The sequence below is a fragment of the Candidatus Methylacidiphilales bacterium genome (assembly GCA_028713655.1).
In the GTDB taxonomy this organism is placed as follows: domain Bacteria; phylum Verrucomicrobiota; class Verrucomicrobiia; order Methylacidiphilales; family JAAUTS01; genus JAQTNW01.
In genome coordinates this window covers 1-44,887 of sequence record JAQTNW010000027.1, presented here as the reverse complement: position 1 = coordinate 44,887, position 44,887 = coordinate 1, and the positions used below count along the sequence as shown (strand labels likewise).

Below are 44,887 nucleotides of genomic sequence, written 5' to 3'. Positions count from 1 at the left end.
AACAGTCAGCCGACTTTTTTGCGCGCCAATTGAACCTTTTATTTATCGAAATCAGTCGAGCAACCTTCAGATGCATTCCATGTGCAACCTAACACCCCTTTTTCAACAGCCTCTTGAGAGTTGACCCCTAAACCCCCGGATAAAGCCAGTCCAGCCAGGATTGCAATAATGCCATGTTCGGCCCGCACTGATAAACCCCGGCCAGGATTTCCGCCTCGCTTTGAACGTATCGGGCGGGAACGAGTTCGGCGCGGTCGAAATCCGAGAATTCCGCCACGACATCGGGGGCAACTTCAATGTGGAACTGAAAGGCCAGCGCCTGTTTTTTCCATGTAAAAGCCTGGTTGCGGCAAGCGGGGCTTTCCGCCAATAAATGCGCGCCCGGAGGCAGATCGAAAGTGTCGCCATGCCAGTGCAGGACTCTGGATGACTCAGGCAGACCGGGAAGGATCTGGCGGGCGGAAGGCAGCCATTGGATGGGAAACCATCCGATTTCCTTTTCGGGGTTTTGATAAACCTTGCCGCCCAACGCGTCGGCGATCAACTGCGCCCCCAAACAGATACCTAACACTTTTTTTCCGGCATGGATGGCCGACTCCAGAAAGCGTTTTTCCCTTACCAGCCAGGGATGGTTCCGGTGTTCGTAAATGTTCATGAACCCGCCCATGACGACCAGCCAGTCGATTTCATCGAGGGCCGGTTCGGTTTCCCCGGCAAACCAGCGGGTTGTGTTGATTTCAAATCCCTTCCGGCGGGCCCAGGTGGCTATCTGGGAAGGGCCTTCGTGCTCGATGTGTTGGAAAACGTGAAGTTTCATGGGAATGCAGTGCTTGTCTAGGAGTAGCACGACTTGTGCCGGATTCCAGAGGTTCTGTCATTCCCCTGTTGCACCTCTGTTACAACCGGTTATTAATGGCCGATGCCAACCTACGTCATCGGCCATAAGAATCCGGACACGGATTCGATTTGCTCGGCCATTGGGTATGCGGATTTCTTGCGCCGCACCCAAATGCCACAGGCGGAAGCTGCGCGTTGCGGCGAGCCCAACGCACGCACCTTATATGCCTTGGAGCAAGCGGGACTGGATTCTCCCAAGCTGGTGATGGATGTGCGCCCGACCGCGGGCCAGATTTGCCACCGCGAGGTTGTGAGCGCAGGCGAGGAGGAGTCCTTGCTCCAGGCGTTTGACCGGATGCGCTTGCACGGCCTGCGGAGCATGCCTGTCATGCGCAACAGCGGTGAAGTCGTCGGTCTGCTTTCTTTTCAAATGACACTGAACCTTTTGTTGCCTGGAACACGCACGGGCAATGAAGCCCGCGCAATCACGACCACACTGGAACATATCTGCAACGCCTTTCATGGCAGGTTCCAGCATGTTGTGGATGAAAAGAAGAAGCAAACACTGTTGATGTCGGTTGGCGCGATGAGCGCGAAGTCCTTCGAAGAACGGCTTCGGGAACACCCGCCGGAACAAGTGCTGCTTGTGGTGGGCAACCGGCCGACGGTACAAAAGCCCGCGGTTGAATACGGAGTCCGCTGCCTGGTGGTGACCGGCGGCTTTGAACTCGATGCCGAACTTTTGGAATTGGCCAAAGCCAGGGGTGTGAGCGTGATACTTTCGCCACTGGACACCGCGAGTTCCACCCTGCTGATCAAATGCGCGCAGGGTGTCATGGACGCGGTGAGCGTTGAATACGCGCGATTTTCTGAGAACACCCTGGTCGCGGAAGTCAGGGAAAAGGTGCAGATGCTGCATCAAGACCTCTTTCCAGTCATGGATGACAAGGGACGCATGTCGGGTGTGTTTTCAAAATCCGATCTGGTCAATCCGCCCCGCACCCGGTTGATTCTGGTGGATCACAATGAATTTTCCCAGGCTGTGACCGGAGTGGAAGATGCGGAGATTCTGGAGGTCATCGACCATCACCGGCTGGGCGGCGACCTCGTGACCCGCGAGCCGATTCGTTACATCAACGACACCGTGGGTTCCACCTCAACGCTGGTGGCGCGATTGTTCCGGCAGAACGGACTCGCGCCTGAGTCGGCCATTGCGCTCGCGCTTTCGGCCGGAATCATTTCCGATACGCTCAATCTTACCTCTCCAACCACAACAAGTGTTGATAAAGACATGTTAGATTGGCTGGGCGGACTGGCGAAGACGGATCTTAAAAAATTCTCCGAAGGCTTTTTCACCGCGGGTTCGCCCCTGCAAATCCTCACCCCGCAGGAAGTGGCCAATGGAGACTGCAAGGAATATGCGGAAAACGGGTGGAGGATTGCGGTGTCGCAGGTGGAGGAATTGGGCCACCAGCGCTTCTGGCAGCGCAAGGACGAGTTGAAGTATGCGATGCGTCAAATGCTGCTGGACAAGCGTCTGGATCTGGCCTGCTTGTTGATCACGGACATCACGGTGCATGACAGCCTGCTGCTGGTTGTTGGAGACTCGCAACTGAAGAGCAGGATTGAATATCCGCAGTTGGATGCGGATTTGTTTGAATTGAAAGGCGTGGTCTCGCGCAAAAAGCAACTGCTGCCGGCCTTGATCCGTATCCTGTCGCACACGGCGAAAAAGGCGGAATAAAGAACGACTTGGCCGCGAAAAAGCGCAAAAGACGCAAAGGGGAACTTTTTAACCGCAGATAAACACAGATAAGAAAACGCATTCTGCATGGAGCTCTGTAGATAAATCTGTAGATGGAGGGACGAACATCATGTTGTCCCATTTATTGCGCTGTTGCGCTAACGATTCAACTTTCCTCCAGCGACTGGGTTTGATAACCACTTGAAATATTCCAACGTTTTGTCAGTATCCTTTGATGGATTTTGAGGTCATAGGCGAGATTGCCCGGATTGAGGCGATTGCGGTTGGGCATGGAATCCGTGAGTTGCAAAACCTCAAGAAACTATTTGGAGATGCTCAATGGAGAAAATTCAAGGGCGTCGCCAGGATCAAATTTCCAAGTGGCAATATTCGGTTGGTTGAGATACATTGGTATGAGGCTCACGGGGTTGGGCGTCGAAAATTAAAGATCAAACGATTCTTGAAATAGCCAATGAAACCGCATTTTTTACTGTGTATTGACGACGGCGGCTCTCCAGAGTCCCTCGAGAAACGTAAATTTTACGAGGTCTTGGAGGACGCGGAAGCTGCGTCCGAGGGGATGGTTCGGATTATGGACGAAAGCGGTGAAGATTATTTGTACCCGCGCCATTATTTTGCGGATGTTTCCCTGCCTCAGCAGATCGAGCGCGTTTTTCAAGCAGCTTAAAACCCGGTTGGCTTGGATCGACAATCATGAATCAAGCACAAGCCACGGTTGCGGGCGTAATTCGGGTTGGGGCGATTTTAATGATTGTGCTGATGTGGATTCTTTTGCCTTTTTACAATTCGCATTCCGCCAGCTCACAAGAGGCAACCAATCTTTTTGCGGGTGATGCAAATCAAAAACTTAAGGCCTTGGATTCCATTATAATCACTACTACTCACATTTGGACGGCTCCGCTTATCGCAACTATTGGTTGCATCATCGCGATTGTATTTGCCCCATTTATAGCAAGCCGCATAACAGCCAGATCCCATGAAGCCGGCAATCAGGCCCCCGTGAATTCGGATGCTCTGAGTGGAGGGCAGGGCGGGCATTGAAGATCGTGGACACTGGAAATAACCAACCTTGACCCTGTGTGGAATCAGGGTAATTTAAGGGTATGCAAGCCGTTGAGTTTTTAACCGAAGTTCATGGCGCTACGCTGACGATCCCCTGGCTGTCGCATCGCTTTTGCCTTCTTCGGCAAAAGCGCGCGTCATCCTGCTTTTGGACGAAGACCAGGAAGACAACTCCTGGCGTCTTGCATCCTATCAGCAATTTTTGAAGGACGACGCTCCCGAAGACGCTGTTTATGACGCCATCGGTTAGTTTTCCGGAGATTTATCTCTGTGATTTCCCCTTTACCTCAGGAACCGCATCCAAGAAACGCCCTGCGCTTATGCAGTATCTGAGGCATCCGGAATGGTTTGGTGTGTCAACGATTCTGTTGAATTTTGTGATTTGGCCTATCGCGGGCATTTTATGGGGTATCATGACCTGGAATCTAGTCGAACGCGGTTACCCGCTTACTTATGGAGCTACTCAAAGATCAAGCTGCCGCTGCGTGGTTTGCGGGCTGTGAGTTGCCGTTGCCCAGGAGGGTTTGCTGGAAGGCGGGCGAGGAGGTTCCGCCGGTCAGATAAAAGTTGGAAGACATCTTATGCGGCAACAGGATCATGGCCAAAGCGTCTTTCCAGTTTCCTTCCACCCAGAAGGGTTCGCCGAGAAACTGGCCGCTTTCGCTAAACTCGCAGAAGAGCCAGATGTAGTTTTGCGTGCCGTCCGCAAACCCGCCGTATTGCGCGACGACCAGGGAAAGTTTTTCACCCTCGACTTTTTCCACCTGGCAGACGAGCTCGCCTTCCTCCTGCAGCTCCCAGCGAAGGTCCCAATATTCCGTCCGATCCTGCTGCCAGGTTGAGCCATAGCGGCGTACGAGGTTGGCGAGGACGCGGGAAAATTCGTTCCATTCCTCCTGCGACCAAATCGGAGGCTGGATGATGGCCTGGATACGCTGGATGCGGATCCTCCATTCCGAAAACATGCGGCGCATTTCAACCAGAGTCATGACAGCGAAGTAATGAGAGGGCGATGAAATCAGCGATGGACGCGGTCCCGGAGCATGGCAATGACGGTGTCCTGGTCGCTCGTCTTTTTCTGATAGACGGAAAGCGAGCGTTCCAAGCTGCGGTTGCTGTTTTTGAGGTCGGCCATGGATTGCTGGCTTTCAGTCCGGTAACTTTCGAATTGGGCCGTCAAGGTCATCAGGCGCTGGTTGGTTTGCTCGAGGTTTTGGGAAAGCTCGGTTTGGCGCGAGGAGAGGTCCTTTTGAAGGTCGGCGATGCGGGCCTTGGTATTATCCTCCAGCAAAGCGATGCTGGCGCTTTGATTCTGGATCTGTTTCCACAACACATAGCCGCCTGTTCCCGCTAGGCCGGCAAGCAACACAACGCCGCAAACAAGGGCGATGGCAACGCCGTTAATGACATTGTTGACGGTTGTTTGTTCGTGGATCTGGCGCTCGATGCTACGGGCGCTCCGTACCGGTGAAGGTTCTGAGAATGACATGGTTTGTGCTCTCTTTGGGTTGGGGGTTGTGTTCACGGTTTCGAAAGGGGGGATGAGCGGTTCCGCGGGTTGCGCTGTGGGCGCGGGCTCAATTTCGGGCTCGCGGGAAATGGGAGGCGCCGATTTTTCGGCGGAATCGCGCGTGATTTCGATTTCCGGGGCGGGGGTGAATTCGGGTGTTGAGGCGGCGTGGGGTTGGCTCTTTTTGTGGGTGGATTGTCTGGGGGCGCCGGTCAGGAAATCGAACTCCAGGTTGGAGCGTTTTCTTTTGCGGCGTGGCGGCGGGGCATCTTGTTTAAATCCAAACATACGTGGCCTTTGACAAGTTTGGTTATATCTGATATATGGATTCCTTGTAAATCAGAAAATCATAAAATATGCAACATCAGGAGGTCTCCATCACCGAAGCGGCCCGGAATTTTTCCGATTTCGTCAACCGCGTGGCGTACCGCCGCGAAAGCTTCTTTCTGGTCCGGGGCAAAAAAACCGTTGCCGAGCTCCGGCCGGTACTTGCCGGAAGCAGGCTGGGCGAGTTGCCGGCGCTCCTGTCGGCCCTGCCGGGACTGAGCGATGAGGAATTTGAGGCGTTGCAGGGGGATCTCAACCGCATCCGCAGCCAGCGCGGACTCAGAACCTAGGTTCTGTTTCATACTGCAACCGGACAATTTTACATGGGCCTGCTGATTGATTCCTCCGCATTGGTCGATTTCGCCGCAAATCGCACCCGTCTTCCCGCGAACCTGCCGTCGGGAGAGGAATTTTATCTTTCCATCATCACGGCAGATGAACTGCTGCGTTCCGTGGCGTGGTCGGCCGGGAAGGACCGGAGCAGAAGGCTTGCCTTCGTGGAGGCAGTTCTGGACCGGTTTCCCATCCTTCCCATAGACCGCGCGACTATGCGGATGCACGCTGAAATTGTATCGGGCCTGGAGCGGAAAAAGCAGAAACTGGGCCTGCACCAATCCTGGATTGCCGCCACCTGCCTGGCGCATGGGTTGCAGCTTTTATCGACCAGTGTGGAGGATTTTGCGGGTATTCATGGCTTGCAGCTTTGGGAGCCGGAGAATCCAGAAGCTTAAAACTTCATGTTACAGGAAGGCCGCATAGGAAACGCAGAGGAAAAATTCCCTGTGAGATAAGCGGGTCAGCCCAAAATGCCACGCCTTCCGGCGATTGCGTCAGCCAGAGCCTGGCGGGCAGGCGGGATGATCTCAACCTCGTCCGGCAGCGTGTCGGCGGTGAAAAATTCCACTTTCTCACTTTCGGATGAAACCTTCAGTCTGCCCCCGATGATCCGGGCTTCGACAACCACATCGATCAAATGGCGGATATCGCCATTGTCGGGATAAACAAGCATGCGGCAATCGGGGCTGCTGTACACGCCTATCAAGCCGGTAATTTCCACATGAAACCCCGATTCCTCAAAAACTTCGCGCACAGCGGCTTGAGCGATGCTTTCGCCGGGATCGATTCCCCCGCCCAAAAGACCCCACATCCGGCAATCAGACCTTTTTTCGATCAAGAACCGTCCCGCGTCGTCACGAACCACCACCCCTACGCCGGTTTTGATTTGGGTCCCGGGCACGGCGGAGTGGTGCGCAAACATTTTGAGACCTTCCGGTGTCATGGACAAATTCATGACACAGCCTTGAAGGGAATGCGACTGATAAGTTCATCCGCAATGGCGAGTGAGGCGGTGGCTGCCGGGCTGGGTGCATTGAGCAGGTGAAGCGCGCTGTCGTCTTGCACAATTTCGAAATCCTGGAGCAAATCGCCCCGGATATTCATGGCTTGCGCGCGCACGCCGCAACCACCGGGGGAAAGGTCTTCTTCCCGGATGTCAGGCACCAATTCCTGCAAGGAGCGGCAGAACCGTTGCTTGTTGAAGGAGCGCAGAAGTTCCTCGACGCACATTCCCGCGTGGGTTGTTGCGAAACGCCAAAGTCCCGGCCATGTCAGGGAATCGATGCTGTCGCGGAGGGAAAAGGATGTACGGCTGTAGCCTTCCCGTTTGAGTGCGAGAACCGCATTGGGACCCGCTTCAATGCCGCCATGTATCAGCCGGGTGAAATGCACACCGAGAAAGGGGTACGTCGGATCGGGCACCGGATAAATCAAATGATTCACCAAATGCGCGCGTTCGGGGCGGATGACATAATATTCCCCGCGGAAGGGAATGATGCGGCTGCCTGGATTTCTGCCGGCCATCCGGCTGACCCTGTCGCAATGCAATCCCGCGCAGTTGATGATAAAGGGGGTCTCAACCGGTTCGGCTCCGGAAGACTCGAGACGCCAGGTGCCATTTTGGCGGGAGATGTATGTTATGGAATGATTGAGTTCAACCTTCCCTCCCATTTCCTTGATCAACCGGCTCAAGGTATGGCAGACGGCGGAATAATCCACGATTCCTTCTTCAGGCACCAATACGGCGCCCAGTCCGGCGGCATGGGGTTCGCGATCGTGGATTTGCGAAGGTGAAAGCCAGGCCAAGCCGCTGAGCCCGTTGGTCTGGCCGCGTTCCAGCAAGGTGCGCAGCCGGGGAAGCTGCTCTTCATTGACAGCCACGACAATTTTGCCGCAGATTTCATGGGCGATCCCGTGCTCCTGGCAAAAACGGGTCATCTGTTTGATGCCGGAGACCGCGAGGCGCGCCTTGGCGGAGCCGGGCTTGTAGTAAAGGCCCGCATGCAACACGCCGCTGTTGTGTGTGGACTGGTGACGGCCCACATCAGCTTCCTTTTCCAAAAGGGTCAACTGCAAGCCGGGCCGGGCCTGGAGAAGCTTATAGGCCACTGCCAGGCCGACAATGCCGCCGCCGATGATGACAATTTTCATAACCTAAGCCAACATCCAGGTTAAAGGTTTAGGCAACAAGCATAACATGTGCAACATGTGGATTATTGCTAATGCAGAGGGGGAAAGCAGTTGGCGCAATATCGCAGATACTCTCATTTGGAGGGCAGGTTGGCGAGCAATTCATCGCAAGCGTCGATCACATCTTTGGCATGAATTTCCTGCATGGAACGCCTTTTACACTGTTCGTAGCGGCGTTGAATATCGGGCAGCGGCTTGTATCCGTGGCTTGTCACGATCCGGCAGGGAACTTGCCAGGGGTACCAGAAGTCCTCAATTGTCGGGCCGAACAGGGAAACGCACGGGCAACCGCAAGCGGCCGCCAGGTGCATTGTCGCCGTGTTTAATCCGACATACAATCGCGCGCGGTAGAGCAGGTCCGCGACCTGAGGCCAAGACGCTTCGCCGCGTGTGCAGATGACGCGCGGGCCAAGCTCCTTCTGGATCGATTCGGCCAGTTCAGCTTCGTGTGCAACAGGTCCGCACGCGACGACGACATTCTCGTGGCGTTCCAATAATCCGCGGCAAACCTCGCGCCAGCCTTCCCGGCTCCAGCAATTATAGCCCTGCCGGGTGCCGACCTGCATCACAACAAAATCGAGCAGGGCCCGGCCTGGTTCCCAGACCTGGGTGAGCGCCCGGTCAAAGCGCAACGGCGGTATGGGTTGCGGGAGCGGGAGAAATTCAGACACTGAATAATAATCCTTTTCCACCCGATGGCATGTTTGCCAGTCATAGGTGGACGAGGCCGTAAATTGAAAGCGCTCCAGAGGCTTGAGGGGGCTTGTTGTCTTCACCGAATAAATCCGTTTGGCGCGACAGAGCATGGCAAACAACCGGCCCCGATGGCCGTCGCCCAATTCAAAGACGTAATCGAAAGGCGTCAACCACAAGCGGGTCGCCAGAAACAGATCGTGCCAAAAATCACATGTATTTCGCTCAGATTTATAGACAGGCGCAATGGTCAGGATGCGGTCGATTTCCGGGCAGCCCGCCAATATACCCTCGCATTTGCGGCGTACCAGCACCCAGATCTCCGCCTCCGGATGGGCCTTTTTCACGGCGACAATGGCCGGCGTCAAAATCAGGGAATCGCCAATATGCTTTGGTTTGATGAAAAGAATGCGCATATGAGAAAGGCCCGCGCGAGTGCGCGGTAATAATTTTCATAACTCCCTGCCGAGGCCCATATCAACCATATAAGAAGCGAGAGTGGATTGGTAGTGATACTGTCGGACAAACTCCGCCCCGGCCTGTGCAATGGTCCTCAGCCGGTCCTTGTCTGTAAGAGCCTCGCGGATCACCGTGAGCAGGTGTTCCCCCGCCACGTCATAATACAAAACGTGCTTTCGGTCTTCGAACGGCCGATAGCGCCAGTTGGGAGGATAATTGATGACAGGGACGCTGCCCATGAGAAGTGATTCGTAGTGGCGCGCATTGTCCCATTCACCACCTTCGGGTGACCAGATCAACCAGGCCTCGGAGGTTCTTTTGAGGTAGGTTTTGTGGTCAAGCTTTTCGGAGGGTAAATCGACGATGCAGCCTTCCCCGGCCAGTTGCTCGAGCATTTTTTTTCCATGAATGCGTATCCAGGAATAGTAAACTGCGCCTGCGAAGAAAATATCGGCCTTTTTTTCCGGGGAACGGCAGGAATCCAGATAGGCGGGAATTTCGAGGCCGAGGGAGACGGGCCTGATTTTTGCGCCGAGCTCCTTGTACTTGTTGTTCCGGGAGATATTGAAGACACAGTCGTTTCGCTTGTCTTGGAAAAGAAACGCCTTGAGCGGATTGACGGGGCACTGGGTTTTGAAATACCACGTGCAGGCTTCCAACAAGGGCCAGTTTTTGCGGGCCAGGATGGTGTTGTCCTCCCAATCCAGGACAATCAGGGGAACGCCGCTGCTGCGGATCTGCGGCAGAAGGAGCGGGATGCCGAGGCTTGGAAAATTCTTAAGGAACATTTTCAGCAGCAGCGAAATATTTTTGAGCGGGGACCGGTTCCAGCGCCAACAACTGTCGGACACCGCGGTGCAGATGACCAGGTCATACTTCCTTTTTGCAAGATTTTCCCGGATCCGCCCGAATTGGCTCCAGTTGAATATGTGGCCCTCCGGGAGGAAATTGACGTCCCGCCTTTTGGTCGGGCAAAAAACAGCGTCGGCATTTTTGGCCCAGGTGCGGATGATGCCTTCGAGATTGCAGGCATTGCGGTACAACAGCAGGACGCGCGGCGCGGTTGGAGTCGTGGGGGGTGTGGTCATGTCAGAGGGGTTCCAGAATTTGAGGATTTTCATCCACTCACGCCACAATATCAAAGATTATTTTTCGTGTATTGGACTTCGGAGCCATGTGTAAAGTGGCCGTCCCGGGTAAATCCGGTTCATGCATTCTGCAACTCATTGGAAGCCGCAGGAGTTGGGATGCCTTGAAACGGAGTTTGAGCGGGTGATTGGAGAAGCGGCGATCTGTGATTAATAAATGAATCATACTGGTTATGGGTTGCCATATTATTTTAGGGTGGCAAATTCAAAGTTTAAGTGTCAGTTCCTTTGAAGAGCGGCATGAATGTAATGAAAATAAGCATTGTCACACCGTGTTACCAGGCTTCGGCGTTTTTGGTTGAAACGATTGAAAGCGTACTGAGCCAGGATTACGGCGATTTTGAGTATTGGATCGTAGATGGGGGAAGCACGGACGGCACGCTGGATATCATCAACCGTTATCAAAAAGACCTCCGGGTTCATCTGATCAACGGTCCCGATGCGGGGCAAAGCAGCGCAATCAACAAGGGATTGCAGCGCTGCACGGGTGAAATATTCAACTGGGTCAATGCGGATGATTCCCTGCAGCCGGGGGCATTGAACCGTGTTGCCGAAGAATTCAGAAAGGGCGTCGCCGACATTGTGGCCGGCCGCATGATGGAATTTGTGGAGCCGGATCTGGAACATCCCGTATATTTGAAGCTGCCGGTGCGTACCTGTCCGGAACAGACCATCTGCCGTGGTGTTTTTTGTCAGCCCTCGACATTCTGGCGCATGACGGTTGTACGCGACTTGGGCGGGGTGGAGGAACAGTTGCAGTGCATGATGGACTGGCATCTTTGGGTCAAATATCTGGCCCTGTATGGACAGGACAAGGTATCGTTGATTCCGGAGGTGCTGGCCAGTTTTCGGAAGCATGGGGCGGCAAAATCCGCGATTTTGGGAGAGCGCTTCCACCAGGAGGGTTTGGCCATCTACCGCAAGCTGTTTGAAGACCTCGGGATCGCGGGCCGGATTCCGCTCATTGAGGAGGAATTGGGGGGGGTGGTGGCGCCGGTGCGCCTGGCCACGTTCAGGTTTTCCAGGGATTTTTCCAAGGATGCGTTTCTGGCATTTTACTGTGATCGCGTGACCGGACGGCTGTACAACAGGAGACAATTGGTCAAATCACTGCAATGGTGGTGGCGCGGGTTCCAGCTCAAGAGACTGACATCTTTTTGGCGCTTTAGAATGCTAATCAAGCTGGTTCTGGCCAAGATATTTGGATCTCCCTCCGTATAAACGACCGGCGCCCGTCAATTGCTTGATCAGGGTAATTTGCAGGCCCAGTATAATCCAAAGCAAAATGGAATAAGTGCCACGCCTGCCGCGCATCACCCAGGTTTCCAGATTCAACCACCAAAAGGCCCTGGGGTGGCGGCCTCTCCGGGCATTGAGCGTCTCCTTGCTTTCCAACCATTTTTTTTGCATGCGCCGTCCGGTCCGTGAGAGGGTCCTTTTTTTCGATCGCAAATATTGTTTTGCGGGGTGGCGAAGTTTTCCACGTACGGACAGCAGGCAAAGCGACTGCAGCCGGATCATATCGCTGAAATCAGGAGCATGGCGTGTGGCTGGATGGGCCACGAAGTGAGCCACAGGCTTCCTTGAATAAACCACGGCCGCGTCGGAGCAAACTTTGAAAGTCCACGCGGTATCACCGTAATTATGAAATGTGGTGGGGAAAGGGCGGGCGGCCAGAAAATCGCGCCGGTACAAGGCGGAGGCGGAAGATCCGATGATGCAGTCCGGAGCATGACGGTACACCCAACTGATCAACTTTGCGCTGGGAATGCGGCGGCCTTCGTATCTTTCGAAGATCCGGTGATGTTTAATAATGGGCCACAACTTGATGTGGCTGTAGTTATTGTTAGTTGTGATAGGGGGGCTGATGACAAGATCGGCGGCGCGTGACTCCGCAAGAGCGACCAGATGCTTCAACCCTTCCGGTGCAATCGTATCGCCTACCGTACTGAAATAGCAGTACTTTGCCGATGTGGCCCCGACCCCTGTATTCCAGGAGCTGAAAACACCCCGGGGGGTGATGAGGATTGACGCGCTGTGATGTTCCGCCAAACGGGCCGCAAGCTCATGTGTGCCATCGGGGCTTTTGCTGGCAACAAACAGGGTTTCTTCACATTGCCGGATCAACGGGGTGATGGCCTCAATGTGTCCGGGAAGGGCCTCGGCACAATTGTAGGCGGGAATGATTATGCTGACGGGAAAGTGCTGCACAACTCAATCGGATTGATTTTTAGCGCGCTTGAAATAGCGCTTTCTCACGTATTGCTCAATTTGTTTCAAAAGGGAATAGGCAAAACGGGCGGGAGAAATGTCTTTCGGACCAGTTCGGTCTGATGGCAGGTCATGCCAGCGCCAGCGCTGCGGGGGATATCCCGCAAGGCGGGCCAGGGGATAGGCAATCTGTTTGAAAATTCTCTGGTGGAAAGCGGGCAGGCCGGATGTGTAGGTGGATAAAATAGTGTGGTATCTTTTGTAACGATTGGCGTTGTGGCGCAGGCCGCCGTGGTTGTCACGGTACCAGAACAAAAACCGGGGGACCACGTCCACCTTGCGCCCGGCAAAACAAACACGCAGAAAAAAATCAAAATCCTCCACGGGCTCGCACTCGCTGCGGAAGCCCTTAATACTTTCAAAAACATCACGCCTGACAATGCTGTTGGCATCACCGCAGACGTTTTCCATCCATCCGATTTCAAGGGCCGCTCCTATGGGTGTGCTTACCCAAGCCAGCGCTGTTTCGGGATCGGATATCGTGGTGTTTGAAAAAGTTTTGTAATAACATGTACAGCAATCCACCCCGCCATGGATGATCCCTTCAACAAAGGACTGCAACATGCCAGGGTCGGCAATGTTGTCCGAATCAAAAAACACCAGGTATTCCCCCCGGGCCAGGGCGGCGGCGTGGTTTCGAACCGCTGCCACTCCCCCATTTTCCCTCCGGGAAATAAAGGCATATTTCGGGCCGTCATAGAGCTCGCGCATTTCCCGGAAAATCCTGCGCGAGAACTCATCCGTACTGGCATCATCAACCACGAAAACTTCAAAGTTCGGGTAGGTGGAGGCGGCAATGGAAGCCAGGGCTGTCGGCAGATATTTTCCGTAATTGAAATACGGGATGATAACCGAAACCAGGGGGGGATTGGCTGCAATTTCCGCGCGGATTTTTTCCAAACGCGCGGCCGGGGGCCTTTCCGAGAAGAGATCGATCCATTTTTGCCTGCTTGCCTCCAGCGAATCACTTGGCACGGGCATTAAGGCGGCTTTTGGGGCCACAACCCATTCCCGCCCCGTCACCCAATCCCTGACTTCCGTGCCGGCGAACGCCACAAAATCCGCGTGTTCGCATGCATAACGTTCACACCAACCGGCCAGGGCATCGACAACGGGCCACCGGCTCCATGCCTCCTGTTTTTCCAGGGAATATTCCGATGGAGCCAATATGCAGAGGATCAAAACCGAATTTTCAAATTCTCCGGCAATCCTCCTGGCCTGGATGGCTCTGAAGCCCGGTCCGCGCTGGTCTTGAAAAACGATGTGGGAGTGGTTTTCTGTTTTTAGAAAATCGCAAACAGCCGACGACTGATCGATGATCCCCCATTGGTCATTTTCATGGGGTTCCCGCGGTACATCTTCCAGAAAAACAAACCGGGCTCCTGCGTCTGTGAGTGATTTTTCAAGGCCAGGCTGCCGGTCCCAGCGCGGCCCTGTGTAAAGAACCGTGAGAGAACCAAAATGCTCCAGACAAAGCCGGGCCAGTTGCAATGCGTGCCCGCCTGCCCCTTCGTCATTGGGCGAAGCGGACAAGGATGCGGCGACAATGCAAATTTGAGGGGCCGACGGGTTCATTACGATTCAAGCGGCAAGCTTTTCGACCAGGCTTTCAAGGCATGGATGCCGGTTGTATTGATGAAGCACGGGAATGATGCTGCCATCGTCGTTAAGCATTAAACCCTGGCTATTCCATCTGAAACGGCCCGCGTCTGCAATGCCAAGATTTGCCACCGGACCGTTGAAATTTTCGAGTACGCGATACTTGGGCAGCCGTCCAGCCCACGCGGTCCAGATGTGTACCGCCTGATCGCCGTAGTCATATTTATGCAAAATTTTTAATTTGCAGATGATTTCACGGGCCATGCAGTCAAGATATGCCAATACGGCCCGGGTGCCTCCACCGGTGGTTCCCGAGCAGAAGCCCGGCTGCTGCCCGATGCTTTTCAAACTGCCCGCGCCATAAAACTCCAAAACGCAACGCGTGTTAAAGTCCTGCTCCCGGATCGGATCTTCGGCAAAAAGGCACAAGGCACCGTCACAGCTTTGCAGAGCGGGGAAAGGATCCGCTTGAAACACAATGTCGCGGGTGTCCGCGAGAAAAACATGGGTAAATTCATCCCTGTGGCGGCGGAGAAAGCGGTTAAAATATAAATATCGCGAGAATCGGATATGCAGGCGTGCAGCTGCCAGCGGGTCAATCAGCCGCCGCCTCAAAAAACCCGGCAGATTCCGGCCCGCCTGGCTGATGCGTTTGGGAGAAGGAAACGAATTGTCCGGCCTGGCAGGGGCGGGGACGGCAACAACAAAAACTCCGCGGGATTTGAGCCATGTGGCCAGTTCCCGGTCGCTGTCATAAACCACGATGGCGGTGGAATCTGCATAGCCGGTATTGCGCAGGCTGTTGATGAAAACGTCCAAGCCCTCCGGCTTGAGTCCGGCAGCAGCCCCCAAAACCAGACAACTGGATGTAGTGCTCATGGAAAGCTAGGCATCCAATATCCCCTGCCGCGCCGCCATTATGGCAAATGCGCCCTTGGCGCGGAGGAGTTCACCCATGGTGCCCTGTTCGATAATGCGCCCCTTGTCAAAAACGACGATGAGGTTGCAGTCTTTGAGTGTGGAAAGTCGGTGGGCGATGCTGATGACGGTGCGGCCCTGCGCCAGACGGTCGATGGCGGCCTGTACTTCGGCTTCCGCCGTGGAATCGAGCGAAGCAGTGGCTTCATCCAGAATGAGGATGGGCGCATCGCGGACAAAAGCGCGGGCGATGGCCAGGCGTTGGCGCTGGCCTCCGGACAGGCGAACGCCCCGTTCCCCAATGATCGTGTCGTAGCCATGAGGCAGTTGGGTGATGAACTCATGGGCGAAAGCACCTTTGGCTGCTTCCTCGATCTGCGTCCGGGTGGCGCCAAGCAGGCCGAACTCGATGTTCTCGGCGATGCTGCGGTTAAAAAGCAGGACTTCCTGGCCGACGAGCGACATGATGCGGCGGTGGCTGTCGAAGGAGAGGTCGCGCACGTCATGGCCGTCAACGAGAATCCGGCCCTCGGTCACGTCGTAGAAGCGGAGCAGCAGGTTAATGAGGGTTGTTTTCCCGGAGCCGCTTTCGCCGGCAATGCCGAGCTTCATTCCGCGCGGGACCTGCAGCGAGACGTTTTGCAGGACCATGCCGTCGCCGTAGGAAAAACCCACGTTTTCGAGGCGAATGTTGCGCGAAAATCTTTCCAGCAGGACGGGATTGGGTTTTTCGGCAACGGTGGGAACTTCGCTGAAAAATTCAGAGAGGCGTTCGACAGAAAAGGAGGCCTGGGAAAAGTAAATGTGGATGCCGCCGATTTTTTTAAGAGGGCTGTAGAGGGTAATCAACCCCACCAGGAATGCCGCCAGATTGGGGATGGGAATGTTCTGCGAGATCACATAAACGATGATGACGCTGATGCCGAGCATGGAAATGACTTCGATGATCGGGTTGAGCAGTTCCTTGGCCTTGATGTTGCGCATGGCGTATTTGATGGAAGTCCGCAGCGCGTCTGCAAATTCTTCCTTCTGCTGGCTTTCCAGACGAAAACTTTTCACAACGCGGATATTGGCGAGTGCTTCGATCAAGCCGTTTTCGGCGCCCATCATCTTCTGGCTGTCGGCCCGGCTGGCCTTGCGCGATTTTTTCCCGAGAATGCTGATAGGGATGAAGCAGAGGGGCATGAGCGTGCAGGCAAAAAGGGTCAGCTTCCAGTTGATAACCAGCATGGCGGAAAATACGCAGAAGAAAGTGAAAGGTTCCTTGATGATGTCATTAAAGCCCAGGCTGAGAAATGCGCGGATAACGCCCGTGTCGCTGTTGACCCGGCCGAGCAGATCCGCTGTACTGCGTTTGTTGAAATAATCAAGGGAAAGAGAGTGCAGTTTGGTGAGGGCGTCGAGGCGCAGGTCGTTGGTCACGCGCAGGCCGACCCAGGCAAAATAATAGCTGCTGAGGTAACTGACGCCACCGCGCAAGAATAGAAGAAATGGCAGCAGAAGAGTGCCGCCGACAATTTCCTGCCACTGCACGGAACGCCCGACGCGAGGAATCCAATGATCGGTTGTTTCATCAATCCGTTTCGCATAACGGCGTCCGGTGATCTTGGCTTTGTACTGCAATTGCTTAACGAATCCCGCAGTAGCAGGGGGCGGTGAAACCGGCTTTTTGGCATCAGGCGCGGCAGTTGGCGTGGCAGGCGTCATGTGATCGACCAACGTCTTGGTGACCCAGAGGGAACTGGCGTTGACCATGCCGAAACTGAGGCCCAGAAGAATCCCCAAAACAAAGCGCAACCAGTAACGGCGCAGGTACTTGCCGCATACTTTGTAGAGAAAAACCGCGCCCTGAATCGTCGTGAGTTTTTGTTTGGCTTGATAGTCGTGGCGTGATGGCATAGTGAAAGCGCGGTTAAAGGGCAAAAAGGTGTGCCAAAAACCGCGGGTGATGACAAGCTTTTACCCCATAAGGGCAGCGCGGTATTATTGATGAAACAGCAAGGCAACAGCAAGGCAAGGGCGGAACGGCGTTTCCGGATCCTGCATACGGAGAGTTCACTCGGTTGGGGCGGGCAGGAAATCCGCGTTTTGCAGGAACTGAAGGCCATGCGCGCGCGCGGGCATGAAGTCTGGCTGGCCGCGCCTTCCATCAGCCGTATTTATACGGAAGCCGAGGCCGTTTCCATCCCGGTTTTTTCACTGGATTGCCGCCGACTCAGCTACGTCTCATCCACACTGAAGCTCGTCCGGCAACTGCGTGAAAACCGGATCGATGTCGTCAACACACACAGCTCCCGGGACGGCTGGCTGGGTGGCATTGCTGCGAGGTATGCCCGCACGCCCGTGCTGCTGCGCTCCCGGCACATCGATGTGGAATACCGGAATCCCTGGCTGAGCCGCCTTGCGTTTTCCTCCCTGGCCGACCGGGTCTTGACCACAAGTGAAAAGATTTCAAGGCATTTATCAGAAAGGCTGTCGCTGGATCCTGCATTGGTTTCCTGCATCCCAACCGGGGTGGATGTGGAACGTTTCCAACCGGGAATCCGGGGTACTCTGCATGAGGAGCTGCGTCTGCCTCCGGAGCTGCCGCTGGTGGGGCTGATCGCTGTGATCCGGAGCTGGAAAGGGCATGCGGTCTTTGTCGAAGCGGCCAGCCTGCTGCGGGGGCGCGGCCAACGCGCCCATTTCGTGGTTGCGGGCGACGGGCCCGGACGCGACGAGCTTCGGCAGCGGGTTGCGGAGGCTGGATTACATAATTGCTTTTCATTGTTAGGCCACCGTACGGATGTCCCGCAAATCATGGCCTCGCTTTCGGTTTTTGTCCTGCCTTCCCTGGCGCATGAGGGGATTCCCCAGGCGGTTCTGCAGGCGCAGGCGACCGGCGTACCGGTGGTAGGCACAAGAATCGGCGGCATTCCCGAGGTGGTACAGCATGAAAGCACCGGCCTGCTGGTGGAACCCGGCAATGCAGCGCAACTGGCCGATGCAATCGGACGGTTGTTGGCCGAACCGCAATTACGCGAAAGCCTGGCCGGCGCGGGACGGGAGTCCGTACTCAAACATCACACCAATGAAGCCATGTGCGAGACCGTGGAACGCATCATCGGGCAGGTTTTAATCGGCAAAAATAGGGCGACCAGGTAGTTATTAGGCAAACCAATTCAACCACACCTGTTTGCGAAATACCGCTCCAAATATCTTGAACATCCTTAAAGAAGTGTAGGATGTTCTTGATAAATGAACAAGGCGCGAAGACTTCTGAAATCGCTGGCATGGAAATTATTCCCGTTCGCAGAATGCGCCGTCAAAACGGCATCGCGCCTCAAGATCTTGATTCCCACCAAGGATGCTTTCGGTGCCTTTCAAGAGGTTTTTTACGAGCAATGCTACCGACCGAATCTTGCCAGTCTTTCGGAGGTAAAGCGTTGGGTGGATGTTGGCTGCAATATAGGTTATTTTAGCCTTTGGTTGTATGATGCCCTGGGCAAAACGTCGCAGGAAGCATTATTGGTAGATGCGAATCCACTGTCCTGTAAATACGCCGGAAGACTTCTTGCCTTGAATAAGCTGGAGCCGATCATGCGGGTGGAAAACGCCTTGATCGGGCCAAAGTCTGCTAAGGCGCCATTTTTTGCCAGTGGCACTTCCACCGGGTCCTCAATCCATCGGGAGTGGGGGCGCAACCGAAAAACCATCCTGATTCCGTCCGCGCCGCTGGCGGAAATTGTCGGCACAAATTCGTATGATTTGATCAAAATTGATATCGAAGGTGCGGAAAAATTCATTTTTGAAAATGAAACTGAGTTTATATTGAGTTTCCCATTGGGGCTGGCGGAATGGCACGCCCCGTATTGGTCCGGAAAGCAAATGAAGGATTGGTTGCAAAAAAATAAATGCCGGATTTTGCAGGTCAGCGCTGGAAGCCTTTACGGTTCAGATGCCTTTGATTCAGCTCTGGGGACGGTGCTTTGGTCAACACGATCGGCAGAAGCAGCAACTTAAATAAAAAATGCCCTAACCTCGCAACATCCTGTGGGCTTCTGCGAGAACAGACTCGGCTCTGATGCTGCTGATCCCGGCTTCGAACGATGAAATTTCCAGAACGGCATGCCGGCTCGGATCTGAATATTTCGGGCCGCAGGCCTCGGCGGACGAACCGCGGTCGGTTGGCGCAAATAGTGTGACAGTTGGGCAATCCACCGCCACCGCCATGTGATAAGGGCCGGTGTCGCCGGAAAGAAACAGCGCAGCCTGCGACTGCAGTTCCAATAATTTCATCAAGCCCAGGTTGCCTGCCAGATTGGTTGCACGCGGCCCAAGCGCCTCAGCCAGCCTTGCCGCATCCGCCGCTTCCTCTTTGGATCCCGTCACGAGCACGCGGGCTTCCGGCCGCTCATCAAGCAGCATCCTGCCCACATAAATCCAGCGCTCCAAAGGCCAGCGCTTCCGCGGCCTCGAAGCGCCGGGATGGATCATAATAATAGGCTGGCGGGAGTCTGAAATTGTATCAGGCAGCGAGAGCCGGGTGCGGCGCTCATTGGCGGCAAGGCCCAGCGCTTCAGCCATGGCAAGGTTGTTGTCGATGGCATGGCCGGTGGCGTAATCGGGTTCACCGGGCTTGCGCATCATGTTGATATTGGCGAACCACCCGGACCATTGGCTCCAGCGGCTGCGGTATCGGAGAAATCCGCGGATCCCGCAATGCCAAAGCCACGGAATCAGATCGGGTTCGGTTGTATTGGCAATGAGGGCGATCTGATAGCCGCCATCCAGAATTTTCCGGCGCATTTCCAACCAGCCGCGGTATTTTCCGGAAACCGTAAAAACTTCTCCGATGGCAGCGTCGGCGGCATAAAGGTCTCGGTACGGCTTTTTGACAAGAAAGCCGGTATGATCGCGGCCCAGATTCTCCGACAACGCGCGCAACAGGGGCGTGCACAGGACCGTGTCGCCCAATGCCGTGGAAGACACCACCAAAACTTTCGCCCCCCGATTGATTTCGTTTCGGCAAGCCCCCAGATTCCAGGGACGGATCACACCGGCATGTTGTAACGAGCGGTGTGTCAGAATCCAGGCAGGGTCGAGTCCGGGAAAGTTCATTTCAGAATCTCCTCAATTTTTTGCAAGACCTGTTCCGGGCGGATGTCCGACATGGAAGCATCAGCAGGTGAATGGTAGTCTACAGGGCGCGGCAGTTGGACGACCCGGTGCCGGTCACCGTAGCCATACGGGCCGACGCGATGGGCAGGGTTGTTGCAGTGAATCAGGGCAACGACGCGCGTACCGACCGCGAAACCAAGATGCATGATGCCGGTGTCGGTGCTGATAAGGCACTCGGCGGATTGGAGCAGGGCGGCTGATCCCGCAAGATTGATCTGTCCGGCCAGATTGTGAACGGAGGGCAGTGCCAGAGCTTCCTGAATGGCGGATGCTTTCTTCTTTTGGTCCGGCCCGCCCAGCAGGATGAAGCTTGCATCATGCCGCGCGGCAAGCAGACGGATCAGCTTGATATAATGCTCCATCGGCCAATCGCGCCAGGAGGCCCTGCGCCCTCCGCCAATTTGAAAAACGATACGCTGCTTTCCGGGATCCAGTCCAAGCTCGGATAATTTAGACTCAAGGGCCGTCCGCTCTGATGGATTCACTAGATAAGCCAGATGTGGTTCGGTCGTGTGCGCCCCAAGGTATTCAGCCATGCGCAAGGTTTGTACCACGCCGTGGTTTTCCTCCCAATCGGGCTGTTCTAAAATATGGCCGCAGAGTCGGCCATAGCGGGTCATTTGCGGAATGCTGACACTGACATCCGGGTTGAGTAAAAAACCCTGGCAACGCGGCTCCGGATCGTTCCCGCGCAACTGGAGGATCGCATCCCAGGGTCCGGCCTGTTTCAAGCTCTTGTGCAATTTGTAAAATGCCAACGGCCCCTTTTCGATGGTAAAAACAGCGTTTACGCATGGATTATGATCAGCCAGCATACGCCGGCGCCGGTGCACGACCATCGCAAGATGGATGCCGGGCCAGGTTTCCGCCAGCGCTTTGAATACCACCGAATCGGTCAGCGTATCTCCGATGCCGGCGCAGGAAAAGACCAGCACCTTGCTGTGCGGACCGAGCCGGATGGGAGCGGGCCGCGGCGGGCGGCGCGAGCTCAACCGGTTGAAAACCAGCCGATACGCCTGTTCATTCAAAAATGCGGGCAGATTCATGGGACGTGATGAAACATGGGAGCCAAAGCCTGTAAAATTCGGTCCTGGGGAATGCTGGATTCCCCATCCACGGCTTCAACCAGAATATGGCGTTCCCCACGCGGACGCCATTTCTGGTAATGCCCCGACCACAGCACCAGTGTCGGCGTTTGTGTGGCGGCTGAAAGATGGGCCGCCCCGCCCTCGGGCGTGATAAAAAATGCGGCCTGCTGCAGAAGCGCAGCTAAATCCAGTGATTCTGGAGTATCGGCAACAGCGGCCCGGTCTCTTCCCACCCGCAAGACCACACGCTGCGCCCTGTCCCGGTCTGCCGGCGCGCAGACGATGCCAACGGCATAATCTGTGTTTTTCAACAAGCTCCCGATCAAGGCCGCATAATCTTCATCATTGAATTTTACGGGCCGGTTGCAACTGATGTTGATCAACACAAATCCCGGGTGCGACAAAAAGGGTTGCGACTGCAAAATTTGGCGGGCGCGATCGCGGGACTCTGGCGGAATGTTCAGATGCAAGTCAGGGGTTGCGTCCTGGATCCCGAGAGGCGCCAGCAAACGCAGTTGTGTTTCAATTTGATGTTCGCCATGTGGATTTTCGGGAGGGTTGACAGCATGGGCATAGAAACGGCAGGGCCTGCCGGTTTGCCTGGCAAATCCGATGCGCTGCGGAGCATTGGTCAGCCGCACGAGTACCGCCAGTCGCTTGTCATAACCACCCTTGGCCGCGATGACGCAGTCGTAGTCTTGCAGGCGCGCTGCATTTTTGAAAATCCCGATCCACCGGTTCCAGGAGGGTTTCAGGACAATCACTTCATCAACCGATCCGCTGGCTTTTGCAATGGGCGCGCCCGCCGCATCACACGCAACAGCCAGGCGCGCTGTCGGATGCCGCTTCCGGATGGCGTGTAGCAACGGAAGCGTATAGATCATGTCGCCCATCCGGTTCCGGCGTATCACCAAAATGCGGAGCCCGGAACCGGCAGCGCGAGCAGGGTTTTTCCTGAAAAGCTTCAATGGGCGCGCCGCTAAATCGACCAGCGTGAACAATAAATCCATGACTCTGGTTTCAAGTTGCCGATTTAGAGTTTCTTTTCTCACGGCTGGCGCGGAGGCGGAGCGTGAGGGTTTCGGCTTCCTCGAGCCATTCCAGCTTTTCACGGAAGGTCGTCTTCAGGCCGATAAGAAGGGTGGCAAGTTCCGCTCCTTCGGAGGTACACCACTGCCAACCGGGATCTGCGTAGAGTTCTTCCTTGGTCATCGATAAGAATCCAGTTTTTTCAATGCTTCAATATCCAACAAATCCTTCGGACGGCCAGCCTCGCGCTTCATGGCAAGGAGAGTTTCATAGCATATTACCGGGGCTTGAATATCGGCAAACACAGCTTCCTTCCTTGCCTTGGCATATTCCTCGGCAAAATCAAAGGGCTCATAGACAAATACATCAATGGGCGTACGCAGATGTGCATCACTCCAGAGTTGCAAGACAAGCATCTGCTTGTCCTTACGCCAGGCTTCCCGATTTTCCCGATTTGCAAATTCTTCGGGGCTGACAGGAATTCTGGTTTGATAACCGATCGACCGCAAGGCATAGAGCGCCCGCGTGATATTTTCCGGCTGGAGTCCAATGACCAAATCCACATCTACAGTGAGCCTCTCATACCCATGCGCATTGACGGCAAGCCCGCCCACGATGAGGTACTGGACGTTTGCATCGTTCAGTGTCTTGACGATGGTTTCAATGCTCCGGACTTCCATGCAGTTTCGATCTTAACTGCCAGTCCGAGAGCGGCAAGATAGAACACAAGTTGCTGTCGGGGGATGGATCGCCACGCCCGGCTATGCCGGACTCGCGATAGCGGGCAGGGAGGCGCACCCGCATCGCCGAAGCGTCAGTCCAACGCGAAGGGGTGGGGGCGCTGAGAAACAGGAAGCAAGTTTACGTTTGTTTCCGTCTTCCCTCTGCGCCTCGGCGGAAGATGGATTCGCATGATGCCTAATATCCTGATCTTTGACATCTTGCCCCAAGTGTTCATTAGGAGGAGGACGGCGGGGCCGGACGACGCGGCAATCCAGTCTAAAAAATAATGGGATGCGCCAATCTTTTCGCCGCCGTATCCAAAACCTCACCGGCGGACACACTGGCGAGGCATTCACTGACGAATCCCTTGCCACAACTTCTCCGCTCCTGCTTCAGACAACGGCAGTCCTTGCGCAAGACGGCCAGATTGGACTGCCAGGGGCCCCAGATGGCGTCGTCGGTTGGACCAAAAATCGCCACACCCGGGATTTTCAGCGCCGCCGCCAGATGCATGGGCATGGTATCGACACCTGTGAACAGGGCCGCCTGCTGGATCAGCGCGCCGAGCTGGTTGATTTGCAGTGTGCCGATATGGTGGAAATCGGGTTTGGCGGACGCAATGATCTCACGGGCAAAGTCCGTTTCCAACGGGTCGCCTCCCGTGGTAAGCACGACGGGAAGACCCAGACGGCTATGGCAGGACTTGATGAATTCGATTACATTGGCCGCAGGCCAGTATTTGGAAGGCCAGCGGGCCGCGACGTGAAACAGGAGATAATCCCGTCCACGCAATCCCTGTTGTTGAAGCCAGCCTGTAGCCCACTCGCGATCGGCAACCGGTGGCTGATACTCGAGTTGAAAATTACGGGCTTCTCGAAAATCGGCCCCGGCCAGGCAGAGATGTTGCTCGACGATATGAACGGCATCGGGATCGCCGTGCCTGCGTTGGTTGATCCAGCCCCAGTAACCGTATCGTTTTGCTTTCAGCGATTCCCACGCGCGGCGCTCCCGCGCCCCGGAAAGCCAGGCCCAAAGAGCGGGCCGCTCTGAACACTGAGAAAAAATGATGGCTTGATCGAATCCTATTCTGCGGTACCGAAAAGCGCGCCGGATATCCTGCAAAACATTGATGGATCCGCGTGGCAAAGCCTCGACCGAAGCCAATCCTGGCATGTTGGAAAGCAAGGCAGTGCCCAAAGGTTGGGCCAGAAGATGAACTTCATGCCCTTGTTGCATCAGCCAGCGCAGTGCCGGAGTGGTCAGCACTGCGTCACCCGGTTGGTTTAATTGTATGGCCAGGATACGCATTAAAACCGCACTATACCGGCACTTGCTCATCAATGCCACAGTGTTTTATTCAATCGCTGGAATTGAATTGCCCTGTTCTTGCGCTGCCGCCCGTCGGCATTCTCCGCGAGACGTTCAAGCTGGAGAATGAAATTGCCAGCTCCGCGAATAAGCTGCTATCTTCGCAGTCATGAGCGCCTCCATCAAACTTATCAGCAAAGTGACAAAAGGCGTCGTACCGCTCCCGCGAGGCCTCAAATTAGCCGAAGGCACCGATGTGGCTATAACGCCGCTTGTGCCGCTGGCGGATGATCCTCCCTTTCTCAAGATGGCGCTCAAACTTGCCAAGCCGCGCCACCATCTGCCCGGCGACTACGCCCTCAATCGCGGCCATTACCGTCGCGGCGCGCCGAAAAAATGACCGCGGTATTTGCCGACACATATTATTTTCTCGCTCTGCTTGGCGCGCGCGCGAGGCGCCATGTGGCGGCAGTGGAAGCCTCACGCAATCCCCGCTTGCGCCTTGTTACCACTGAATGGGTGCTGGCCGAATTTGGCGACGCCTACTGCCACCCCAAAGACCGCGCCGACTTTGTTGCACTCTACTGCTCACTCACCAGGGATTCTCGCGTTAAAATCATTCCGGCAGAGACGCGTTTGTTCAAGCGCGGTGTGGATTTCTTTAAGCAACGCAGAGACAAGGAATGGTCACTGACAGACTGCCTTTCCTTCGTGGTCATGCGGGACGAATGCATTGGCGAAGCGCTGACCGGGGATAAACACTTTGAACAGGCCGGCTTCACCGCCTTGCTCAAATGAAACACCGGTCATCAATTAGTTCAAGGCATTGAGGTTAATGGGAAAACACATCTATTGTGGCGCCAATCTTTAACCCGGATTTTATTAGTGTTCCTCAAGGCACTCCCCGCCTATAACGTGGGGTCTCCAAATTCATGCGATGAAAATCGGTATTTTTTTGCCCAACGCCACGTTTGATCTGCCCGGCACGCCGGAAGTGGGCGGGATCGAGGTGTTTGCCCTGACCGTGGGTGAAGCCTGGCAGCGCGCCGGCCATGAGGTGATTTTATACGGCGGCCGCCCCAAGCCGGGGCGCCAACACCAGCCAACCACGCTGACATTGCGGCTCAACGATTACATCGAGACCAACTCAATCCCCGATCTGGGCACAAGATTCCAGAGGCTTGTACAGCGGCTGCACTTCGGATGGAAATGCCGGAACGACGTCCGGGCCGATGCGCCGGATGTCATGCTGTTGAGCAAGCCCTTTGACTGGCCGGTGGCGGCCTTTTGGAAACACCGGAAATGGGTTGGCAAAATTGCCATGGGGTTTCACGGCGAGGATTATTATGCAGGCGACCGCCTGTTTTACGGCGCTGTGGATGCGGCATTTGCGGTGAGCGCGCGCGTGGCGAGGCTCGCCCGGGATCGGGTTGGCGTGGAGCCCGTAGTGATACCCAACCCCGTCGATTCCCATTTTTACATACCTGACAACTCGTTTGTATCTAAAAGCGGCCTACCGCAACTGGCCGCGACAGGACGGTTGGTGGGCTGGAAGGCGTTCCATGTGCTGGTTGAGGCGGTGGCGCGCCTTCATGAAGAGGGTGTCCCGGTGCGTTGTGACATAGCCGGCGAAGGTCCGGAACGGGAACGGTTGCGGCGGGAAATTGCCGCAAGAGGCATGACGGATTTCATCCGGTTGCCCGGACGGCTGGCGCGCGAAGATGTCAGGGCATTGTTGCAGCGGTCCGATGCGTATGTGCTCCCATCGGCTGGATTTGAGTCGTTTTCCATCGCGGCGCTGGAAGCGGCCTCGATGGGACTGCCCCTGGTCTTGAGCGACCAGGTGGCTTTGGCGGATGCGCTCGAGTCGCGGGATCGCCGGGTGGTGCAGCATGGAGATGCGGACGCATTGGCTGATGCCATAAAAAATGCGCTTTCTGAAAAACGAAGCACAGCCGGACGCCAGGCCCGGCATGAGCGCATCCGTAAAAAATTTTCACCCGACTCCGTGGCGCAACGGCTTTTGGATTTGATCAACGACTCTAACGTTTAATTTTTTATTATGCTGCGACTCCTCTATCTCTATGGCGAAGAAATCACAGGCAAACGGGCGCGGGAAATCCATACCCTGAACCGCTGCCTTTCGCTGTGCCGGGCGGGTCTGCGGGTGGATCTGGTGGTTGCGGAGTCACCGGCCTTTCCATCGGATACGCTGTTGTTCAAGGCTTTCGGCCTGGCCGCTCACGAAAACCTGTCCATCACGCGTCTGCCGCGGCGCTGGAAGTTGGGCCCCTTCTCCGTCACTTCCAGCAGACATTATTACAGGCAAGTGGAACACCTGCTGGCGGGCGCCGCGCATTTTGACGCAACCTATGCCATTCATCTCAAGGCGGCACAATTCCTGCAGAAATCGTTGCCGGATCTGCCAACAGTTTTCGAAGCGCACGAAATTTTCGCGGACGCGTGGCCGGAGGGTTGTGGAAAATTTCTCAAACTGAGCCGGCAGGAGTCGGAGGTGTATGGCCGGGCACGCGCGGTCGTGGCGACCTCGGCTTATCTTCTGGGTGAGCTGCAACGGCGCTATAAAATGCCCGAAAAAGTTTTCATTTCGCCCAATTGCGCCGATGAATCGTTTTTCCTCGATGCATCCGATTCGCAGGATCGGAATGAATTGATCTATGTCGGCAGTTTTCAGGGTTGGAAAGGCGTGCCCACAGCGGTGGCGGCCATGCGCCACCTGCCGGAACATCACCTGACCGTCGTGGGCGGAAGCGCTGAACAGGTGCGCGCACTTTCGGCGCACGCTCCGGCCAATGTCAGTTTCACCGGCTTTCTCTCCAGGAAAAAAATCCTGCCGTTGTTGTCCAGGGCTTCGATTGGTCTGCTACCCAATCGACTAGAGCCAAAAAACTCGCTCTATACCTTTCCGATGAAATTCCTGGAATATGCGGCCGCCAATAAAAAAATTGTAGCGACCGATTTGCCAGTTCTGCGGGAACTCGGTCCCGGCCCATGGGTGGCCTTTGCACCCCCGGACGATCCGAAGGCCCTGGCGGAAGCGGTTCTGGCCCTGTCGTCGCGCAACGCGGGCCATGAGCCCCGCGACTGGGCCTTGAACTACCGCTGGGATGCGCGGGCCCTGGTCCTGGCCCAATTTTTGCAGGAGTTCGCGTGAAAGTGTTGCTGGTGTCACGCTGGTTTTGGGAGGAACAGCGCCGTCTGGGTGGCGGGTTCCTGCGCGAACAGGTGGAAGCCATGGCCGCAGCGGGTGTCGATTTGACCATTCTTTCACAATCCATGGACGCAGGATTGAAACCCGAACGGCGGGAGCTCGGCGGGCTCAAGGTTTGGGTGACCTCGCGGGAAAAACGCAAGGGAAGCTGCTCGCTCCCCGACAAACTGGTGAAATTCTGGGGCGGTTACCGCAAGGCAGTGACCGACGCCACGGTAATCCGGCAAATGCTTGGGGAGCACGGCCCCTTTGATGTGGTCTGGGCCCAGGTCGAAGAACCCGACGGCCTGTGCTGCGTGATTGCGAAACTTGGCGGAAAATTCCCTCCACTGGTGACACAGGTCTTCGCGTTGCGTTATGCGCTGGATGAATCCGGTGTTCATTTTCGCCATCGCTCGTCCCTCGGCTGGGTGTTCCGCAGTTCGGACAGGGTCGGCGCCAATTCCGAAGCCACGGCTTCCTGGATGCGCGTGCATTACGGCGCTCCACCGGCACGCATTTTTAATTACCGCCATCATCTTACGAAAAATTTTCTGGACTCTGCCCAGGACGCGAAACCAATTGCCCCTGAAAAGCGCATTTTGTTTTTGGGCGCGTTGAACCGTAAAAAAGGGCCCGATGTTTTTTTGCGGGCGGCAAAACGGATGGCGGGAAAGCTGCCTGGCTGGAGTTTTGTGATGGTCGGCGGAGAAACCGAACGTGACGACCGCTTGCAGCAGGAATTGGAAACACTAAAGACTGCCCCGGAGCTGCAAGGCCGTGTCGAAAGCCTGGGAAAGATTCCGGCTGACGGTGTGAGGCGCGAGATCTTGCGCGCGTCCGTCGTGGTTTGCCCCTCCCGCATCGAGGAATTTTCGCGCACCGCAGCCGAAGCCTTGGTGCTGGGAAGACCGGTGATTCTGACGGAAACGACGGGAGCCGCAGGGCTGGTGTGTGAAAGCGGCGCCGGGCGCGTGGTGCCGCCGGGCGATGACATGGCGCTGGCGGCGGCCATTGAGGAGCAGATTACAACAGAGCTGGCGGTGTCGCGCGCAGTATCGCAAAAGATCGCAAGTGAATTGACCGCGGAGCGCGCGGCGGAAGAGTTGATCGAAGTATTTAAAAAAGCCGTTGGATAACACATTGGAAGGACGTTTATGGCCGGAAAAAAGAAATTGTTGGTTTTTTGGAGCTGGAGCGATTTTCACACCATTTGCGAGAAGGGCTTTCTGGGCCATCCGGATTACGAAGTGGAACTGGTTTCCAACAAGGGAAGCCGTAACCAGCAGGCCACATACCCGAGGATGATTTCGCTGGCCCGGCGCGTGGCTGCCGGCGAATTCGATTTGATAGTGGCCAATACCATGATGAGATCACCCTATCCGCGGAACAAGGGCATGCTCACGACGGCCAGCCTTGCATTCCGGCTTTTGACCTACCAGGTGAGGCGTTTGGATTCGTGGTGGGCGCCGTGGGTGGCGCGCGCGGGCGGGGGCAAAACGCCGCTCGTGGTTGTTGATGCCCGGGACAGCCATTACATTTATCCATGGGACTGGCCGTTGCTGAAAGCCAGCCGCTTATATTTCAAACGGGAATTGATGGCCTGGCGCATGCGCGCCACCCAGCCCTTGCAGGATTATTTGACGGAAAAAAAAGTCGCACCACATATTGAAAAATTACGCCCATTGAGCCAGGGCGCCGATGAAACCACGTTTGCGCCTTCGGCCCGGCCCATGCGCGAGCGCGACGTCGATTTGTTCATGAGCGGGGGAGACAATCCATTGCGGAAAATGATCCGTGAGAAGGCCGAGAAACTGGGGAGCCGGTTCAAGGTTCTCATTCACAGTGGCAAGGTATCCGACGAAGAATACCGCGAGTCGATGCAACGTTCCAAGCTGGTGGTTTGTGTGGAAAGCTGGGCTGCGGAAACCTGGCGCCAATATGAAGCGGCCGCTGCCGGGTCCATTCCGTTGTTGAGCTGGCCATACACCCTCACGCATGAACCGCTGGAACCGGATGTGCATGCCTTTTATTTTTCCTATGTGGAAGGCCATTTTGAAAGAGTGGTGGAAGAAGCCCTGCGTGACACGGACCGGCTGCAGCGCATGGCCGAAGCGGCACGCGCGTTTGTGTTGGAGAAAAAGGGCCGCCGCCGACTGGTGAATTATGTGGTCGAAACCACTCTTGCGGACCTGAGTCAACCAAATCTGAATGCCCAGTCCTATAGGCTCTGAAGAGGGAAATGTACCGGAATATCAGTCTCGAGACACGACAGGCCGGCTTGGAGCACTGATGTTGTAAGGCTCGAGGCAGTTTGAACACCAGAGTGATGACTTCTCAAAAAGGTGTTCATCCCGGAAAAAGAAGACATTGCCCCAGGATGTGGGTGGCACATGCGTGCAGTTGCATAAAAAGCGGACATCGTTAGATCCTTCCACGCGGAATAGTACAACATGCCAGGCATAACCACGATCGCTCATTATCCGGACGAGGTCTCCCAATCTGTTCTGTGCGCCAGTCTTACCAAAGGTATGCTCAGGATCCCAAAACTCCGTAATCACAACCGGATAAAAGTGCTCCCCCATTCCACGGATCACTTCAATATCGTAACCCTCCGTATCAATCTTAACGAGGCTGGCATCCGCGGGAATTTGGGAAGCCAGGTGCAGACTTTCCAGGCTCCTGACAGTGACCTCCGCCTTCCCTGAAAATACCAGGTCAGACGGCATCGAATGCAGGACAAGGCTTGGGTAGACGCTTTCATCGGCATGCGTTTTTCCCGCAGAGATATCTTCAACCAGGTGCAGTACGCCTGTTCCGTCAGCGGGACCCAGCGCGGCCTGAATCCCATGGAAACCTTCCCGCCTTCCCAATCGCACGCTTAGGCGCTCAAAGGTGGGCGTGAAGGGCTCGATTGCATAAACTTCGTAGCCACTGTTCAGGAGATGCTCCGAGACATCGCCAATATTGGCACCCACATCAATTGCCGTGTGGTTGGGCAAATCAGGGTACAGATAAGCCATCAAACGGAGTTCCGGATTATGGCGAACATAATCGCTCGTTATGTTTTCATCCGGCATTGTCCTGCGGCGGCCTTGCAGGCATTCGATCTGTTCCTGAAGCTTCAGCATCCCGGTTCTTAAGGCCTGAATCGCCTTCGGGCCGTCATCCTGCCAATCCAGCGAATGGCAGACATGCCCGAGCGTGTGCAAGATCCGGCTGTGCTGCTTTTGTAAAGTCCCGGATTGGGCGGCAACCGTGCTTTGCAGCACGCGCATTTCACGCAAAACTTCCGCTGTTTCCTTCTGCAATTCAAGAGTCCGGGCTGCAGCACGCAACAGTGCAAGTTCGTTTTCAGAGTGCGACCACAGGCCGTTATATTTTAAAACAGCCTCCCAATATTCAAGGGCCGGGCGGAAAAGTTTCCGGAGTTTTTTAATTCTCTTGAGCGTTGCAAACATATATGGAGTTTCAGGCATGGTCAGTCATTCACCCTGAAAAGAAAAACATCCTGCCTTACGGATACTATATCTTTCTGCAGGAGAGTTCCATTTACAGGAGAACGCCAGACGCCCGCGTCATCATAATATCTAAATCCCAGGCTGTAGATCAGGTCAAGCATCTCCTTGAATATTTTCGCCTCGTTAGCGTACCTGACAAGTGACAACTCCAAAACAAGCACATCAATTTGCGCCAGGGTTTTTTGGGCGCCCGCCAGCACCATGTGTTCGGCGCATTGAACATCTATTTTCAAGATGCCGTGGCCCGAGAGTTTTTTGGCAGACGCGATGTTGTCAATCGTCGTAATTTCGACAGGCACACTTTCATAGCATCGAAAATCAGCCGGTCGAAGCAGCGAGCTTCCGTAAAGATCGGGTGAGACTTGCAGTGATGTTTGACCCGTTCCATTTGATGCTGCGGCTTCGATCCATTCAAACTCAGGATTCGCATCCGAATAGCAAGTTGACATGTCCCGGTATTTCGAGGCAAGGGGGTCAATTAGAATGTAGCGTGCATGCGGGAACACTCTCTTTACCGTATCAGACCACACGCCGCATGAAGCGCCAACATCAATTACGAAGTCGGGAGCACATCCGGCATTCCTCAGCCGTTGCATGCAGTGGTATGTTTCCTGAAAATTCCGGAATACATCCTTCGGCGCCGGTGCCTCAATAAAGCCAACCAGATCGCTTTCGCTGCGCGGCATTAATTTTTCGTATTTATCATCACAAGCCCTGCCTAATGCAAGCGAGTTCCAAATCCAATCGCCAGCCTCGGCGGCGGAAAATAAATCCGCGTTTTCCGCCTTGGTGCGCCAGATTGACTGCCGTGTTCCCGCAGTGGAGACCTTTTCTATCGCCTCGCGAAAAGCAGTTGCGTTGTAATCGCACGTAACACCCAAATGAAACCGCTTCACGAAACGTGCGGCAGCCGTTTTTTGGCTTCCCAAAACAATCACAGGAATGTTGCAGACTGAGAAAAGGAACGGAAGCCGGGATGGAAGGCTTAGCGCGGCAATGCTGACCCGATCATCATCCAGGTCGAGCGTTCCGGAAGGCACGATGGCATACTTGTACCGCTTGCACACGCGCTTTAATTCAGCTTCCGACACAAATCCAAAATCAAGTATGCCGTCGTTAACAAGTTCACTTTTGTATGTATCCAGCCACGCCGTCCCCGAATTGCCATACCAATGAATCTTTGTACCCGACTTATGGATAGTCTCCCGAAGGAGGCATAGCCACTTCGGACTCCACACATTCCCGATCATCAGGCCGGCATCCGGTGCATCATTTTGCGGATCGGCAGTTTCAGGCTGGACCTGGATCAGTTCTGGCTCAACAACAGGCGGAAGCAGGTAGAATTTAAGCCCGAACTTTGTCTCGTATGCGTCCCGCATCTCGGGCGAGATCGCAAGCCGCAAGGCCGCCTTTTCGAGTGCCTCCTTCATCAGGGAGTCTGGAATTCCATTGAAATGCACATTCTGGTCATCCATGACATACACACAAAGCGGTACATCGAATATTTCCTTTATGGCCAGGGCGGAAAGCAGGCAATCGCTGCAATAAGGCACGCACACGACCCTCTCCACGGATATTTGCCTGAGCGCCTGTTCTACATTCCTGAAAACATCCCTGCGCGACAGACCGGTGTGGTTAAGGCACAGGTCGATGTCACCAAAGTGCTGCTCGCCATAATGGTTTCTGGATCGGATGGAAACGAGATTTGGAGTCCGGCCAAAGAGCCTTTTGACCAGAATCCCGGTCCCATGCCGTTGATTGACTTCGTTTACAGTAATGATGACGCTGGCATGCGAAAGCCTGACGGCACATTCCGCGGCAACCGCGTGGAGGCCGGGCGCCATCGGCTGGACTTGATTGATGCTATCACACGCTTGCGCTAATTCATTGCGCAGGCGGGCCGCTTTTTCAAATACATTGGACTTGTTCTCCATGGGCTATCTCTTTCATTCTTGCCTGATGGGCGCGGCAACCGCCGCTTAGCCGCGCGAATCTGGCGATGCGGGTTAAGTTAGGCCCATATCGCGCATGGCCTCAAACCGTTCTTTGCAATAATCATAAATGCGATAATCCAAGGCGTTCTTTTCCTTGAACCTTGCAAGGGTTTGCATTGGGATGTCGATTTTGTTTCCATATCTGGATTCGTTAAGGACTCCATATTTACTGATATCGATTCCCGGCTTGTCAAGGATTGTTGCCAGGCAATCAAACCCCTCCTGGATTTTTTCAGAGAGGCCTACAAAAAAATAGCGGTCCACAATTTTACGGTAATTTTTTTCCGTGCATGGAAAGTATGATGCCAGCACATTTTCACGGCAAAAAAGATAATCCTCAATCTTTGCGTTATTGGAAAAAACCCCCACGGATGTGCAGTATTTGAACAACGAGATTACAAGTTGTAAGGGATCGCGTACAAACGTGACAACCCGGTATGCCGGGTTGCAGATTATTTCGGGACAGCGCTGATGCAGATACATGCGAGGCAGGTCAAAGTGTCCGCATAACAACTGCCGGTCTGTCATCTTTCGAATATCAATCCTGTTCGCGATGAATTCCTCAAACTGTTCATTTACGACCATCCTCGAAGACTCCGCCATGTCCCGGAGAGTGACTCCGTTTGTGACGAATTTTTGCAACCTTTCATCCAGGATAAAGTCGGAAGGGGCGGGCGGGCTTTGTGTTGTCCTGTAGTCCTCGATGCAGTCAAACCATTCCCCAAACGCGATGCGCATTGTTGTTCCTGCGCATTTCGGAATATGATGGAAAATATGCCGGTATATGAAGCTGTTCGGCTCCCATGACTCGCCGGAAGGGTGTTTTGGCGCCGAAGGCGATCCCGTCTCATGGCCGGTTGTTTCTCGCATTGTACCTGCGGAACATAGAAGGGGGCAAAAGCGAATCAAGTTGTTTTTGCCCAACAAAAGACGACTTTGGTCAACAAGCGGTTTTTTTTAAATTATATTAAGCACGCAAAATTTTCTGTCTCAAAAGAGCGCAAGGACTGACTCAAACCCCTTGCTCTTCACGGCTGGAAGGATAGTCTGTGCCCTGTCTGTTTTCGAGAAGGAGGGATACCATGAAATTGGCCGCAGTGCTGTTGGTTTTCAAAGAACAACCGTTTTTGATTCCGGTTTTATCGGGCATTTATCCGGTGGTGGACACGATTTGCGTGGTAACGGCCTATGATCGTAATTTCAAGGGGAAATACGTCGAACCCGACGAAACCGTTTCCAAGTTGCTCGATTTCCCCGATCCAGACAACAAACTGCGTTTCGTACTGCGTCGTGATCTCGAAGCCTTGCCCGGTAAAGAAGCCGAATCCAAATTGCGCAACGCGGCGATTTTCCAGGCGCCGGATGCGGATTATTACCTGATTGTGGACAGCGACGAGGTCTGGGAGAGCAAGGTATTGGGTGAGGCTTGGCGCCGTGTGCAGAAGGAACGCCTGGCGGGTTATCGCGTTTCCACAAATTTTTACTTTAAAAAATGGAATCTGCGCGGCGTGGAGCCGGGCGATGGCTACAGGCCTCTAGTTTTTTTGAAAAGGGGGTTTGTTTTTGAGAACTGCCGGAATGTGAATTGGTGGAAACCTGCGCGCTGGCTGGAATACCTGCGCACGGGGCGTAAGCCCAAGACGGTTTATTTCCCGAAAGAAATCCGGATGCATCATGGTTCAAGTTTGGGTGACGATGCCCGCATGAAAACCAAGCTGCTCAACTGGGGTCATGCCCATGAGGTGGATCCAACCTGGTTTGAAGAAGTCTGGCTGAACCCGCCCGCCATAAATGCCCGCCACTACATGCACAAGGATATTTTACTCTACGAACGGCTGGAGCGCATTCCGACTGCAGATCTGCCGCCGGAAATCACCGCACATCAATGGCCTGAGGGCTGGATTGATCGATAGGAACTCCGCCAACGGACCTAACATTCTTTAAAGCTGATGAAAATCCGGATTTTGGAGATCGGCGCAGGCTCTTATTTCAAGCAGATCCGCCCATCCCAAGTCGATTATTACCAGATCGGGAAAAAAGCCCCGGACGCAACCAACATGACCTTCCGCCTTTTTTGCGGGTTGAAGCGAAAGTTGGCCTGCGGAGAGTATGATGTGGTCGTGGCATCCTTTTACGGCATTTGCAGTACTCCCTGGCGGCGCGAACGAAATGCGATCTCCAATCTTATTCAAATCCTCCGCTGTTGCTGCGGACGATTTCACGCTTTCGGCCCCTGGATCATCCTAGGGTTGGTGCAGGGAACATCTGTTCCGCTGATTGTGGTGGATCGAAAGGATGATCCCGCGTTGATTCCACCCCAGTTTTTCGGCTTGTTGAAAAAATGCCGTACATATTACTGGCGTGAAATGCCTGTAAAAATCGAAAATGGTTTTATGTTCACAACCGGACGTATGGAAGACACCTCGGCTGTCCGAAAAACGGAAGTGTTCCGGAAAAATCATGCGAAAATCAAACCCATCTCATTGGGGCTGAAATATGACGAAGCGGCCAGATCCATCGATCCAAGTTCGCCCAAGGACATCGATATTCTCTTCATTGGAACCTGCAAGGGCGAAATGTCCCGGGAAACCGGAGTAAAATTATTGGAGGAACTACGCAGGGAAGGGTTTGCCGTGGAGATCATTCTGGGCCGGGGAATCCCCCGGAAGGAATTTCTTGAAAAATGTGCGCGCTCCTGGCTTGTCTGGTCTCCCGAAGGGCATGGCTGGGATTGCCATCGCCATTATGAAGCCTGCATGGTTGGAGCCGTCCCATTGATCAATTATCCCCGCATCTTGCGATACCGACCCCTGATCGACCGTGTGCATGCCTTTTATTACGGAGTCGAGGGAGATGACTTAAAGCGCGTGGCCAAGCAGGCGCTGGCAGACAAAACCGCGCTACATGCCATGTCGGTAGCCGCACGACGCCATGTGTTGGAATACCACACGGACGACAAGCTGTTTGAGTACGTATTTGGCGCATAAAATAGACTTACTACGACAAAACACCATTTACACGCCATATAAATTATCTATATGGCGTATAAATGAATTTTATGGCATTATATTAGATTTATATGGCGTATTTTATGTTTTGCGCCATAATAAAGCGGAATGCCAAAAATCATCACGGAAAGTGATTTGCTCCCCGTTCTGGAAGTATTTCGGAACGTGTTGGATCCCATTTCAATCGAACAGGCTGAAGCACTGCTGTCCGGGCAGGTGCCCCGGCGGACTTTGCAGCGACGTCTAGCTGCGCTCGTGAAGCAAGGCCGGTTGTCGCCGCAAGGACAGCAGCGGGGGCGGCGCTACCGCCTCAATGAAATTTCTTCCGGCTTAACTGTCAAGGAACAACCTGCGGAAATAAAACGCAGTGAACTGCCGCTTTCATCCGCAGCAAGCAATATCTTCCGGAGCATAATGCGCCCATTATCAAACCGGCGTCCGATTGGGTATCAGGCCTCTTTTTTGGAAAAATACCGCCCGAATGCTTCAGCCTATCTTTTGCCGGAGCATCTTTCGAGGCTTGCAGCCCTGGGGCAGGCGACGGGAGCGCCACAGCCTGCGGGCACCCATTTCCGAAAGGTGCTGGATCGCCTGCTCATAGACCTGTCATGGAATTCGAGTCGGCTCGAAGGCAACACGTATTCATTGCTGGAAACCGAACGGCTTCTGGCTTTGGGCGAAAACGCGGAAGGACGGAACGCAAAAGAAGCCCAAATGATTTTAAACCACAAGGCCGCAATCGAATTGCTGGCGGAACAGGCGGACGAAATCGGCTTCAACCGCTATACGTTGTTCAATCTGCACGCATTGCTCGCGGACAATCTGCTGCAAAATCCAAACGCTGCGGGAAGGTTGCGCGCCAATCCAGTAGGCATTTCCGGAACTGTCTATCATCCTCTGGAGCAGCCGCAGATGATAGAAGACCATTTCCAGCTTGTGCTGGATAAAGCGGCGCAAATCCAAAACGCCTTCGAACAGGCATTTTTTGTTATGGTTCATATTCCGTATCTGCAGCCGTTCGAGGATGTGAATAAGCGAGTTTCACGCCTTGCGGCCAATATTCCGCTGGTGCTGCGCAATCTTTGCCCGCTTTCGTTTGTGGATGTGCCGAAGGATGACTATGTCAACGGTATCCTCGGGGTGTATGAATTGAACCGCGTTGAGTATTTGCGGGACGTGTTTCTGTGGGCCTACGAGCGCTCGTGCGCCCGCTATTCGGCCGTATGCCAGTCCCTGGGTGAGCCGGACATGTTCCGGTTGAAGTACCGGACACAGATCCGCAATGTGGTTGCGGAGGTGGTGCGCGGCGGAAAAAACAAAACTGCCGCTGTCAAATGGATTGCAGGCAGCGCGGACGCCTTGATTCCGGCCCCTGACCAACCGCGCTTTGTTGAGATTGTAGAGACGGAATTAAGCAGCCTGCATGAGGGTAACATTGCCCGTTACCGCCTTCGTCCCGCAGAATTTCAAGCGTGGAGGGAAACCTGGCGCTAGAATCGATTGCAATTGCCCGCAGGAGATCCTAAGAATTCCAAGCGCAGATTCAGGAACAGCGCAAAAACACAGTATTTGACAATGCCGGTCGGGAATATTCATGAAACATTTTGCATGGTTTGACAGCTTGCGATTTCTGGCGGTATTGCTGGTCATGTTTTCCCACAGTTGGGATTTGACCGGCAGCCTGCCGGGTATTTCCGGATGGCTTTATCATTGGATCAGGGAAATGGGCTGGATCGGGGTGGATTTCTTTTTCGTGCTCAGCGGATTTTTGGTTTCCGGTCTTTTGTTTGCGGAATACAAGGCCACGGGAAATGTGCGGGGGAAGCGGTTCTTGATCCGGCGCGCATTCAAGATCCTTCCATTGTTTTATGTTCTGGTATTGGTTGCAGCCGTGATGAGTGTTGCCGTCGGTGAGGCGTCAGGCATGAAATTGGCGGGGCGTATTTTCAGGGAAGCCTGTTTTTTCCAGAGCTACCGGCGCGCCATGTTTCCGCACACCTGGAGCCTTGCCGTCGAGGTGCATTTTTACCTGCTGTTGGCCGGCATGTTCTATCTGTTGCTGCGCTGCAATAAAATTCATTCCGAAAAGCTGCAAAAGCTGCCTTGGATTTTGCTGGGAGTTCTGGTGTTTTGCCTGTCCGCCCGGCTGATTCAATGCGGATTGGAACCGTCGCGTTTCAATTTTTTCAAGCAATTAAATCCATCGCACCTGCGCGTGGACAGTCTGGCGGCAGGGGTCCTGTTGCGATATCTGTATGATTTCGAGCCGCAGTGTTTGTCGATATTTGCACGTTTCAGAATTGCCTGGGTGGGATTGGCGGTGGTGATGCTCTGGCCCGCCACCCAACTGTGGTTGCCTCATTCCTGGTATGTGACGGCTTTAATTCCAACGAGTTGTTATCTTTCGGGCATCATCATTTTGGCGCAATTGGCCGATTTACCATGGCCCGCGGCGGGCTGGGGCCGGGCGCTGGCATGGCTGCCTGATTATCTGGGACGCCATTCCTACGCGATCTATCTCTGGCACCTCGCTGCCAAGGACTGGTTGGTTGCCCGGATCTTTGCCGGGCATTCAACATTCATTCTTACGCTTGCTTATTTCGCCGCCGCGTTTGTTGTTGGTTGTTTGTTATCGGAGGTTCTGGAAATGCCAATGTTGCGTCTCCGCAACCGCCTGTTCCCAAGCCAGATAAAAAAATAGCCCGCATAGGTTCAGCGTGTGTCTTTCCACTGTTGTGCAGCAGCGCCAACAGGTTGATTATTAAAATGAGCGCAAAAAGACCGGGCAAAAAAGCTCGGCAACCCAGCATCCGGGTTATAACGTGCATGCCCTTGGTGCTTTCTCCAAGGCCTAAGGGCAAGAAAGGCACCTGGTGGATTTCCCATGAAGCGTGTGAATCATGCAAGTTGATTGTGAACGCAAACGAACCGCAAATTTGCCTGGTTGCAGGCAGCCTGCAGGAACCGTCCGGTTGCAATCCGGCGGGCGGGCATTTTTTGCGTCTTGCCCGGCTCTGCCGGACCCGTTTTGGCTCTGTAACAGTTCTTTACACGGGCCCGGACGCCGGGCTTCGAGCTTCAATCGAGAGATCATTGTCCAGCTCCGGAATACATCTGGTCCGGCTGGAAAGGCTGCCTCTGGAACCCCACGACAAGGCGTATTGGGGATTCATCAATCAATCCCTGGCGGTGTATGATTTTCTAAAAAAACAGGATTATACCCATGTCCTCTTTCAAGAGCATCGCGGAATCGGATTCCGTTCCGTCCAAGCCAGGCGAATGGCGGGCGATTTTCAAAATACGCTGCTGATGCTTGCCATTTTTGACCCTTCAGAACGAAGCCTTGAAGCGGGGGAAACATGGCCGCGCTGGCCCATCCCGGCTGCATTGGCATCCTGGTGTGAACGCTATGTTTGTGAACACGCCGACCTGGTTGTATTTGGCAGCGATGAAATCAAGCGTCGGATGGTTGAAAACCAATGGCCCGTGCCGACGGACAACCGGGTACTGCCGTTTTTCACGGACCGTTTAAAATCACAAGCCAACCTAAAATGTAATCGCCCCGAGCTGGACCCGCTTGAACAGGAATGGCTGGAACTTTTCAAAAAGCAAGCTGCTCCCACCAATAAGCACGACGTGATCCGGAGTAAAATCGCGCTCAACCCGCCCCTGGTCTCGGTCGTCATTGCCCATTATAATCATGGCCGGTATCTGCCGGAAACTCTGGCTTCTTTGGAAAAATCCGCCTACCCGAATTTTGAAGTCATTGTGGTCGATGATGGCAGCACGGACGGGTTTTCCCTGCGTGTATTTCACGAGTTGCAGGAACAGTATCCCGCCCCTCGATACACCTTTATTGCCAAATCTAAAAATCAAGGAATCGGAGCCAGCCGGAACCATGGCGCGGCCCTGGCGAAGGGTGATTATTTGGTTTTTGTCGATGCCGACAATATAGTCCTCCCGGAAATGTTGGAATCATTTATCGAAGGGATTGAACTGAGCGGCGTCGATTGTTGCACCTGCTTTTACAAAGCCTTTGAAGACCGGCCGGACCCCTTGCGAATCCCGTGGGTTGTCACTCCGGCGGGACAAGCCATGGAAGCCGGTTGGGTGGAAGATGTTTTTGGGGATGCCAACTGCATTGTCAGGCGTCAGGTTTTTCTGGCTTTGCAGGGATTTCCGGAAGTGCTTCTGTTGGCTGAGGATTGGGAATTTTTTATCAATCTGTCCCGCAGCGGTTACAAACTGGATGTTATTCCCAGATTTTTATTTTGGTATCGGGACAATCCCACAGGATGCAGGAGAAGCGGCAGTCGCTATCAAAAGTACAAGGCAATTTTGGATGCTTACGCGAGCGGACTGCCCGAATTTTACAGGAGAATTTTGAAACAAATCGCGTATCCGCTGGCCAGTGATTCCGGATATCCGCCGCAACGATGGCTTTGGCACGAATTGGAAGAAAATCTGAAGATGGAGCATCGTTCGCTGGTGCAATTCACTTATTTCATTATAAAGCAAATCGAACAGTTTGTTCGAAGGAAATATCTCTACCGCATTCGTTTCAACCGCAGGAAGCCGCGGTAAACGCTGAGCTTTATTTGCCTCGTGTTTAAGGTGCAGGCGATTCTTGGCTCGAACTTACTCAACACATCAGGATTGGAATGGAGGGTTGGCGGAAGCAACATGCCGCCGCGCCAGATCCTGCTGGCTGGCCGGGGTGCGGAACAGCACGGCGATGCCAAACGTGACGCAGGTTCCGATGGTGATCCACCAGGGAAATGAGATCGCAGGCAGCCAGTGCGGTTGCGTCCATTCCGCCCGTCCAAACAGCAAGGGCAGTTTGCAATACAGCCCGCTGAAAAACGTAACCGCCAGAAAACCGGACAGCATGGCGGGCAAATTTCCGGCTTCGTTGCCGCGGCTGCGGGTGAGCATTCCGACCAAAAAAACGCCCAGCAACGGCCCGTAGGTGTAGGCGAAAATGCCGAGCACGATGGGAATGATGCGGGAATCCTTGACGGTAAGCACCACCAGGGCCGTAAGCGAGCCGACCACGATGAGCGCAATGGCAAATACCACGGTGCTCCAGCGCAGGGCTCTGACCTGGCTTGTTTCATCTGCGGCGGGGTTCAAATACGGCAGGTACCAATCCTGAATAAAGCTGGTGGCCAGGGCATTAAGGGCGGTACTGAGCGAACCCATGGCCGTGGCAAAAATACCCGCAATCAACAATCCTCTGACGCCAACCGGAAGTTCGTGCAGGATGTAGTAGGCGAAAATATAGGGGTTTTTGTCCGGGAGATTCGGATCGGGATGAAATCTGTAAAACGCCCACAGCAGGATGCCGACGAGAAGAAAGACCATGACGAGCGGAATATCGGCCAGGCCGGAGAGAACGACGGCGAGCCGGCTGCGATGGTAATTTTTGGCCGTCAACATGCGTTGGACCATGTCCTGATCGGTTCCGTGCGTGGCCATCGTAATAAAGGTGGAGGCAAAAAAGGCCGCCCACAGGGTGTATTCGTTTTTGAGGATGTATTTGAAATTTGCGCCCCAACTGCGCGTGGCATCAATCCCCGTGTCGAAAACGGAAAGGTCGCCGGGCGCTTTCAAACAGGACAAGGCCCCATGCCAGCCGCCGGGAATATGCCTCAGCAACATCCAGATCGCGAATGCGAGCGAGCCGAACATAACGGCGGCCTGAATAACATCGGTCCAGACCACCGCCTTGATCCCGCCCAGGGATGTGTACAAAGTTGTGAAAAGAGTGAGCAACACAAGGGAGCCGATGTAGATCAGCAGTTCCTGGCGCAAGGTGGGTTTGGCGCCAGTGAGCATTTCATATCCGAGCACCAATACCACGGCGGCGATGTACAAGCGGGAGCCGCTGGCCAGTATGCGTGTGAATAGAAAAACAGCCGAGGCGGCGTTTTTGGTGCGCACGCCAAAGCGGACATGCAAAAATTCGTAAATGGAAATGACCCGGTAATCGTAATACGGCTTGATAAAGACATAACTGACAATCACCCGCGCCAGGAGAGTGCCGATGGCCAGTTGCGCGTAGGTGAAGTTGCGCAGCCCGTATCCCTCGCCCGGCGCGCCCAGGAATGTGGCGGCGCTGATTTCAGCCGCCAGGATTGAACCGAGCACCGCCCACCAGGGAATTTGGCGGTCGCCGATGGAAAACTGGCTGACAGTCCGGCTTTTGCGGCTGAACGAAAGGCCGACCCACACGATGGCGATGAAGTAGGCGGCGATGACAAGAAAATCGGGGCCGTAGCGCACCGGGCCATTCAAGACAGGCGCCGGGGCGGTGGCAAGCCTGCTTACAGGGGCTGATCATGGGAAATCACACCTGGCGTTTCAACGGGCGCAAGCCTGCTTACAGGGGCTGATCATGGGAAATCACACCTGGCGTTTCAACGGGCGCAAGCCGGCAGAACCTCGTGACTGTTAGGATTGCAATCCATGAAAGACGCGGAACCGTTCGCAACCGGCCTCCCCCATGAAGCGTTTTAAGAGCTTCTCATCGCATTGGCGCAAATCCGCCATCATCAATCCGTCGAGCGCGTCCGAAAAATTGCGGTCCACATTAAAGCTGATCAGCACCGCTTTCATGCTGATATAATGCCGTAACAGGACCGGGATGCCTTTGGAGTCCGGCTCCAGCGACGACACCAGGGCGGAAACGTCCTCCACATTGTCCATCAACATGCTGACATCCCGCTTGCACAAGCCTGAAACCCTCGCGGGCCTCGGCGGGTTCGACGCGCGGACATGGCGGGAACTTTCCCGGTCCTGCAGTTTGTCCCGCAGAAATTGCAGCATCAGATGCCGCGAGACCGGATGATAATCGTGGCTGATGCTCACCGGGCCGAATAGCAGATGGCAGGCAGGGTTGCGGACGATGAATTCCCCGATCCCGCGCCACAGCAGGGAAAGCGCGACATAGCTGCGCTGGTAATCCGACCGGATGAAAGACCGGCCCAGTTCGGCCGCCGACTCCAGTTTTTTCAAGAAGGGCTTTTTGAAGCGGAACAAGGTGCTGGTGTACAGGCCGCGCGCGCCGCGCCGGGCCAGGAGTTCGGATGCCACGCCCAAACGGTAGGCGCCGACCAGCTCATTTTTACCGCCATTCCACAGCAACAGGTGGCGGTAGTGCGGGTCGTACTCGTCCAAATCCAGCTCCTTGCCTGAACCTTCACCGACCTCGCGAAATGTGATTTCCCGCAATCGGCCGATCTCGCGCAACAAGTTTGGAATCCGGCATGCTTCCGCAAGATAAACGCCAAACTCGCCCTGGGCCGCGAGGCGCGCGCCCTCCGGCAAACCCGCAATTTCCGCCTCCAACAAGCGTGACGGAACCGGCGCAATGACGGCCATTTTTCGTTTCCCCTTGTTGGACCTGCCCGCGCCGCCGCGCTGCAGGCGGTTTCGCAGCAGGTAGGTGGCTGAACGCAAATATCTCGTTAGAGCAGCATCATCGGCGAAACGCCCGCATTTTAGCGCAGGAACCGACTGGCCCACCAGAAGCCGCATGGGATGGCGGAGGCAGCCCGCCAGTTCGCGGGGCAGAAGGGCTGTGCGAAGACGCGGATGGACCAGGCCCGAAAACTGAAAGAACCAACTGTTTTGGCCGTGAATGTAAATTGGAACCACGGAGGCGCATGAGCGCCTGATGAGCGAGGCGGCATGCGCATTCCACGGCGGATCCGTCACCCCCCGGTTCGAGAGCCTCAGGTGCGAAACCTCGCCCGCCGGGAAAACCACCAGCAATCCCCCGTGTTTCAGCCATTGCAAGGCATCCTTCATCGGACGGATGTTTTTTCGCGCGGAAGCATTTTGCCCAAACGGATCCACCGGAATCAGCCAGGGCCGCATCTCCGGCATGCTTCCCAGCAAATAATTTGCCATCAGCTTGACGTCCGGACGTATTTGCAGCATCAACTTGCCTAACAGGATTCCCTCCGCTCCGCCGAACGGATGATTGGCCACCACCACAACCGGCCCTTTGCGTGGAATGCGGTCCAGATCACCCTCCGGAATTTCGCAGGACAGGTCCATGGCCTGGACGCAGGCTTCAAAGAAATTGTTTCCGCGCGAGCAACCCAGTTGGGTGGCGGTATAGATGGCGTTGATCCGGTCCAGTGAAAGAAGACGCTCGAGCGGATCGCTGAACGCCTTGAGCAGGTGTCCGAGTGGCGCATTTTGCGTTAGGGCATCCAGGCGGATTAATTTACCCGATGTACTGCCAGAGACCGGCAACTCCTCTCCGGATCCGGGGGACCCTGCCGGCTTCATACGTGTGTGTAAATCCGCCTCGAAATAAGGCGTCTCCGATTCAAAAAAATTCTCATTCAGGCGGTTTTGTTGTTAACCCGGGTGTCGCCGCACCCCTGTGACTGCCACATTTTGGATTTGGACGCTTTGCGGTGTTTTTCAGAAGCGGGGTGAAACATCCAAGTTAAGATGCCTGAGCGACTCCGTCAAACAATCGACAGCCTTGTGACAAATTCATGACAATGCAAGAGCTAGTCTGAAATTGCTGCGTTGTCGTGCAGGTAAACAGACTGCTGCGCTTGCATATAAATAGCTGGAAATGGCAGGGTTGATTGGTAGGGTTCGTAACCATGAAATATGCCCTCTTTTTGCTCTTGTGTGTGCTGCCTTGCCTTCAGGCGGAAGAGTTGATCGAGAACGGTGATTTTTCCAAAGGAAAATCCAAATGGT

Annotated in this window: 44 protein-coding genes; 21 read left to right on the top strand and 23 right to left on the bottom strand. The window is 54.7% G+C overall.

The features are described from left to right. Positions 1-127: 127 nt before the first annotated feature. Positions 128-817, bottom strand: a complete 690-nt coding sequence (locus PHD76_10015) for a type 1 glutamine amidotransferase (GenBank protein ID MDD5262168.1) — start codon at positions 815-817, stop codon at positions 128-130. 102 nt (positions 818-919) lie between these two features. Between PHD76_10015 and PHD76_10010 the strand changes: the two genes are divergently transcribed. The 4 genes from PHD76_10010 to PHD76_09995 all read left to right on the top strand — a co-directional run bounded on the left by PHD76_10010 (position 920) and on the right by PHD76_09995 (position 3,914). Continuing rightward, a complete protein-coding gene (locus PHD76_10010) occupies positions 920-2,581 on the top strand; it encodes a putative manganese-dependent inorganic diphosphatase (GenBank protein ID MDD5262167.1) in 1,662 nt (553 codons plus the stop codon). Between the two features lie 472 nt (positions 2,582-3,053). After that, positions 3,054-3,269: a hypothetical protein gene (locus tag PHD76_10005; protein MDD5262166.1), complete on the top strand. Its 216-nt coding sequence runs from the start codon at positions 3,054-3,056 to the stop codon at positions 3,267-3,269. Between the two features lie 26 nt (positions 3,270-3,295). Beyond that, positions 3,296-3,643, top strand: a complete 348-nt coding sequence (locus tag PHD76_10000; GenBank protein MDD5262165.1) for a hypothetical protein — start codon at positions 3,296-3,298, stop codon at positions 3,641-3,643. A 133-nt stretch (positions 3,644-3,776) separates the two neighbouring features. Further along, positions 3,777-3,914, top strand: a complete 138-nt coding sequence (locus tag PHD76_09995) for a hypothetical protein (protein MDD5262164.1) — start codon at positions 3,777-3,779, stop codon at positions 3,912-3,914. Between the two features lie 220 nt (positions 3,915-4,134). Here the strand turns inward: PHD76_09995 and PHD76_09990 are convergent, their stop codons facing one another. Next, positions 4,135-4,653, bottom strand: a complete 519-nt coding sequence (locus PHD76_09990) for a hypothetical protein (GenBank protein ID MDD5262163.1) — start codon at positions 4,651-4,653, stop codon at positions 4,135-4,137. A gap of 29 nt (positions 4,654-4,682) precedes the next feature. Continuing rightward, complete coding sequence (locus PHD76_09985; GenBank protein ID MDD5262162.1) at positions 4,683-5,462, bottom strand: hypothetical protein; 780 nt, start codon at positions 5,460-5,462, stop codon at positions 4,683-4,685. 68 nt (positions 5,463-5,530) lie between these two features. Here PHD76_09985 and PHD76_09980 point away from each other — a divergent pair, with 68 nt between their 5' ends. Next, positions 5,531-5,791 (top strand): hypothetical protein, encoded by a 261-nt coding sequence (locus tag PHD76_09980; protein ID MDD5262161.1) that lies wholly within the window; start codon positions 5,531-5,533, stop codon positions 5,789-5,791. A 33-nt stretch (positions 5,792-5,824) separates the two neighbouring features. Further along, positions 5,825-6,232 (top strand): PIN domain-containing protein, encoded by a 408-nt coding sequence (locus PHD76_09975; GenBank protein ID MDD5262160.1) that lies wholly within the window; start codon positions 5,825-5,827, stop codon positions 6,230-6,232. A 65-nt stretch (positions 6,233-6,297) separates the two neighbouring features. Here the strand turns inward: PHD76_09975 and PHD76_09970 are convergent, their stop codons facing one another. The 4 genes from PHD76_09970 to PHD76_09955 all read right to left on the bottom strand — a co-directional run bounded on the left by PHD76_09970 (position 6,298) and on the right by PHD76_09955 (position 10,300). After that, complete coding sequence (locus PHD76_09970; GenBank protein ID MDD5262159.1) at positions 6,298-6,780, bottom strand: NUDIX domain-containing protein; 483 nt, start codon at positions 6,778-6,780, stop codon at positions 6,298-6,300. Positions 6,781-6,788: 8 nt separating this feature from the next. After that, entirely contained in the window at positions 6,789-7,988 is a 1,200-nt protein-coding gene (lhgO, locus tag PHD76_09965) for an L-2-hydroxyglutarate oxidase (protein MDD5262158.1), read from the bottom strand. 113 nt (positions 7,989-8,101) lie between these two features. After that, complete coding sequence (locus PHD76_09960; protein MDD5262157.1) at positions 8,102-9,136, bottom strand: glycosyltransferase family 9 protein; 1,035 nt, start codon at positions 9,134-9,136, stop codon at positions 8,102-8,104. Positions 9,137-9,172: 36 nt separating this feature from the next. Then, positions 9,173-10,300: a glycosyltransferase gene (locus PHD76_09955; protein MDD5262156.1), complete on the bottom strand. Its 1,128-nt coding sequence runs from the start codon at positions 10,298-10,300 to the stop codon at positions 9,173-9,175. A 276-nt stretch (positions 10,301-10,576) separates the two neighbouring features. On the opposite strand from PHD76_09955, the gene PHD76_09950 reads away from it, so the two are divergent. Then, entirely contained in the window at positions 10,577-11,548 is a 972-nt protein-coding gene (locus PHD76_09950; protein MDD5262155.1) for a glycosyltransferase family 2 protein, read from the top strand. Here the strand turns inward: PHD76_09950 and PHD76_09945 are convergent. Genes PHD76_09945 through PHD76_09930 form a run of 4 tightly spaced genes read right to left on the bottom strand, consistent with a single transcriptional unit; the run spans position 11,501 to position 17,014 of the window. Then, positions 11,501-12,538 (bottom strand): glycosyltransferase, encoded by a 1,038-nt coding sequence (locus PHD76_09945; GenBank protein MDD5262154.1) that lies wholly within the window; start codon positions 12,536-12,538, stop codon positions 11,501-11,503. The two genes, PHD76_09950 and PHD76_09945, sit on opposite strands and share 48 nt — an antisense overlap. A gap of 3 nt (positions 12,539-12,541) precedes the next feature. Beyond that, the gene (locus PHD76_09940) at positions 12,542-14,173 is read right to left on the bottom strand and encodes a glycosyltransferase family A protein (protein MDD5262153.1); all 1,632 of its coding nucleotides are present in this window, start codon (positions 14,171-14,173) and stop codon (positions 12,542-12,544) included. Positions 14,174-14,179: 6 nt separating this feature from the next. Beyond that, the gene (locus PHD76_09935) at positions 14,180-15,076 is read right to left on the bottom strand and encodes a hypothetical protein (GenBank protein MDD5262152.1); all 897 of its coding nucleotides are present in this window, start codon (positions 15,074-15,076) and stop codon (positions 14,180-14,182) included. A gap of 6 nt (positions 15,077-15,082) precedes the next feature. Further along, positions 15,083-17,014, bottom strand: a complete 1,932-nt coding sequence (locus tag PHD76_09930; protein MDD5262151.1) for an ABC transporter ATP-binding protein — start codon at positions 17,012-17,014, stop codon at positions 15,083-15,085. 30 nt (positions 17,015-17,044) lie between these two features. Between PHD76_09930 and PHD76_09925 the strand changes: the two genes are divergently transcribed. Next, the gene (locus PHD76_09925) at positions 17,045-18,259 is read left to right on the top strand and encodes a glycosyltransferase family 4 protein (GenBank protein MDD5262150.1); all 1,215 of its coding nucleotides are present in this window, start codon (positions 17,045-17,047) and stop codon (positions 18,257-18,259) included. Between the two features lie 93 nt (positions 18,260-18,352). After that, complete coding sequence (locus PHD76_09920; GenBank protein MDD5262149.1) at positions 18,353-19,117, top strand: FkbM family methyltransferase; 765 nt, start codon at positions 18,353-18,355, stop codon at positions 19,115-19,117. A 12-nt stretch (positions 19,118-19,129) separates the two neighbouring features. Here the strand turns inward: PHD76_09920 and PHD76_09915 are convergent, their stop codons facing one another. From PHD76_09915 to PHD76_09890, 6 genes are all read right to left on the bottom strand, one after another. Then, positions 19,130-20,215, bottom strand: coding sequence for a glycosyltransferase family 9 protein (locus PHD76_09915; GenBank protein ID MDD5262148.1), 1,086 nt, complete (start codon positions 20,213-20,215; stop codon positions 19,130-19,132). Continuing rightward, entirely contained in the window at positions 20,212-21,321 is a 1,110-nt protein-coding gene (locus PHD76_09910) for a glycosyltransferase family 9 protein (GenBank protein MDD5262147.1), read from the bottom strand. The genes PHD76_09915 and PHD76_09910 overlap by 4 nt, the downstream gene beginning before the upstream one ends. Continuing rightward, positions 21,318-22,373: a glycosyltransferase family 9 protein gene (locus PHD76_09905; GenBank protein ID MDD5262146.1), complete on the bottom strand. Its 1,056-nt coding sequence runs from the start codon at positions 22,371-22,373 to the stop codon at positions 21,318-21,320. The genes PHD76_09910 and PHD76_09905 overlap by 4 nt, the downstream gene beginning before the upstream one ends. Before the next feature lie 10 nt (positions 22,374-22,383). Continuing rightward, positions 22,384-22,575 (bottom strand): hypothetical protein, encoded by a 192-nt coding sequence (locus PHD76_09900; GenBank protein MDD5262145.1) that lies wholly within the window; start codon positions 22,573-22,575, stop codon positions 22,384-22,386. Continuing rightward, entirely contained in the window at positions 22,572-23,072 is a 501-nt protein-coding gene (locus PHD76_09895) for a hypothetical protein (GenBank protein MDD5262144.1), read from the bottom strand. The genes PHD76_09900 and PHD76_09895 overlap by 4 nt, the downstream gene beginning before the upstream one ends. 319 nt (positions 23,073-23,391) lie before the next feature. Next, on the bottom strand, positions 23,392-24,453 hold the full coding sequence (locus PHD76_09890) for a glycosyltransferase family 9 protein (protein MDD5262143.1): 1,062 nt from the start codon (positions 24,451-24,453) through the stop codon (positions 23,392-23,394). Positions 24,454-24,592: 139 nt separating this feature from the next. On the opposite strand from PHD76_09890, the gene PHD76_09885 reads away from it, so the two are divergent. From PHD76_09885 to PHD76_09860, 6 genes are all read left to right on the top strand, one after another. Further along, entirely contained in the window at positions 24,593-24,823 is a 231-nt protein-coding gene (locus PHD76_09885) for a hypothetical protein (protein ID MDD5262142.1), read from the top strand. After that, positions 24,820-25,221 carry a PIN domain-containing protein gene (locus tag PHD76_09880; GenBank protein ID MDD5262141.1) on the top strand — a complete coding sequence of 134 codons (402 nt, stop codon included), beginning with the start codon at positions 24,820-24,822 and terminating at the stop codon, positions 25,219-25,221. The genes PHD76_09885 and PHD76_09880 overlap by 4 nt, the downstream gene beginning before the upstream one ends. Positions 25,222-25,360: 139 nt before the next feature. Beyond that, entirely contained in the window at positions 25,361-26,476 is a 1,116-nt protein-coding gene (locus tag PHD76_09875; GenBank protein ID MDD5262140.1) for a glycosyltransferase family 4 protein, read from the top strand. Positions 26,477-26,485: 9 nt separating this feature from the next. After that, complete coding sequence (locus PHD76_09870; GenBank protein MDD5262139.1) at positions 26,486-27,598, top strand: glycosyltransferase family 4 protein; 1,113 nt, start codon at positions 26,486-26,488, stop codon at positions 27,596-27,598. Further along, positions 27,595-28,773: a glycosyltransferase family 4 protein gene (locus PHD76_09865; GenBank protein ID MDD5262138.1), complete on the top strand. Its 1,179-nt coding sequence runs from the start codon at positions 27,595-27,597 to the stop codon at positions 28,771-28,773. Before PHD76_09870 ends, PHD76_09865 begins: the two co-directional genes overlap by 4 nt. An 18-nt stretch (positions 28,774-28,791) precedes the next feature. Beyond that, complete coding sequence (locus PHD76_09860; GenBank protein ID MDD5262137.1) at positions 28,792-29,868, top strand: hypothetical protein; 1,077 nt, start codon at positions 28,792-28,794, stop codon at positions 29,866-29,868. Positions 29,869-29,889: 21 nt separating this feature from the next. Here PHD76_09860 and PHD76_09855 read toward each other — a convergent pair whose 3' ends face one another. Together PHD76_09855 and PHD76_09850 are read right to left on the bottom strand one after the other, a co-directional pair. Further along, complete coding sequence (locus PHD76_09855; GenBank protein MDD5262136.1) at positions 29,890-31,113, bottom strand: FkbM family methyltransferase; 1,224 nt, start codon at positions 31,111-31,113, stop codon at positions 29,890-29,892. 2 nt (positions 31,114-31,115) lie between these two features. Beyond that, positions 31,116-32,630, bottom strand: coding sequence for an FkbM family methyltransferase (locus PHD76_09850; protein MDD5262135.1), 1,515 nt, complete (start codon positions 32,628-32,630; stop codon positions 31,116-31,118). Here PHD76_09850 and PHD76_09845 point away from each other — a divergent pair. Continuing rightward, the gene (locus PHD76_09845; GenBank protein MDD5262134.1) at positions 32,610-33,038 is read left to right on the top strand and encodes a hypothetical protein; all 429 of its coding nucleotides are present in this window, start codon (positions 32,610-32,612) and stop codon (positions 33,036-33,038) included. The genes PHD76_09850 and PHD76_09845 overlap by 21 nt on opposite strands. 123 nt (positions 33,039-33,161) lie before the next feature. Here PHD76_09845 and PHD76_09840 read toward each other — a convergent pair whose 3' ends face one another. Continuing rightward, entirely contained in the window at positions 33,162-33,887 is a 726-nt protein-coding gene (locus PHD76_09840) for a hypothetical protein (protein MDD5262133.1), read from the bottom strand. A gap of 344 nt (positions 33,888-34,231) precedes the next feature. Here PHD76_09840 and PHD76_09835 point away from each other — a divergent pair, with 344 nt between their 5' ends. From PHD76_09835 to PHD76_09815, 5 genes are all read left to right on the top strand, one after another. Then, positions 34,232-35,062, top strand: a complete 831-nt coding sequence (locus PHD76_09835) for a hypothetical protein (protein MDD5262132.1) — start codon at positions 34,232-34,234, stop codon at positions 35,060-35,062. 36 nt (positions 35,063-35,098) lie between these two features. Then, a complete protein-coding gene (locus PHD76_09830) occupies positions 35,099-36,136 on the top strand; it encodes a hypothetical protein (GenBank protein MDD5262131.1) in 1,038 nt (345 codons plus the stop codon). A 129-nt stretch (positions 36,137-36,265) separates the two neighbouring features. Then, the gene (locus PHD76_09825; protein ID MDD5262130.1) at positions 36,266-37,651 is read left to right on the top strand and encodes a Fic family protein; all 1,386 of its coding nucleotides are present in this window, start codon (positions 36,266-36,268) and stop codon (positions 37,649-37,651) included. Positions 37,652-37,751: 100 nt separating this feature from the next. Then, positions 37,752-38,858 carry an acyltransferase gene (locus PHD76_09820; protein ID MDD5262129.1) on the top strand — a complete coding sequence of 369 codons (1,107 nt, stop codon included), beginning with the start codon at positions 37,752-37,754 and terminating at the stop codon, positions 38,856-38,858. 212 nt (positions 38,859-39,070) lie between these two features. Beyond that, positions 39,071-40,741: a glycosyltransferase gene (locus PHD76_09815; GenBank protein ID MDD5262128.1), complete on the top strand. Its 1,671-nt coding sequence runs from the start codon at positions 39,071-39,073 to the stop codon at positions 40,739-40,741. Positions 40,742-40,807: 66 nt separating this feature from the next. Here the strand turns inward: PHD76_09815 and PHD76_09810 are convergent, their stop codons facing one another. The 3 genes from PHD76_09810 to PHD76_09800 form a co-directional block, all read right to left on the bottom strand. After that, complete coding sequence (locus PHD76_09810; GenBank protein MDD5262127.1) at positions 40,808-42,442, bottom strand: sodium:solute symporter; 1,635 nt, start codon at positions 42,440-42,442, stop codon at positions 40,808-40,810. 168 nt (positions 42,443-42,610) lie between these two features. Continuing rightward, positions 42,611-44,458 (bottom strand): lysophospholipid acyltransferase family protein, encoded by a 1,848-nt coding sequence (locus PHD76_09805; protein MDD5262126.1) that lies wholly within the window; start codon positions 44,456-44,458, stop codon positions 42,611-42,613. A gap of 230 nt (positions 44,459-44,688) precedes the next feature. Further along, positions 44,689-44,887: hypothetical protein (locus PHD76_09800; protein MDD5262125.1), on the bottom strand; the 199-nt coding region annotated here is incomplete at its 5' end.

Excerpts from the sequence above, each read along its gene's own strand:
- PHD76_09955 (MDD5262156.1), bottom strand. The coding sequence starts at position 10,300 with ATGAAAATCCTCAAATTCTGGAACCCCTCTGACATGACCACACCCCCC.
- PHD76_09875 (MDD5262140.1), top strand. The coding sequence starts at position 25,361 with ATGAAAATCGGTATTTTTTTGCCCAACGCCACGTTTGATCTGCCCGGC.
- PHD76_09890 (MDD5262143.1), bottom strand. The coding sequence starts at position 24,453 with ATGAGCAAGTGCCGGTATAGTGCGGTTTTAATGCGTATCCTGGCCATA.
- PHD76_09825 (MDD5262130.1), top strand. The coding sequence starts at position 36,266 with ATGCCAAAAATCATCACGGAAAGTGATTTGCTCCCCGTTCTGGAAGTA.
- PHD76_09940 (MDD5262153.1), bottom strand. The coding sequence starts at position 14,173 with ATGAACCCGTCGGCCCCTCAAATTTGCATTGTCGCCGCATCCTTGTCC.
- PHD76_09845 (MDD5262134.1), top strand. The coding sequence starts at position 32,610 with ATGCACATTCTGGTCATCCATGACATACACACAAAGCGGTACATCGAA.
- PHD76_09980 (MDD5262161.1), top strand. The coding sequence starts at position 5,531 with ATGCAACATCAGGAGGTCTCCATCACCGAAGCGGCCCGGAATTTTTCC.
- PHD76_09930 (MDD5262151.1), bottom strand. The coding sequence starts at position 17,014 with ATGCCATCACGCCACGACTATCAAGCCAAACAAAAACTCACGACGATT.
- PHD76_09870 (MDD5262139.1), top strand. The coding sequence starts at position 26,486 with ATGCTGCGACTCCTCTATCTCTATGGCGAAGAAATCACAGGCAAACGG.
- PHD76_09895 (MDD5262144.1), bottom strand. The coding sequence starts at position 23,072 with ATGGAAGTCCGGAGCATTGAAACCATCGTCAAGACACTGAACGATGCA.
- PHD76_10005 (MDD5262166.1), top strand. The coding sequence starts at position 3,054 with ATGAAACCGCATTTTTTACTGTGTATTGACGACGGCGGCTCTCCAGAG.
- lhgO (MDD5262158.1), bottom strand. The coding sequence starts at position 7,988 with ATGAAAATTGTCATCATCGGCGGCGGCATTGTCGGCCTGGCAGTGGCC.
- PHD76_09960 (MDD5262157.1), bottom strand. The coding sequence starts at position 9,136 with ATGCGCATTCTTTTCATCAAACCAAAGCATATTGGCGATTCCCTGATT.
- PHD76_09885 (MDD5262142.1), top strand. The coding sequence starts at position 24,593 with ATGAGCGCCTCCATCAAACTTATCAGCAAAGTGACAAAAGGCGTCGTA.
- PHD76_09805 (MDD5262126.1), bottom strand. The coding sequence starts at position 44,458 with ATGAAGCCGGCAGGGTCCCCCGGATCCGGAGAGGAGTTGCCGGTCTCT.
- PHD76_09920 (MDD5262149.1), top strand. The coding sequence starts at position 18,353 with ATGAACAAGGCGCGAAGACTTCTGAAATCGCTGGCATGGAAATTATTC.
- PHD76_09900 (MDD5262145.1), bottom strand. The coding sequence starts at position 22,575 with ATGACCAAGGAAGAACTCTACGCAGATCCCGGTTGGCAGTGGTGTACC.
- PHD76_09860 (MDD5262137.1), top strand. The coding sequence starts at position 28,792 with ATGGCCGGAAAAAAGAAATTGTTGGTTTTTTGGAGCTGGAGCGATTTT.
- PHD76_09855 (MDD5262136.1), bottom strand. The coding sequence starts at position 31,113 with ATGCCTGAAACTCCATATATGTTTGCAACGCTCAAGAGAATTAAAAAA.
- PHD76_09835 (MDD5262132.1), top strand. The coding sequence starts at position 34,232 with ATGAAATTGGCCGCAGTGCTGTTGGTTTTCAAAGAACAACCGTTTTTG.
- PHD76_09820 (MDD5262129.1), top strand. The coding sequence starts at position 37,752 with ATGAAACATTTTGCATGGTTTGACAGCTTGCGATTTCTGGCGGTATTG.
- PHD76_09905 (MDD5262146.1), bottom strand. The coding sequence starts at position 22,373 with ATGGATTTATTGTTCACGCTGGTCGATTTAGCGGCGCGCCCATTGAAG.
- PHD76_09880 (MDD5262141.1), top strand. The coding sequence starts at position 24,820 with ATGACCGCGGTATTTGCCGACACATATTATTTTCTCGCTCTGCTTGGC.
- PHD76_09990 (MDD5262163.1), bottom strand. The coding sequence starts at position 4,653 with ATGACTCTGGTTGAAATGCGCCGCATGTTTTCGGAATGGAGGATCCGC.
- PHD76_10015 (MDD5262168.1), bottom strand. The coding sequence starts at position 817 with ATGAAACTTCACGTTTTCCAACACATCGAGCACGAAGGCCCTTCCCAG.
- PHD76_09985 (MDD5262162.1), bottom strand. The coding sequence starts at position 5,462 with ATGTTTGGATTTAAACAAGATGCCCCGCCGCCACGCCGCAAAAGAAAA.
- PHD76_09935 (MDD5262152.1), bottom strand. The coding sequence starts at position 15,076 with ATGAGCACTACATCCAGTTGTCTGGTTTTGGGGGCTGCTGCCGGACTC.
- PHD76_09975 (MDD5262160.1), top strand. The coding sequence starts at position 5,825 with ATGGGCCTGCTGATTGATTCCTCCGCATTGGTCGATTTCGCCGCAAAT.
- PHD76_09970 (MDD5262159.1), bottom strand. The coding sequence starts at position 6,780 with ATGACACCGGAAGGTCTCAAAATGTTTGCGCACCACTCCGCCGTGCCC.
- PHD76_09910 (MDD5262147.1), bottom strand. The coding sequence starts at position 21,321 with ATGAATCTGCCCGCATTTTTGAATGAACAGGCGTATCGGCTGGTTTTC.
- PHD76_09950 (MDD5262155.1), top strand. The coding sequence starts at position 10,577 with ATGAAAATAAGCATTGTCACACCGTGTTACCAGGCTTCGGCGTTTTTG.
- PHD76_09915 (MDD5262148.1), bottom strand. The coding sequence starts at position 20,215 with ATGAACTTTCCCGGACTCGACCCTGCCTGGATTCTGACACACCGCTCG.
- PHD76_09850 (MDD5262135.1), bottom strand. The coding sequence starts at position 32,630 with ATGGATGACCAGAATGTGCATTTCAATGGAATTCCAGACTCCCTGATG.
- PHD76_09830 (MDD5262131.1), top strand. The coding sequence starts at position 35,099 with ATGAAAATCCGGATTTTGGAGATCGGCGCAGGCTCTTATTTCAAGCAG.
- PHD76_10010 (MDD5262167.1), top strand. The coding sequence starts at position 920 with ATGCCAACCTACGTCATCGGCCATAAGAATCCGGACACGGATTCGATT.
- PHD76_09840 (MDD5262133.1), bottom strand. The coding sequence starts at position 33,887 with ATGCGCATCGCGTTTGGGGAATGGTTTGACTGCATCGAGGACTACAGG.
- PHD76_10000 (MDD5262165.1), top strand. The coding sequence starts at position 3,296 with ATGAATCAAGCACAAGCCACGGTTGCGGGCGTAATTCGGGTTGGGGCG.